The sequence below is a fragment of the Clostridium sp. AM58-1XD genome (assembly GCF_003464085.1).
In the GTDB taxonomy this organism is placed as follows: domain Bacteria; phylum Bacillota; class Clostridia; order Lachnospirales; family Lachnospiraceae; genus Lachnoclostridium_A.
This window is the reverse complement of sequence record NZ_QSDR01000001.1, coordinates 115,343-173,013: the sequence shown is the minus strand read 5'-3', so window position 1 is coordinate 173,013 and position 57,671 is coordinate 115,343. Positions and strand designations below refer to the sequence as shown.

Below are 57,671 nucleotides of genomic sequence, written 5' to 3'. Positions count from 1 at the left end.
TCCATTCACTCCTGTACTTATCAAGACTTATACTCCGCTCTCCGAACGCGTAAAAACCTCATTCAGAGAATCGAAATGACCCCCGCGAACCTTTGAAAGCTCCCGCTGAGCGCTTATAGTATCATTTTTTACATACTCTGTGTATTATATAACGAAGATGAGGAAAACTCAATCATTTCTTTCCAAATTGTAGGCGGCCATCCGTTGATTTTACTTTCCTCCTGTGATAGAATATCCAAAACATACATGCTCGGAAAGGAAACCTGTTATGAAAAATGTACTCGTCATCGGTTCTGCCTGTGCGGACGTGGTCATCCGCCTGGACCATCTGCCGAAAACGGAGGAAGATATCCATCCGAAAAGCCAGTCCTTCTCCCTCGGAGGCTGCGCTTACAACGTGGCAAACATACTCCGGCAGTCCGGCTCATCCTTTACCTTTCTCACCCCTGTGGGTACCGGGATCTTCGGTGACTTCGTAAGAAACGCGTTATCAGAAAAGGGCTTTCCGCCTCCCATCCGCGTGACGGATCAGGAAAACGGCTGCTGCTACTGTCTCGTAGAAGAAAGCGGCGAACGGACGTTTCTGTCCTGTCACGGTGCAGAATATACCTTCCAAAAAGCCTGGGCCGAACCCATTCGTGACCGATTCTTTGATATGGTTTATGTCTGCGGTCTGGAAGTAGAGGAGCCTACGGGAGAAGAACTCGTTTCCTGGCTGGAAGAGCGGATCAAGCAATTCCCAGAAACGGAACTTTTCTTCGCTCCCGGTCCCCGCATCATGACTATCCCTCCTGAGCGCTTTGCCAGGATCACCGCCCTTCGGCCGATCCTTCATATTAACGAAAACGAAGCCTTTCTGCGTACTGGCTGCCATACATTTGAAGAAGCGGCCCGTCTGTTATCCGCCATAACAAAAAATACGGTCATCATCACGCTGGGGGACAGAGGCGCATACTGCCTGATGGCAGACGGTTCCTGCTGTCATGTCCCGGCTGTGAAGACAACCGTTAAAAATACAATCGGCGCCGGCGATTCCCACATAGGCGCTGTTCTAGCCGGCCTCTCCCATGGAATGGACATGAGAGAATCACTTGCCGCCGCTTCTCACATATCGTCAGCCGTGGTAAACTCCGACAGCTCCGGACTAACCGACGATGAATTTCAGCTGTTCGTCGATCAGTTCTTCCACACTTCCGTAAATCCGTGACGCCGCCATTTTCACCGCTTCGCATGCATTTTCCACTGCAAAGCCGGAAAATTCTCTGATCATCGGCAGATCATTTGCTCCGTCTCCAATGACCAGGATGCCATTCGTATCCACACTGCACAGACTTCCATATTCACGGATGCCGGCGCTTTTATCAATACCTGCTGCGGTGATATCCACACAGTCTACATTCAGATGAGCCCGCACCATATGGCCCAGCCGGCTGTTCACAGCTTCTGCGCAGGCCGCCGCCTCTGCTTCGGAAAGGTGACGCGTACTCATCTGGTACAGCGGGTCGAGAGCTTCTCCCTCTTTGACGGTAATTCGTTTTATTCTGTATTTCTTTCTATTCTCCCATTCATAGCCGTCTTTCAGGCACGTGCAGCATTCAGAAGACATATATGTGTACTGGATCGCCGTGCGCACCGCCGGTTCCCCCATGATCTTTTCCGCCGCTCCTCTGTCCATCGGATGGGCCGAAAGCAGCTGGCCGTCCCTGCTGCAGATCACGGCTCCGCTTGCACAGATCAGAAAATCACAGGGAATTTCCAGTTCTTCTACAGGCTGCCGTATAATTTCCAAAGCCCTGCCTGTCACAATGCCAAAGCGGTTTCCGGCCGCCCGCCATCTCTTAACCGCCTCTATGTTTCTCGCCGTCTGTTCCATATCCGTATAAAACGTACCATCGTAATCACTGGCTAATACTTTCATAACAAATTCCTGTCCTCTTTCATTCTTTCATGTCTCACAACTGACCGCTTCCGCAAATCTTACACTGCCGATTGTACCACATTCGTCTCTGCGCTTCAAGGAGTGCGCGGACAGACTCCGCTATGGCATGAAGAAGGAAAGATAATAGTAAGGCAGAAATGCCCGTCCCAGCAGACCAAGCTGCGGAATCCATGCCCCTGCATCGATAAATACAGGACAGAGAGCCAGGCTGCCGATCATAAAAAACGGTACGGTGCCGGCAAGAATTTCTCCCCGCCCTGCCAGGCGTTTCAGCAGACAGGCAAATGCCGCAATTGCCGCCGTATAAACAGCCATCGCACCAGTCTCCTTTACGAATCCTGAAACACCTGTCAGAGCAGCGCCTGTCAGATAGAGGGAAATCAGGACGGATACGGCTCCCAAAGCTACAGGCGCCATCGTGCCCAGAAACGTATACCACCATTTTTTTCCGTAGGGGATGCAGAGAAATAATCCTTTCTTCTCATCTTCCGCCATAGAGGATACGGCAAAAATTCCTGTTATAAACAGAAATACGGCTCCGATCCCCCTTGCGGGAAAAGTCATGCTCAGGCTGTTTTCCTCTGCTTCTTTGCTTCCTTCCGACTCATATCTAAAGGAAAACGTGCTTCCATTCGTAACGTATTTCTGAAAAAGCTCCTGTATCCTCTCTTCATCCCATGACTTCTCCCTGGCGTAATCATCCAGTATCTCCGGACCATACGTTTCCATCAGGACGGAAAATACCACCTCTTCCGCCATGGAATCCAAAACGGTGGCCGGCGACGACCACATGTCGATTGAACGCCTGTATTTGCCCTTATGGAGCTTTTCTCGTAAGTCAGCAGGAAATACGTAGCCGCACTCAGCCTTTCCTGTTTCCACATCATGTTTCACCTCTTCCGCCGTTTCACAAATGTAGAACGAAAAGGCTCCCGGAAGTTCCACAAGCGCTTCTGCCACATCACGTTCCAGCTCTCCGCCGGCATATAAAGCGATGGAGATTCCGCCGCCACCCTTATTTCCCATCCGTGATACACCGGCCAGGAGAAAGGGGATGCAGAGAAGCACAACGAGAAAGGCTATTTTTTTCATTTGTCTTTTACAAGACAGGACAAACCATACAATGCCGTCACCCATGGCTCCTCCTTCCCAGAACTGCCGCTCCTGATGAAACCAGCACAATCGCTGCCATCTTTGCGGCCTCTGCAAAATCCCATCCTGAAAAAGCTGTTTTTTCCATGGCTTTGATCATAAGCGAAGCCGGCATCCACGCCCCGGCCCCGCGCAGTGCCTCCGGCAGAAAAGCAGACGGTATAATTCCTCCGGACAGGAACATCATCACAATTCCTCCCCAGAAAACTGCCATCATTCCAGCCATTCTGCTTCCGCACAGCTCGTATACGGCAACAACCATGGCAGCCCCTGCCATCACGATGAAAAAGGTTCCGGCTGCACCGCCCAGACCGGCCCGGCCGGCCAGTTCCCACAGCTTGGGATACACCGTTCCGGCCGCCGCTGCCAGAATGAAAAGGGCGGCAGCGTACATACAAGTAACTGCCAGCACTTCGGCCGCCACAGAAATACCGTCTCCAATTCCCATAATTTTAAGTTTTTTATAGAAAACCGCCCGGCCTCTTCCAAAAAATCCGGAAATCGGAATTCCTCCCAGAATCAGAAACATGATGATACCGCAGATTACAAAATGTTCAGCTGTCGTCAGATCTCCTGCCGCTGAAATCATATGTCCCTTAAAATAGATCTCCCGGTCCAGCGCATATTTTAAATACAGGCGGTTTAAATCCCCTTCTGTCTGCTTGATCATATCCTGTTTTCCCGATACGGTCAGCCACTCGTCAGCTGCGTAAATAGCAGCCTGGGCCGTTTTCAGCGTCCTTGTTCCGGCCTCGGTGATCTCCCTCAGCACTTTTGCTTCGATCCCCGGATTTTCCGGCAGCACCACCGTGACCTGGCGGTTTGTGCCGTTCATAATACTTTGGACGAAGTCGTTCGGCACAATCAGAAGTGCCGACAGCTGTCCGCTCTCCAGCATGCTCCTTCCCGTTTCTTCATCGAGATACTGGAAATCGCAGATGCTTTCCACGCTGTCCATAGAGCTGAGCATCGTCATCGCCTGTCTGGCGATTGCATCATTTTCCGGAAGCACCACTCCAGTCTGCACTCTCCCTACAGCTGCCTCGCCGTAAAGGACCTTTCCAGCCAAAAGAGCAATTGTGCCCAGCAAAGCTGCCAGCACAATTGCTCCTGTCATAAAAACCGGAAAAATCCTGCACGCCCGCTTAAATTCCATTCTGCAATAAGTGAACGCTGCAATCATAATTTTCCCCTTTGCCTCATTTTATCCGAGGTATAAATTCTTTACTGCATCATCAGTCCAAAGAACATGGTTATAAGCCCCTGGAGATTATTATTTATCTCCTGGCCTACTGTGTCCCATTCCTCTACCGTAGCTGCCAGCACATCCAACTGTTCGCCTTCCGGAATCGTCACTTCTCCTTCCAGAGGCTTTAAGTAATATTCTCCGGAAAGGACAGCCAGCTGCTCGCCGTTCCAGTTCACGCCGATTGTATCCATGGCGATAGAAATGGATTCCCCTTTCTTCAGGTTGGAAATCGTACCCTGGATTGTCAGGTCGCCATTTTCCGTACCGTTTCCTCCGGCAATCTTCACTGTATAATCGCCTGTTCCGATGCTGTATTCTGCATCACAGCTTCCGGTTACTACCTCTCCGTCGCTTTCGATCTTTACGACTGAGCTGCTGGTCAGCTGCTCTTTATCATAGACGCCTTCTTTCAAAGCAGAGATGGTAATCGTACCGTCGCTGCCCGTCACATCCAGCTTAACGTCCGCATTCTGTGTAATATAGCTTCCGCCCTTCAGCTGAACGTCCAGTGCCAGTTCGATTGCGCCGTCTTCCATATTCAAATTTGTCTTCGCGTTAAATGCTGCAAGACGTCCTTTTTTATCCACATAAACGGTCATATTGATATCTTCTACGGAATCCTCCATAGCAGCAATAGCCTTATCGGCATATTCCTGTACCGTTTCCCATGCCTTTTCCTGAATTTCTTCCGGCGACATTTCGTCGAAACTTGCTCCGCCGCTCAGGCTTACGATCTGTCCAATATATTCCAGTACGTCCTTTTTAAGCGTTTCGTCCTCCATAAAGAACTTGGATGTCGTCTTTACGAAATTAATCATCGCTTCCTGAGAGATCACTACATCGTAGCCCTTGCATTTTGTTTCTGCTCCGTCAACGGTGAATGTTGCTGCGTCCGCCTTTTCTACAGTCATAGCCGCCTTAAAATCATTGATTGCGGCGCTTCCCTCTTTATAGCGTTCCCAAAGTGCTTCCAGGTTAAACGGACGTTCCTCTCCCTTGTCATAGAAGGACCATATGTAATTAAAATAGTCGGAAATCGCAGACGGCTCAATTCCGCTCTGCTGGAATATCTGTCCTGCATAAGGAGAATTCTGAATCTGGCCCTCCAGGTCATCCGCATAATTCAGAACGAATACCTTGCTGCTCAGCTCCGGAATTGACATCATCATTTCCTTCTGATCCAGGTAAATATCGAAGGAAAGGAGGTCCATATTCGCGAGCTGGGTGCCGATTTGTGCATAAACCTTTTTATCTTCCACATTAGACTTGCTAACAGTTGAAAATCCTGATCCTGCAAATACATTCACCTGTGGATTGCTGCTCTCATCAAATGTCAGGCTGAATCCGCCTTCCATGTTCTTTTCCATAGAGTTCTTGGAAATTTCCGACCATCCGAATACTTCTTCGGAAGGATATGTGATATCTTTGGAATAAACGCTCTTAAACGCGTCGATCACCACATCTTTTGGATCTTTTTCCATCATTTTCACAGCGCCGAACACACCGACTGCCGCTACTGCTGCGATGACAGCGCCGCCTATGACCAGCTTTCCTGATTTTTTCTTAGGTGCTGCCAGTAATTCTGCCGCCGGTTCCGGCTGAACAGGAGCCGCTTTTGGTGCCGTATCAACCGGCTCTTTCCCTTCATCCTCTACTACAGGCTCTGCCGGCGCTTCTGCTGCCTCTGTATCTGCTGACGGTTCACCGCCTTCTTTCTGCTCTTCTGCCGGCTGCTGTGTCAGTTCTTTTCCGCACACAGGGCATGTTACTGCCTGATCATCCACTTCTTCGTTACAAAACGGGCATTTCATAATTTTTCCTCCTCATTTCCTACAGTCTCTCGGACAGGCGCTCTACGGGAAAGCCCTGTTCCAGTTCCTTTAAAGTTCCGCCTTTCATGACGTAAATTCGGCTGCACATCTTAATTTCCATCAAATCGTGGGAGGTCAGCACAACGATTCCCCCCTCACTCCTGTACTTATCAAGATATGTTCGGATTACCTCCTTGCACAGCAGATCCAGAGCAGCTCCCGGTTCATCCATGATCAGTATTCTGCCATGATCCGCCAGGGCACAGGCAATGGAAAGCCGCTTCTTCATTCCGCCTGAAAGCTTTCCGGCCGTCTCTTTCTCATGGCCTGACAGGCCCAGGATGGCGGCCGGCCCATCCTTTAAATCCCGGCTCAGGCGCGCCCGGTCTCCCTGATACCACAAAAGGAGATTATCCCTTACGGAAAGTTCTTCCATTAAAGGATTTTCCTGAGGCACGTAGGCAACATGTTCCTTTATCACCTTCCTGCTTCCCAACGCGCTTTGCCCGAAATACGTAAGGCTTCCGCCGTCTGCCTTCAGCGTTCCTGCCAGAATGGACAGCAGCGTCGTCTTGCCGCAGCCGTTCTCCCCTACAATTCCAACACATTCTCCTGCTTCTGCCTGGAAAGAAATATCCTGCAGCACTTCTTTATTTTTGTACCTTTTATGAATTCCAGCTGCTTCTACCATACAATATCCCTCATCCGTGCGTCCACGCATAGTAGAGGGCCGCAGCCCATCCACTCCTGTTTTTCGACCACACTCTCGGCCATTCGGAAACAGGCATCGGACATTCTGCTGTTCCGGTCTCTACCGTAATACTCGGCACCGGATTCTCTTTAATCTGCATCCAGTCTTTAAATCCGCCCTTGCCGTTCGCGCCCAGAATCTGATATCCCGTCTGCTCTGCAAAGACTTTAGCCAGCTCTCTGGACTGTTCCTTTACCTTATTGCCGTCAAAATCCCAGTAAATCACTTCACCTCTGGAATGGTAGCTTACCGAAGCGGACCAGCTTCTGCTGTCTGCCAGTTTCATCAGTCCGGCGCTCTCCGGCTCCGAACCAGGCTTTTCTCCCTTATACCCCGTGTAAGAAGCGTGTCCGGGAGACGTCGTAATCTGTTCCCATTTCGCCGGGAAATTGACATTTAAGTCGACGCCCCGCCCATTGCCCTTACAATACGGGAGATATAGTTCAAACGGTGTTGCCGTCCTCGATTCTTCCATGTCTTTTCCATGGCCCTCCTTAATGATCTGCTGAAGATCATAAGAATGGAGCCCCATAAGTCCCTGCTGGCTCACAGACACTCCGTCAGGATTCACCATAGGCAGAAAATGCACCTGAACCTGATCCAGCATGGATGAAATCGGCTGGCCTTCATAGTTGGCCGTATCCCAGAATTCCAGCGCTGTTTCCAGCTGCTTCATCACGAGAAGAGGAGTCATGTGTTCTCTTCCGTGGATACCGGCCTGGATCATAACGTGTTTTGATGCGCCCGGATTGCCGATTGTAATCTCATAAAGCGCTCTTCCGTCCAGAGATGTTCCAAAGCTGCCGACCCTCATTCTGCCGCCGTACCTGCTCTGCAGTCTGCTGATATCGCCTGCCATCTGCTCATAGGAGTATTTGCCTGCAACCTTTACGATCGGGTTCGATGATTCCTTCAGAGAAATGTCATTGGGGTCTTTCGGCTGCTCACTTTCCTGGCTTACTTCCGTCCCTTCCTGCTGTCCGATCAGATCGCCGGGCCCCTCTGCCAGGGAAACTGCAGGCATCAGGCAGGATAGTCCCATGCTCAATGCCAGAATTCCGGTCAGTCTGTAATGCTTCATAGCTGCCTCCTCATTTCTTTCTACGATATATACCTTACCACATTTTACCGAAAAAAAACATTACACTTTTATTACATTTTCCTGTTTCGGTAAAAAGAGCTCTGAAAGGCGGGATCATACCATACGTCCGGAAAGGTTTTTCCTTTCTCAGAGAACACGGAAAGCCTGCACGCTGCGGAATCGACCGCAATGTACAGGCTTTTCTATGATCGTTTACTTCGTCTCTTCTTTTTCAGCTTTCGGTTCCAGATCGGACGGCTTCATGCTCAGATTGATTCTGCCCATGCGGTCTACTTCGATCACTTTTACCGTTACTTCGTCGCCGATATTTACGACGTCTTCCACTTTTCCGACTCTCTTTTCAGAAAGCTTGGAAATGTGAACCATGCCGTCCTTGTTCGGTGCCAGTTCAACAAATGCGCCGAAATTCATGATACGCACAACTTTTCCGGTCATTACCATTCCTGCTTCCAGTTCTGTAACGATATTCCGGATAATTCCCAGTGCCTTGTCGATCATCGCCTGATCGGTTCCACAAACGCTTACCGCACCGTCATCGGTGATATCGATCTTCACGCCTGTTTCGTCGATGATCTTATTGATTACCTTACCCTGCTTGCCTACTACATCGCCGATCTTTGTAGGGTCGATCATGATCTGCACGATCTTCGGCGCATACTTGCTCAGTTCCTTACGTGGTTCCGCAATTACCGGCATCATGACATCGTCGATAATGTGAAGCCTTGCTTCTCTCGTCTTGGCAATCGCCTCTTCAATAATCGGTCTCGTAAGGCCGTGAATCTTAATATCCATCTGGATCGCAGTAATTCCCTTGTGAGTACCGCCCACCTTGAAATCCATATCGCCGAAGAAGTCTTCCAGGCCCTGGATGTCGGTGAGTACGATATAGTCGTCGTCTGTGTCGCCTGTTACAAGACCGCAGGAAATACCGGCTACAGGTGTCTTAATCGGAACGCCTGCCGCCATGAGAGACAGTGTGGACGCACAGATGCTGGCCTGGGATGTGGAACCGTTGGATTCCATCGTCTCGGATACCGTACGGATTGCATATGGGAACTCTTCCACGCTTGGAAGCACAGGAAGAAGGGCTCTCTCTGCAAGAGCGCCATGACCGATTTCACGGCGTCCCGGTCCTCTGGACGGCTTGGTCTCGCCTACGGAGTAGGACGGGAAGTTGTAGTGATGCATATATCTCTTGGATGTCTCGTTCTCATCGAGTCCGTCCAGCTTCTGACACTCGGATAAAGGAGCCAGCGTACAGATATTGAGAATCTGTGTCTGACCTCTCGTGAACATACCGGAACCGTGTACTCTCGGCAGCAGATCGATTTCTGCTGCAAGACGGCGGATTTCCGTAATTCCACGTCCGTCAGGACGCTTGTGATCCTTTAAAATCATCTTGCGGACCGTCTTCTTCTGATACTGATAAATCGCTTCGCCGATCAGAGGAAGCCATTCTTCGTTGTCAGCAAACGCTTCTTCCAGTTTATCTGTAATCGCCGAGATGTTTCCCTCTCTCGTCTGCTTGTCATCGGTAAATACAGCTGCTTCCATCTCCTCCGGAGTAACGATTTCCTTAATCGCTGCAAAAAGCTCTTCCGGTACGGCACAGCTTTCATATGTGTGTTTCTCTTTACCGAATTCAGCGACGATACCGTCGATGAAACGGATAATTTCCTGATTAACTTCATGAGCCTTGAAAATAGCTTCGATCATAATGTCTTCTGCTACTTCATTCGCTCCGGCTTCAATCATGATGACCTTTTCTCTTGTAGAGGCCACCGTCAGCGCCATATCAGATACCTGCTTCTGTGCTGCCGTCGGATTAATGATGAATGCTCCGTCAATCAGGCCAACCTGTGTGGTTGCACACGGGCCGTCGAATGGGATATCGGAAATACAGGTTGCAATTGCAGAACCGAGCATGGCTGTCAGTTCCGGACTGCATTCCGGGTCTACACTCATTACCAGGTTATTCAGCGTAACATCATTTCTGTAGTCCTTTGGGAACAACGGTCTCATCGGACGGTCGATTACGCGGGATGTCAGGATTGCATTTTCGGAAGCCTTTCCCTCTCTCTTGTTAAAACCGCCTGGAATCTTGCCTACTGCGTATAATTTTTCTTCATACTCTACGCTTAACGGGAAAAAGTCAATTCCCTCTCTCGGCTTGTCGGAAGCTGTTGCCGTAGATAAAACGACCGTGTCACCATAGTGCATAAATGCTGCGCCGTTCGCCTGCGCTGCCACTCTGCCTATATCTACGGTCAGTGTTCTGCCTGCAAGCTCCATTGAAAAACTCTTGTACATAATCTTTTCTCCTTACTTCTTTCTAACTTCTTCTCAGACAGAAGACGCCGAAACTACTGAACAGACCGCGTTTCTTCGCCGCACACGGCCTCTTCAGCGGTCTCGGGGTTCCCTTCTGCCAGCGATCACCTGCACGCAGGTCACCGCCTTCAAAACTAACGATAGGGTGGAGGCAATCCTCCACCCTAAATCGTATATTACTTTCTGATTCCTAATTTCTCGATCAGTGTACGGTATCCCTGCAGGTCGTTCTCCTTTAAATAGTTTAAGAGACCACGTCTCTGGCCAACCATTTTAAGAAGACCACGTCTGGAGTGATGATCTTTCTGATTCTTCTGAAGATGCTCTGTTAATTCGGCAATTCTTGCAGTTAAAATAGCAATCTGTACTTCCGGTGAACCTGTATCTCCAGGTTTTCTTCCGTATTCTGCGATAATAGCAGACTTCTTTTCCTTTGAAATCATGATGATTTCCTCCTTATAATAGATTATTCTTACCGTATACCAGGCTTCCGGTTGGAGACTCCCTGAACTGGGTATCGGCGTTAAACTCATACGAGGTAAAATATATCATACATGCATGGTTTTGTCAATTCCTTTCTCATGTCCCATGGAATCCGGAAGATTGAGTCTGCCAGCCTCCCTCACATGGATGTCCATGCTCCCGCTTCGAAATCCTTCCATATCCAGCGTCACATAGCAGAATCCCAGATTCTTAAGCGCTTTTACGATCATCTCCCGCTTTTCCAGAAACGTGGCGAACTGTTCCTGGTCGATCTCAAGCCGCACGATGTCGCCGTGAAGGCGGAGCCTGACATTTCCCCGAACGTATTCCCTTAGCAGCTCTTCTCCAGCCGCAATGTTGTCCAGGAGATCGTAATCGATCTCTGCCCCGTAAGGCAGCCTCGTCGCCATACACGGAGCAGATGGCCGGCCGGCCGATGAGATTCCATATTCTGCGGCCAGACGGCGTACCTCCTCCTTCGAAAATCCGCATTCCGCCAGAGGACTGACTACCGAAAGCTCACGGAGCGCTCTCAGTCCCGGACGGTATTCTGCCAGATCGTCGCTGTTTGTCCCATCCAGGCATACACCGGCCCTTTTTTCCTCTGCAAAACTCTTAAGCTCAGAAAACAGCCGCTTTTTGCAAAGATAACACCTGTCCGGCGGATTCTTTCGAATCTCCTCCTGTTCCAGTTCGTCGATCTGCAGAACCACATGTACGCCTCCCAGTTCCGCAGCCACCTTTCCGGCATTTTCCATGTCGCAGGAGGGATGAAGCCTTGTGGCAAACGTTACTGCATATACGCATTTTCCCAGTTTTTCTCCGCTGCTGCATGCCATTTTTAATAACAGACTGCTGTCAACGCCGCCGGAAAAAGCGAGGCAGATTCCCTGTTCGGCAAAATGATCCATCATTTCTGACAGCTTCTTTTTCTTTTCAGCAAATTCCATTGTCCTTTCTCCGCTCTCCTTTCCTGCTGCAGCCTGGCAGCATTTTCTCACAGCCCTTCCGAATATTTTCTCTGAGCCATTTCCAAGACAAGGTGGTATGCGTCCTGATAGCTCATATTCCCTTTTTGGCAGATTTCTCTTACACTTTCATATTCCGGATAGCAGGCTGTGCATCCTTTGTGGAAACATATCTTTACCCGAGCTTCCCCGTATTCCGTCTCAACCGTCCCTTTTTTTCTCTCCAAAATGGTACGCTGTACGGCATAACGGCGGATGCCGATGGTCGTGGTACAGGAGAATATAATGTCTTCCAATGCGGAAATCATCTCTTTACGGCAGACCACGTGGAGCACATAAGCCGGCCTGTTTTTCTTCATAAATGCAGGCATATACCATACGTCGGCAGCGCCGCCGTCCAACAGCTGTTCCATGGCAAAGCCAAGGGCTTCTCCGCTGCAGTCGTCGATATTTGTCTCCAGAATCCACATGGAATCATCCTGATCCCGCTCCTCTTCCTCAGCCTTTTCAACCAGCATGGCCCTCAAAATATTGGCATTTTTAAACTCCTTGTTTCCGGCACCTACGCCGATTTTACAGATCCTGTATTCCTTCGGAAGCGCTTCTTTGCAGTGGTACGCAGCAGCGATGGCCGCGCCCGTAGGAGTAACCATCTCCCCCTCGTTGTCCGTCACCTTCATGCTGATTCCGTATGAACTTGCTATATTCGCCGTAGCAGGTACAGGAACGGGGATCACGCCATGCTGGCAGCGTACATATCCATGCCCCTCCGCCAGTGGTGAAACGATGACTTTATCCACCTGAAGATCATCCATAAGCACTGCAACGCTTACGATATCGACGATGGAATCGATCGCACCCACCTCGTGGAAATGAACTTCATCCACCGGAATCCCATGTGATTTTGCCTCTGCTTCCGCCACAATTGCAAACATTTTTTTCGCCATGGCAGAACATGTTCCTTTTCCTTCATCCTGTCGATGATTTCCGTCACATCCCGCAGATTTCTGTGGCAGTGGTCCGTGTTTCCCTCATGAGAATGGCCGTCCCCGTGGTCATGATGGTGATGGCCGTGGTCTTCCCCGTGATCGTGGTGGTGATGATGGCCGTGGTCTTCTCCATGATCGTGGTGGTGATGGCCGTGGTCTTCCCCATGATCGTGGTGGTGATGGCCGTGGTCTCCCCCATGATCGTGATCATGGGGAGCCCCGCCCTCGCCCTGCCCGTCCAGAAAGACGTCAAAATCAAATGCATCGATCCCGCATTTCGATTTTCTTCCAAAGTGCAGGCGGTAACCGCCGACTCCCAGGCTGTCCAGCGCCTTATGAGCCGTTCTCTGTCCGCTCCCAGATCCAGAAGGGCACCTACCGTCATGTCTCCGCTGATTCCGGAATTACATTCCAGATACAATATTCTTTCCATCATCTTTTCCTCCAAAATTCCCCGGCCCGATCGCCGGTACTTATCGAAACCGATCACGACGGCGGGGGTTCAAGTGAATGGGCCGCCGTCCTGGCCTGCTGCATTTTATCTTATTTTATCTTTTGATACCTTCTGACACCTTCCTACTTATGCACAGCCAGCCGGTTGATCTGAGTGCTCAGATAGCCGGCCCCGTAACCATTGTCGATATTGACTACGGAAATGCCGTTTGCACAGGAATTAATCATCGTGAGAAGGGCTGACAGGCCGTTAAAGTTTGCTCCGTAACCGACAGACGTAGGAACCGCGATAACGGGATTCTCCACCAGGCCGGCGACCACCGTTCCCAGAGCACCTTCCATCCCTGCCACGGCTACAACACAGTTTGCCTTCTGAATCCTTTCCCTCTGGCTCAAAAGCCTGTGTAGTCCCGCGACTCCCACATCGTAGACCCTGTCCACAGAGCTTCCGAAAAACTCCGCTGTCTGTGCCGCCTCTTCTGCAACGGGAATGTCAGCCGTACCTCCCGTGCAGATGACGATGCAGCCTTCTTTCGCCTTATTTTCTTTTTCTATTTTAATGATTCTGGAAATCGGGTCATATACGGTTTCCGGCAGCACGGTCTTTACCAGTTCGTACTGCTCTGCACTCGCCCTTGTCCCCAGTACCTCTCCATTTCTTTCATATAATGTCTGAAAAATCTGTATCAGATATGCATCCGGCTTTCCCTGACAGAATACCGTCTCCGGAAATCCGGAACGCAGTTTTCTGTGAAAGTCCAGTTTTGCATACCCCAGATCCTTATACGGCAGGTCTTTCAGCTCTGCCTCCGCCTGTTCTACGGACATCGTCCCCTCTGATACCTTCTTCAGTAATTCCCTTGTATCCATCTGCCGCTCCTTTACTCGCTTATATCCTTCACGCCCTGTAATTTCTGATTCTTCAGGACCTTACTTCCTATTCCAGCCTGACGATCCTCGTACACACCCGCTCCAAAAGCCCTTCCGAATGGCTTACTACAAGAATCCCAAGACCTCTTCTCTCTGCTTCTTCCAAAAGAAACTGCCAGATCTGACTCTGTGTCAAAAGATCCAGCATGGTGCTGATTTCGTCGGCCAGTAAAATCTCCGTCCTCTTTCCCAGCGCTCTGGCAATGCAAAACCGCTGCAGTTCTCCTCCCGACAGCTCAAATGGGTAACGGTTCTCCCAGCCTTTCTCGATTCCAAGTCCCCGGACGATCCGATCTTCCACCTGATCTCCTTCTTCCAGTACCGTCTTCATTTTCCTTCGGGGATTGACGGAAAGTTCCGGATGCTGCCAGATCATCTGGACCGGACAGTATCCCTTCCAGCTGGTAAGCGGTTTTCCGTCCAGCAGCACCTGTCCGCTGTCCGCCTGCTCATATCCGGCAAGAATTTTACAGCACGTTGTTTTTCCGAAACCGCTAGGCGCCGCCAGGCCGACGCGTTCGCCGCTCTCCACGGAAATGCTGAACCTGTTTAATATCTTCCTGTTTCCATTGTCATACCGGAAAGAAAGTTCCCTGCCCTCCAGTTTCATCTCCGCTCTCCTGCCTTTCTGATATCCTCTATGCATCTGACATGTCCGCCGTTTACAAAGAGCCATGGAATTTCCCCGCCGCACGCCTCTTTTGCGAACGGACATCTGGGCCGGTACGGACAGCCGCCTGCAATTTCTCCTGCATAAGGCTGTGTTCCCGGTTCTGCAATGAAACCGTTTTTCGGCATAGCACGGTACAGAGCCCTGGTGTATGGATGGCGCAGAGTCTCTTCTGTCATAAAATCTTCTGCGGAAGCTTCCTCGATCGTAGTTCCTGCATACAAAACTGCAATGGAATCCGCCACATCAAGGGCCAGTTCCAGGTCATGGGTAATCAGCAGAACCCCAGCTCCGTCGTCTGCGATTTCGCGAAAATGGCCCAATACCCTTCTGGCCGCCTCGATATGGAGTCCGGGAGTCGGTTCATCTGCAATGACGAGACCCGGCCGTTCCATGACGGCTGTAGAAATCAGGATTCTCCTGGCCATACCTCCGGAAAGCTCAAAAGGATATAAATGTTCCGTATCCCTTCCCAGCCCGTACCGCTTTAAAATATCTCGTTCCCTGTCTTTCGACGCCCTGTCCTTCCTGCCGTTTCTCACCTGTGCGCCCACCTTCATAAGCGGATCCAGGTAAGATACGCTCTGCGGAACGAGAACGATCTCTCTTCCCCGAAGCGCCTTCTGCCTTTCTTCGGTCAGGGCTTCTCCTTTATAAATCATACTGCCTTCCAATGATGCGTTGTATGGAAGAATTCCCAGGATTCCGTGGGCCAGCAGGCTCTTTCCCGATCCGCTGGAACCGATCACCGCCGTAATCTCACCGGCGCGTACCGTAATATTCAGATTCCTGATCACCTGAAGCTCTTTCCTGCTAAACCACTTCTCATACTGAGTAAAGCTTATGGAAAGATTGTTCACCTCTAACATACAGCTTCCCTGCCCATCCGTCTTCTGATTTGTCATATTTGTCTCCCCTGCCATTTTCTATTCATGAGCGCTTCCAGGGTCCAGAACACGCAATAGCCCCTGGCCGATGAAATGAAACATCATCACTGTAAGCAGCAGAAAAAGTCCCGGGAAAAGGGCCAGCCACCATCTCCCCATAGCCAGATATTTCATGCTCTCAGAAAGGATCACGCCGATCGCCGGCTGTTCCGGTGAAAGGCCGAATCCCAGAAATGTGATACTCGCTTCATGGAGAATTGCATGAGGAAAAAGCAGAATCAATCCAACGACAAACTGTGGCAGCAGATGAGGCGCCATATGGCGGAACGCGATATGCCACTTGCCGTGTCCCAGCCTTTCGGCAATCTTCACATAATTGCTCTCTTTCAGCTGCAGCACCTCTCCCCGGATCAGCCTTGCCAGAGAGGTCCAGTGAGTCAGGGATACGCCGATTACAACGCCCCAGAATCCCCTTCCGCATGCATAAGAAATTAATATTAAAAGCAGAATATGTGGTATTCCCATAATAACATCAATCAAACCACAGATCAATCCATCCGCTCTTTTTCCCATGACGGCCGCCCCAGTTCCCAGAAGAAAAGCCAACACTGCACTGACAGCCGCCGTCAAAAGGCCGATGCGTATACTCAACGACAGGCCTGTAACTGTCCGTTTGAACATATCGCGGCCCATCCAGTCTGTTCCAAACGCATGCCTCAAGCCGGGCAGCACGTTCTTTTCTGAAAAATCAGTTGCCAGAGCAGCCTCTCTCCAGTATTGGCCCAGCAGCGTTATAAAAGCCAGGAACAGGACAGCCGCGGCCATAAGTGTGAGGAGCGCCGTCCGCCTGTTGCTGCCGTCTTTTCTTTTTTTCACAGCGCTTTTCCCCCTCTCCGTATCCTTGGATCCACGATCCCGTACAAAAGATTTGCCGCCGTGTTCCCGGCAAATACAATGGCCGCACTGATAATCGTAATTCCCAGGAGAAGAGATACGTCACTCCCCAGCCCGGCCGCGATTGCAGCCTGTCCCAGACCTGGATAGGAAAAGACCTGTTCCACCAGAACAGAGCCTCCGAAAATTTCACTGACAGCCGCAAACTGCAGTGTCAATGCAGGCAGCGCCACATTCCGGACCCCATGTCTAAAGATGATGGAAGCCTCTGAATCCCCTCTTGCCCGTGCAAAAAGAACGTAGTCGCTCTCCATCACTTCTACCATCTTTTCCCTTGTCTGAAGAGCAATATTGGAAATTCCCGTAAGGCTCAGGCTGCCGCCGGCAGAACCGCATGGGCGATCTTCTCTCCAATACCGGCTTCTGCCGCGCTGCTGCCGATCGGCACGCTTAAACCGATCGGCAGGATTTTCAGCCATACGGCAAAGATCATCAGCAGGACCATCGCCAGCCAGAATGCAGGCGTACTCGCCATGACAAGAGAATACCCCGTCACAAATCGATCGGCAGCGCTCCCCGCTTCCGGCCGGCCAGATCCCCAGGATAAAGCCTCCGGCTCCTGACAATAGCCAAGCCGCAGCCATGAGCCAGATTGAATTGGAAAGCTTTTCGCCGATCACTTCTGCTACAGGCCTGCGGTACAGCAGAGAAACTCCCATATCGCCGCGCAGGAAATCCCCGGCCCAGGTAAAAAAGCGCTCTGCAACAGGCGTATTTACGCCCCAGTATTCTTCCAGCCGTTCTACTTGCTCCCTGCTCATGGAGCCAAGAGCCGCCTGGCCGACATTTGTTTTCAGAGGATCAATCGGTGAAATAGACAGCAGAAAAAACGCCGCTATACTGACCAGTACGAGAAGAACCGCCATCCTGGCCACCTGTTTTCCTGCAAACACCACATATTTCCTTTTCCAGCTATCCGTTTCCCACCGCATAATCACCTTTGCACCTCTTTTTGTTATTTTCGACAAGGCAGTCGTCTGAGCGATACTCCCCTGGCTTTGGAGACTGCCCCGTGGTCAAATACGCTTAGCCAGGCTACGGAGCATCTGATTCCCAACTCCACTGGTCGACATTATTGACGATTGACCATCCGTGTCCGTGCGGATGAAGTTTTTGCTCCGCCACCTTCAGTCCGCTTCTGGACCAGTACAGGTGATCAATATTCACCAGCCATATCCATGGAATATCCCCTTCCTGGCTGACTCCTGTTGCGCCGTCCCACTGTGCCTTCCTCCAAAGCTCATATGATTCTTCCAGATTGCTGCTTCTGAGCGCCTCATCCATATATCCGTCCACCGACTCATTCCTGTAAGGAGAGTACTGGGCATAGGATGTGCCTGCTTCCCCTGCTGAATGATAGATATTGTAGAGTTCCATCGGCGTATGGGCTCCCCAGCCCCACATAAGCGGTTCCGACTGAGCTCTGTCGTAAGCCGTATCCCAGTCCACGCCTTCCGGCTGAACATCGATGCCGATTTCCTTCAGCTGGTTCGCCGTATCGGCTGCCAGCGCCTGACGTACGGAATCGCTGGCCGGATAAAGCATATGAAATGCCGCTTTCTTTCCCTCTTTTTCCCTGTAACCGTCAGCCCCCATCTTCCAGCCTGCCTTGTCCAGCAGCCGTTCCGCCTCTTCCCGGTCATATCCGGTTTCGCATTCCGGATTATACCAGGGCATCTTGTCGCAGACACTGTATGCGGCCGTTCCATATCCGTTCAATACATTCTGAATCATCTCCTCCCGGTCGATTGCCATGTTAATCGCACGGCGCACGATGACATCACAGGTGAAATCATTGCCCAGAGGGATGCCGTCTTCATTTATTTCTCCTGACGGTATGGCCGGGAGGTTAAAACCACGATTGTCTACCGTAGGAAATGCCAGAAGCTCATATCCATCTGCCGTCTGATCCGCGTACGTGGCAGCTGTATATGCAAGATCCGCTTTCCCGGCTTTTACGGCAGCAAACGCCGCATCCTCTTCCATGAACAGAATAACGACCCTCTTCATCTCCGGCTCTTCCCCGTAATAATCAGGATTTGCCTCCAGAATCACCTGCTGCCCCTTATCCCACTGTTTGAGTTTATATCTGCCGGAGCCGATCGGACTGCTTCCATAATCCGGCCCATATGCATGTTCCGGAATAATTCCCGTAATCGCCATAGTATACGGCCAGATCGAATACGGCCTGTTCATATAAAATTCCACCGTCGTTTCATCCACAGCCTTCGCTTCCCTCAGCATGGTAAAGTCATTGACGGAGCTGGTATCACGAAGGATATTGTATGTAAAAGCCACGTCCTCCGCCGTAAGTTTTTCCCCGTCCGTAAAATTCGCGTCATCGCGGATCGTTACGGTCCAGACCATCCCGTCTTCGCTTGCTTTCATATCCGTAGCCAGATCGTAGCCGATCGTTAAGTCGGGAGCCGTAACTGTAAGGGTGCTCTGAATCAGCGGCTCATGCACATGTTCTCCCGCTCCCCATCCGTAAGCAGGGTCGAATCCGGCTTCCGGCTCCGAAGTTGGCCCCATAACCACAATCACGCTGTCTCTGGCGCCCTCCTGCTCCGCAGCTGTCACATCTGTTTCCCTCACCGCCGTATTCCCTTTTTTTCCACACGCGCCAAGCTTCCTGCCATGCAGAGTGCCAAAGCCGCGGCACTAATCTTTTTCCACAATCCTCTTCTCATCGTTCATTCTCCTTCACGCCGCCGTTCCCCGCAAAACCTTGTCCTTCCACTGGACGCACGTTCTGCAAAAGAACAAAAAGTACCCGAAAAGCGGCTGTCCTTCTGAACTGCCAACGCCTTCCTGGCACTTTAATTCCCATTTTATCCGTTATATTTATAATGAAATGATGATTCTTCTGAATCCGATATCAGCTTCTGCCGAAAATTGGTTTTATTATATCGGAATTCCACATTTCCGTCAAGTGATGATATCTGAATTTCTCCATAGCCGGGGCGGACAAATTTTCCTTATTTTTCAGAACCATCGGAGTGGTTAAGATGAGAGCAGCATGGCCCCATAATTCCCACAAAATCCTTCACTGCCTGCGGCAGGTACTTTTCTATGATATAAAAAGCAGGCGTCCTCTGTCCGTCAGGGACAAAAGACGCCTGCAGAACCGGCCGGGCCGTATGGCCGGGCCGCAGCAGATATGCTTTAAATATCTTTAATTTTCTTCCGGTGTATGCCATTTCCAGTCACGGATTTCCGGCATATCCAGTCCTACTTCACTGATATACTGCTTGTGCTCCACAAGTTTGTCATTCATCTTCTGTACGAGGTAAGAACCGCGGTTTCCAAGCTGAGGCAGGTGGGTCAGAACATCCTTTACAAGGTGGAACCGGTCAATTTCATTCTGCACACGCATATCAAATGGTGTTGTAATCGTACCTTCTTCCAGATAGCCATGAACAGACAGGTTTCTGTTTCTGCGCTCATATGTCAGTTCATGAATCAGCGTCGGGTATCCGTGGAATGCAAAGATGATCGGTTTGTCCTTGGTAAACAGGGCGTCATACTCTTCATCGGTCAGTCCGTGCGGATGCTTGCTGTGAGATTCCAGCTTCATCAGATCGACAACATTGACTACGCGGATCTTGATTTCCGGCATGGCGTCACGGAGAATCGTTACAGCCGCCAGCGTTTCCAGAGTCGGCGTGTCACCGCAGCAGGCCATAACCACATCCGGTTCCTGTCCCTGGTCATTGCTCGCCCATTCCCATATGCCGACTCCCTGGGTACAGTGCTTAACCGCCTGTTCCATGGTCAGCCACTGCTGACGCGGATGCTTGGATGTCACGAGAACATTGACGTAATTTTTGCTCCGGATGCAGTGGTCAAAGCTGGACAGAAGGCAGTTGGTATCAGGCGGCAGGTACATGCGCACAACGTCTGCTTTTTTATTAGCAATGTGGTCCAGGAAGCCGGGGTCCTGATGAGTAAAGCCGTTGTGGTCCTGCTGCCATACGTTGGAGGACAGAATCAGGTTCAGGGAAGCAATTTTCTGTCTCCATGGAAGCTGATTGCACACCTTCAGCCACTTTGCATGCTGGGCAGCCATGGAATCCACGATACGGATAAAGGCCTCATAGCTTGCGAAGAATCCATGACGTCCTGTCAGCAGATATCCTTCCAGCCATCCTTCGCACATATGCTCGCTCAGCATACTGTCCATCACTCGTCCGTCGTTTGCAAGGAACTCATCATTGTCATAAAGGTCTTCGTTCCAGTCGCGGTTTGTAGCTTCAAAAACTTTTCCAAGGCGGTTGGACATCGTTTCATCTGGTCCGAAAATACGGAAATTTTTACTCTCTGCATTCAGTTTGAAGATATCGCGGACAAATCCTCCCAGTTCGATCATATCCTGCGCTTCGACGCTTCCAGGTTTCGGAACATCGATTCCATACTGTCGGAAATCAGGAAGGCGCAGGTCACGGAGAAGCAGACCGCCGTTTGCGTGTGGATTAGCTGCGATCCGATGGTCTCCGTCAGGAGTAAGGGCTTCCAGTTCAGGAATCAGGCGGCCGTTTTCATCGAACAGTTCCTCCGGGTGATAGCTCTCAAGCCACTGCTTCAGGAGGTCCAGATGTTCCGGCTCTTCCATAGTCATCGGCACCTGATGTGCGCGGAAGGTTCCTTCAATCTGTTTGCCGTCCACTACCTTCGGTCCTGTCCATCCCTTCGGCGTCCGAAGCACGATCATCGGCCATGCAGGACGTTCCGTGCAGCCCTCTTCTCTGGCTTTTCTCTGGATTTCCTTAATCTCTTCAATTACCGTATCCAAAGTTTCCGCCATTTTCCGATGCATCTCCATCGGCTCACAGCCTTCTACAAAATATGGTTTCCAACCGCAGCCCTTAAAGAAACATTCCACCTCTTCATGTGACATACGCGCGAAAATCGTCGGGTTGCTGATTTTATATCCGTTTAAATGCAGGATCGGCAGAACAGCGCCGTCATTTGCAGGATTTAAAAATTTATTGCTCTGCCAGGAGGTTGCCAGCGGACCAGTTTCCGCCTCACCGTCGCCGACTACACAGGCTGCTATTAAATCAGGATTATCCAGAACAGCTCCGAACGAATGGGCAATGGAATATCCAAGTTCGCCGCCCTCATTGATGGAGCCTGGAGTTTCCGGCGCTACATGGCTGGAAATTCCGCCCGGGAATGAAAACTGTTTGAACAGCTTCTTCATGCCTTCTTCGTCACGGCTGATATTCGGATATACTTCACTGTATGTACCTTCCAGATAAGCGTTCGCTACGAAGAAGTTTCCGCCGTGACCTGGTCCTGAAATCAGAATCATGTCCTGATCATATTTTTTAATCGCACGGTTCAGATGGGTGTAAACGAAATTCTGTCCTGGCACGGTACCCCAATGGCCGACGATTTTTTTCTTTACATGTTCCATCGTAAGCGGCTCTTTCAAAAGCGGGTTGTCCAGCAGATAAAGCTGACCTGCTGCAAGATAGTTTGCCGCATTCCAATAGCGGTTCATCTTTTCCAGATACTGGTCGGTAAGCGGCTGCTTTTCTTCACAGATGTTTGTATTCATTCATGTCCTCCTTTAGTTGTTCAGATAAGGCCATTCGCTGAGGGTGTTGCAAAAGTCGTGTCTGCCCTGTCACAATATCAGATTCCGTTCCAGGCGGCAGCCAAGTCACTCCATCTGGTGTTGATGGCAGCGCTATATTGCTTTTTTTCAACATCCTGCCTTATCCATATCATTTCCCGTTATTTTATTAACGATACGAGTATAAAACATTGTTAAAATAACGTCAATGTCAATATTTCATAGAGTTTTTTTATCCTTCGTACTTTTTCTTGGCAAAATGACAATCCATATCATTTTTTACATACAATATCGCAGAAATCTATTATAATTATGAATATAATTACTAAATACATTTTATATAAATTTTTTCTTTCATCAATACAAATTTTCACAGACAAAAGGGCCTCAATTATAAAATGAAATGAGAATTCCAGAAAAAGTCAAAGAAAATGCCCTCGATATCAGCTTGCAGTTCCCCAGGTTTTTGCCTTGGAACACAATCTGATATCGAGGGCATATTTTATGTGACTTTCACGACTCCCTTTGTCTGTAGTTTATGGCTCTCCAGGTCCCTTTGCCTGCGAAGGTGTACTGCCGGTCTGACCGGATCCCGTCTGGTCTGCTCCTGTCTGATCTGATCCATCCTGACCTTCTCCTGCCTGTCCTGCTTCTTCCATCTGCTTGCAGACGCCGTCGGCTCCCGCCTGATATTTTACGCCGTCCAGTTCCAGAACCGTATTGACCGCAAGTGCCCCGCTTCCGCTGAAATAATACCGGCTGCCGCTGATTTCCTGCCAGCCTGTAACCATGGCTCCTGATTCGCTCAGATAATACCTGGATCCGCCGATGTCCTGCCAGCCTGTCTGCATCTTACCGTCTGCGTTCATGTAATACCACGTTCCGTTAATGTCCTGCCAGCCCGTCTGCAGCTCACCGCTGCTGTTCAGATAATACCAGGAACCGTCGATCTGTTTCCAGTCCGTAACCATCGCTCCCGACGGCCGGAAGTAATATTTCTTTCCGTCAATCTCCTGCCAGCCTGCCGCCATGGCTCCTGACGTTCCCAGATAATATCTGGACCCGCCGATGTCCTGCCAGCCTGTCTGCATCTTACCGTCCGCGTTCATGTAATACCACGTTCCGTTAATGTCCTGCCAGCCTGTCTGCATGCGGCCTTCCCGATCTAAGTAGTACCACGTATTGTCCACGTCTCTCCAGCCTGTCGCCATGGCTCCCGACGGTTTGAAATAGTATCGGCTGCCATCCAGTTCTTTCCAGCCGGAGGCCATGGTGCCTGACGGCTCCAGGTAATAGGTCTCACCCTGAATTTCTTTCCATCCTGTCTGCATACGGCCTTCACCATCCAGATAATACCATGCATTGTCCACGTCTCTCCAGCCTGTCGCCATGGCCCCTGACGGTTTGAAGTAATACCAGCTGCCGTCAAACTGCTTCCAGCCTGTCGCCATTTTTCCGGAGTTCTCATCCAGATAGTACGTTCCTTCCGGGAAAGTCGTCCAGCCCCTGGATGGATTCCCCTCGGCATTCATATAATACCATCCGTCTCCGTCATCGATCCATGCAGATTTCTGCATCTGATAGTCTTTATAATAATAGGTGCTTTTGCCTATGGTTCTCCAGGTATCTGCAGGGATTACCTCTGAAAAATCCTTGTACAGAAAGTCAATGTCCACGTTTCCGTTAATTCCTTCAATAGAACCGGTACTGGTAGCCTGCCACATAGAAGGATCTCCAAATGTATGCATGATATTATATCTGGCAACCCATATATCATAATCAATTGCTGATAAATCGATTTTATTCTTCAGCCAGTATTCATTTGCATACACCATCGGATGATAGCCGGCCGCTTCAATCTTCCGGCAGAATGCATTGATAACCTCACTGACCTGAGACGGACTCAGCGTTCCGAGCGTACCCGCATCTTCTGCGTCAAAAGCTACCGGATAGGAGATCGGATAATCCTTGATCAGATTCAAAATAAAGTCGGCTTCCGCTTCCGCCATCTCCACCGATGTGGCGTAGGAATAAATATATGCCCCCAGCTTGATGCCTTCCCTGTGAGCCGCTTCTGCATTGTTCCTGAAGCGTGGGTCCACATCCCCCTTGTATCTCGTTCCCAGCATGACAAAAGAAACGTCGTCGGCCGCCACCCGTTTCCAGTCAATCTCCTGCTGCCAGTGGGACACATCAATTCCTCTGGCAATCGCTCTGGAAATGACCGTTCCGTCCGCCATCTGGTAGCTGCCTCCTACTTTTTCCCACTCCTGTGCATAAGCGGTTGCCGGAAACGCACACGCAGATATCCCGATCAGCCCCGCCAATGCGCAGGCCGCAATTCTTCTCACGTATTTCATAATCCCCTGTCATTCCTTTCTCTTAAATCGTATCCTCTGAAATCCTGTCCTCTTTATCTATATCTTCTCATAAATAACCGTCAGTTACAGTTTAACAGACTCCCCCCGGTGTAAGTCAATATCTAAATCCTGACAATTATATAAACCTTTTATTACAGCCATATCCCTGCCGGGCTGTTCCCGCCCATACCTGCTGCAGCTGCCTGTTGTTTCCTTCTATACAGCAAAACGGCTTCAGCGGGAAATGCTCCCCGCTAAAGCGTTTTGTATGCCGCGTGCTGCGATTTCATTTACATCTTGGATTCGATGAATGCGATAATCTCTTTCCGCTTCAAAACCGACAGCTTATAAGTTTTTCCGTCTTTTGTTGACACCTTTACGCCTGTTGGAAGAAATGGAATCAGCGGCCCTACATTGCAGGCCTTTACAGACTCTATATCAGTATATGGAATGTCCACTGCTGCTATAAAACCGCCGCGAAAAATGATTCTCTCATTTGTAAACCAGTATTTTCCTGTCTTCTGGCTGTAAAAACAGAATGACTTTTCCCAGTAATCGCCTTTTATCTCCTTCTCAACGCTCTCACCTTCACGCAATTCCAATGTATCTGCCATGATATGGCCCCCTTTTATGTATTTTAAGCGATGATATTGTAACACATAATCTCTGAAAAGGAAAGTCTGAAATTCTGCTTAATGGTTCAGATACAGCCGGAGGTGCTTCAGAAGAGGCGTGATAATCAGAAGGTACACAACGGACGTGACCGCAGCCGTCACATACCGCAGGGTCAGAGAACCAAACACATACACCCAGGAGTAATACCCGTACAGCTTGCTGTCAATGTACATGGCTGCCGTATTCATGGCCGTCACAACCAATGCGCTGAACAGGATGATAAACACCGTCTGTCCGTTATTCAGCCGGTAACTGTAATGGCGGGCATATGCGCCGATCATAAGCCCTCTTACACCGGCCGGGAGGATCCACAGCAGAGTCGTAGCCGTAACTCCATATCGCAGAAACTGGTCCAGAAAGCTTCCCAGAAGGCCGATCTCCATGCCGGATACAGGGCCGAAAAGCAGGCCTCCTATGATGATCGGAAGGCCGGAGAGAGTAATTTTCATATTTGCCAGGTTCAGCGAAACATAGCTGAGCATAACATACATGGCGATAAACAGCGCATTCAAAACCAACTTTTTTGTTTTCATAATAAAAACTCCTTTCATGAATGGCATTGCCACATAAAAGAAGTCTTCATAATTTTATGTGGCAGCGGGATGCAGCCGCTGCACAGCGCATGATCCTCCTATGGCGGACCACACTACGTCCGGTGAACAACTCCCCGTCTCACCGGCACATAACTCACAACGGCTTACTCTGCCTTGTATAATAGTTTGCTCGATTATATCTCTCTTTCGTTGGAAATGCAACTAGACTTTTCAGATATGCCTCATCATCCTCTTCGCCAGAAAGGAAAGGAGAATCATGGCGGCACATATAATCAGGATCGGAGCATAGAGGACCGAGCGAAATTTTTCAAACACAAATCCATAGACCAGCTGTCCGGCCGGTGCGGCGCATTGGGAAACGGCCATGGTAATCGCCATGACTTTACCCAGGTAATCATCCGGCGTTTCTTTCTGTATTTTTGTCAGTACAAAAATAGAAATCGCAGTCATAGCCATGGCAATCGGAATGGAACAGCTCAGGAAAAGAATGTATCCGATATACATTCCCGAACCGGCCGCTGACGGCGAGACTGACAGGGCAATCGGCAGGATGAGAACTGCAATGCCCGCGATCCAGCTGTGCAGTGTTCTCATCTCCATCTTTTTTGCCGCAATCCCCACGAGCAGGGCTCCTAAAATTGTAGCGAAATTAATCGCCCCCATTCCCGCTCCGTACATAGCGTCCGTGCTGTTCATCGCTACTTTCAGAATTACCGGCGCTCCTACCACAAAGAGCGGCGTCAGGATCATATTGAGCAGGGCTGCAAGTATAACGGAGCGCATGACGAGCGGTTTCTTTACAGCATACATAAATCCGGCCTTCAAATCCTTCACTATGGACAAAACCACGTGATCCGTCCACTCTCTTCTGATAAACGGTATATGGATGAACAGTTCTAATACAGCTGAACAGAAAAATGATATACCGCTGATAAGAACCAGCGTCTTTACACCGACTATCCCGTATAAAACGCCTCCGATTACAGGTGCTGCTACATTGGAAAGAGCCTGCACTCCGTTGACCGCTCCGTTGGCCGCTTCCAGCCTGTTTTCATCCACCAGCAGCGGGATGCTGGATGTGACGGCAGGCATATACATGGCACTGATGGCTGAAAGCAGAATCATGAGCGTACCTGTAAGAGGAACGGACATCCCGCCGCCTGATAAAAATATATAGTAAACAAGAATGAAGGCGCTGCTCATGAAATCGAAAATCACCATCAGATTTCTCCTGTTGAAGCGGTCGGCGACCGCCCCGCCCAGGGGCGAGATCAGCATTGGTATATTGGATACGGCATACAGAGCGGCATAGATATCCGCCCTACCCGTAATATCCAGAATGTAAAGAGAAAGAGCAAACCGCAGAAGGGATGATCCCAGAATGGAAACGATCTGTCCAGCAACCATCAGGCAGAAATTCCTTCTTTTTCCGCCCCTTTCTCCGATTCCACTTCTTTTTATTCCTTTCGCATCGATCTCCTGAATCCTCACTCCCTGGCTGCCAGCAGTTCTCTCATACATTCGAAGCTTCCCCTTTCCGCACCAAGCAGGATTTCCATAGATGATAGAAAAGCTTCCATTTTTTCAGCCATAACATCCGGCCCCCACGAAACCACGGCCGGATCGAACAGAACCTGGCCGGAGGATATCAGTATCTCCATCACTTCCTGGGGGTAATCCGTATGAAATATGCCTTCATCAATTCCCTGCCTCACAGCCTCTGCCAGAATGGGAGATAGGCATAGAATGGACTGAACAATGCTCTTCTGATGAATTTCCGCATTACACGGACAGTGAAACTGCTCCAGCATCTGATCCTTCCTGTCTCCGTTCACAGGCTGCTGCACCTGTATGATTCCACAGATTTTCTGTACAGGCGTCAATGTGCTGTCCTTTACAATCTGCTCCGCCTTCCTTACGTCTTCCAGAACAATCCGCTCAATCATCGCATCCATAACTTCTTCTTTTGACTTAAAATAATAATAAAAAGTGCCTTTGGCAATTCCTACTGCATTCAGGATATCCACGACCGTAGATTTCTGGTAACCCTTTTGGGTAAAAAGCCGTTCTGCAGCGTCCAGAATTTCGTTTCTTCTCTCTTCCGCTTCCTTTACGGTTCTCATAAGATCAACCTCTTTTCTATATAGACCGACCGTCGTCTATAAGCATATTATAGGGAAACGATCTGCTTTTGTCAACTGTTATTTTTCTGCAATAAATAAAAAAGAGGCTTCCCGGTCTGCCATCTGGTGCAGACCGAAAAACCTTAAAATTGCTGGACCTATAAATGAACGCTTTACGGCGTTTCCGAGGTGGCAGCACGCCGTAATAATCAGACGATCATATTTACTACCTCACTGAAATTCTTTTTGCCGAAATGCACGTCTTTATCATCGATTACCATGCATGGCACGCTCATAATCCGGTACGCGCTCTTCAGCTCAGGGTAATGCTGAAGATCGATCATTTCCGCAGTGACGTGTTCTGACACGGCGGCCGCCTTCTGAGCTGCCATGACAGCTTCCGGGCACATGGTGCAGGACAAGGATACCATAATTTTGATGTTGACGTCTCTGTCCAGCCTTTCTAAACGCGCTTTCGCATCCTCGTCCACATCCTGTCCCGGCCCGGCTACATTATAGAGCGCGATAATAAATGAATTGAATTCGTGCCCGCCCGGAACCCCGTGAAACTGGATTCCGCTGCTTCTTCCGTCTTCATAGCAGATTTCCATGGACGGCAGAAGCCTTCCGTTTCGTTCCTCTTGTTTATCGGCGCGCACACAGGATACCTTTTCCGTAAGGCCGCCCAGTTCTTCCAGGAAACCTCCGATCTCACCGGAAACAGGACCGTCGTCCAGCCACGCCTTTACAATCACCCTGTTTTGGAATTTTTCGAATACACTTCCCAGCTGGCCCTTAATTTCTGCGCTTATAAAGCCGCCGCTCTCACTGCCCACGCCTGCCTCTTCTCTATGCTGCGGTCTGCTTTTTCCTGCACCTGCCGCCCGTTTCACCTCAAATTCCGGCAGGTCCAGCCTTTCATGAAGCTCCGATACATATTTCTCCAGGGATGTAGCGGCAGTAGCTCCATCGGAAACGGCCGTAACCACCTGGCGCAGGTCCTTCACGCATACGTCTCCGGCGGCATATACTCCGTCCAGATTTGTCTTCCGTCTCTCATCCGTCACGATGTAGCCCTGCTCATTCTTTTTCACCGCCGCGGGAATCCATGCCGTATTCGGCACATATCCTGCAAATACGAAGACTCCAAATCCTCCGTCTTCGCCCGCTTCATATGTCCACTCTTCCCCTGTCTGATTGTCGGCGAATCTGGCAAAGGATACCATTCCGTCCCCTTTGACTTCCTTGATCTCCGTGTGAAATTTCACGGTGATCTTATCATGAGCGGCAACCTGATCCGCCACTGTTTTTGCACAGGTAAAATCCTCTTCTCTGACGATCATGTTCACCTTTCTCGCATATTTGGTGAGGAATATACCTTCTTCTACGGCTGCAAACCCACCTCCGATCACGAATACTTCCATTCCTGAAAAGAATTCTCCGTCGCATGTGGCGCAATAAGCAACACCGCGTCCCTGAAATTCCTTTTCTCCTTTAAAGCCAAGCTTTCTCGGATTTGCTCCAACTGCCAGCACCACGCCGAGGGCATTATACACGCCGCTCGTCGTATGAAGCACTTTGATGTCCTTCTCCAGCTCCATATCCAGCACTTCTGCGGCGGCAAATTCCGCGCCAAAACTCTCCGCCTGTATTTTCATATTATCTGTCAGTTCTTTTCCGCTGGTCCGTTCCACCCCTGGATAATTGACAATTTCCGACGTAATTGTAATCTGTCCGCCGATCTTTTCTTTTTCCAGCACAAGCACGCGATACTTCGCCCTGGCCATATAGATGGCGCATGAAAGTCCGGCCGGACCGGCACCGACGATTACCACATCATACAAATTCTCTCTGCTCTCCATACTGCCTCCTTTTCCTGTCTAAAAAATGAGGGCGCTGCAGAAGTAAAACCAGATCTTGTCCGCTTCCTTCTTTTGCAGCACCCTCTATACCTGATTAAAGCAATCCGACGAGATCCAGGCTTGGCTTCAGAGTTTCAGCGCCTGGCTGCCATTTCGCCGGGCACACCTGATCGCCGTGCTCAGCTACGAACTGTGATGCCTGTACGCGGCGGAACAGTTCCTCCGCATTTCTTCCCACATTACCTGCAATCACCTCGTATGCAACTATTTTTCCTTCCGGATTCACGATAAAGCTTCCTCTTTCAGCCAGTCCGTCCGCCTCGATCATGACCTCGAAATCGCGCGCCAGCTTTCCTGTCGGATCTGCCAGCATCGGATACTGGATCTTCTGAATTGTTTTTGATACGTCATGCCATGCCTTGTGGACGAAGTGAGTATCACAGGATACGCTGTAAATCTCACATCCTATTTTTTTGAATTCTTCATATTTGTCTGCCAGGTCTTCCAACTCTGTCGGGCATACAAATGTAAAGTCTGCCGGATAAAAGAAGAACACGGACCATTTTCCCAGGATATCCTTTCTGGATACTTCTTTAAAGTTGCCGTCCGCATATGCCTGCACTGTAAATTCACTTACTTCTTTGTTGATTAATGACATCAGTTTATACCTCCATAATCGATTAATAGTGAACTGTCGCGTTATCATTATCGTTAGTCTTAACTAACTTTCTATATAATAACATCGCACAATCTCCGAGTCAATAGATTAATAATGATAATTATTATCTTTTTAGTCATGATTTTGTATACTGCTCTTAAAATGGCAGAGATTCCATATTTATACATATGCCTTAGAGATGCAAACAGAGGGTGTTGCAAAAGTCGAATCCGCATTGCCGCCGATACCAGATTTCGTTCCAGGCGGTGGCCAAGTCACTACATCTGGTATCGGCGGCAATGCTCTATTCCTTTTTGCAACATCCTCTGTTATACCTTTATCCTCTCAGCAACTTCTTTACCAGTTGCAAGACGTATATCGTCACGGCATATAATCATGCTGTCTCTTCCATGGTGCAGAACGTTGATCGTACTGCCCGCCTTCACTTCTGCCAAAGACTGCATACAGCACCTCCTGACCAAAATTGACCCGTACTGTTATCTTTTCCGAAAAATCTTTGTATTATTCTTCTTATTATTAAGAGTCGCAGACGATCGATTACTGATTTCCCTTTCCGTCATTCCTAAGAATATTTTCTAATACATGGTACAGATACTGAATATTCACCGGCTTTGGAACGAAGCCATTCATTCCTGCGTTCATTGCGGCATCCACGTCTTCCTGGAAGGAATTGGCCGTCATTGCCACGATCGGGATCGTTTGCGCCTGAGGATGTACTCCCGCACGGATTTCCTTTGCCGCTTCCAATCCCGTTTTTATGGGCATCTGAATGTCCATGAGAATCAGCTGATAATATCCGTCTTTGCTCTCCGCAAAGGAATGAACCGCTTCCTGTCCGTTTCGTGCAACTTCTACAATGGCTCCCTGTATCTCCAGCAATTCTGTTGCAATTTCTGCGTTCAACGTATTGTCTTCTGCCAGCAGCACGCGAATTCCGTTAAAATCATATGTTTTGTCCGGATCGTTTGCTTCCCGGTCCTGTTCGTCCCTGCCGCAGCCTTCCGCTGCTTCCGTCGTGCATAGCTCAATCTCAAGCTGGAAGGCGAATTCTGTTCCTTCTCCCAGCGCACTTTTAATGGAGATTTCACCGCCCATCTTATCTACAATACTCCTGCAGATCGCAAGTCCAAGTCCCGTTCCTGCGCTCTTCGAAACGCTCGTTCCCGTCTGTTCAAACGCTTCAAATATTCGTTCCTGATTCTCCGGTGCAATTCCGATACCGTTATCCCATACGGCAAAAGAAATCTCAGCTGTTCCTTCGCTGCAGGAACGCTCATGAATTTCCAGTCCGATTCTGCCTCCATCCGAGGTGAATTTTACTGCATTCGCCAGCAGGTTTAGAAGCACCTGCTTCAGGTGGATGGAATCCGACACAAACCAATTGTGCTTCAATTCGATTTGGAATGTACATTCGATGTTCTTCTGTTCCGCCTGAGCCCTGATAATATTTTCAACCTCGTTCAGCATAGCAGACATATCGAATTTTTCATGGGAAATGGACATCTTGTCATTTTCAATCCTGGACATATCAAGAATATCATTGATCAGGGAGAGCAGGTATTCGGACGAAGACTGAATTTTCTGCAGATATCCCTGAACCTTCGGCGATGCTTCTCCGGAGATCGCCGCCAAACTCGATAATCCCACAATGGCGTTCATCGGCGTTCTGATCTCATGAGACATTTTCGAAAGGAAATTGCTCTTGGCCTGGCTGGCTGCTTCAGCTTTGCGCAGTTCCTCTGCCATTATCGTTCTTCGTATCTTTGCTCTTGCTCCCAGTGCAATGATCACAATAATCAGAAGAAGGAACACTGCCAGTACGCTGATCACTTCGATCGGGTTGGAATACAGGAGCGTCTGGAGTGTCAGCGGTTCCGTTGCAGCAGAAATAGCATTCTGATTTTCTATTTTTTCTTTCTGCTCGACAGTGAGATTGCCCAGCGCCTTATTCATAATTTTCAATAACGGGACCGAAGCTGGCCTTGGTAGCGCAAACGCCACCTCGCTCTCATTTTCATTTAATGAGAAAATGGTTACACCCGTTATGCGGCGGCTTTGTATTGCCCGTTCAAGGGATGATGAAATTCCGTACATGTAATCTGCTTTCCCTCTGTTTACTGCATCAATTCCATCTTCCACATTTTCACAGTACATGACCTGGTCCGCCATAACCGTATCAGGCAGTTTTCTCCCGTTCAGCACAGCCGCCGTCAGTCCCTCAGACGGATACGTCACCGATTTATTTTTTACAATTACGTTGTCAAAAGATACATATGGCAGAGTCAGGGCCAGTCCCTTCTCCGCAGCAAATTCTTCCTGATCAATAAAGCAGCCAGCCATATCAGCGCTTCCGTCCTCTACCAGCTGCAGCATTTCCTCATAAGAATCTGCCAAAACATAAGTAAATTTAAGCCCGGTCGCTGCCTCGATCTCATTCAGTAGATCCGGGATGATACCACTATGTGCATCCTCGTCTTCCATGCAGTAGAACGGATGGAATTTGCGTACGACCGCCACCCGAATCTCTTTTGTCTGACGTATAAATTCAAGTTCTTCCTGTGTGTAGCTGATCTGAATGCTCTGGGAATCTGCCAGATGCTTTCTATAGTTCTTTTCTATGAAGTCCGGCATACAGTCCATAATCTGCCCCAGAGCATAGTTTAGCCCGTCCAGCACTTCCTTATTGCCTTTTGTCGTAGCAAAGTAGTAGGGCTGAGCCTGGAATTCTGCCGCAATCCGGAATTTACCGTCGGCTTCCATATCATTTCCCAGCAGAAGATCAACCTCGCCGCTTTCCAGATAATAATGCAGGGTTTCATCGATCATGTCTTCCTTGTCATAATACACAAATCCGCAATCGATATGATTAAACTCCAGATATCGTTTCAGGCGCTGTATTTTCTCCGTTGCATTTGCATACACGCCAATCCGCTTTCCCTGAAGGGATTCTATATCTTTATCACGGATACTTCTGTCATCCCTGCGGGCAAACAGAACTCCATAATTATACCCCATGTTGTAATCCGGATAATCATAGAGCTTTCTCAGGCTATCGTCATAAAACATACCGCCCATCAGGTCGATTTCGCCGGAGGCCAGCAGCTCTACAATCGCATCATTGTCGCATTCCACAAATTCATATTTCCAGTTGGTATATTTCGAAATTTCATTCAGATAGTCGATGATCAGTCCGCTGTAATGACCATTTTCGTCCTTTTCACTAAAATTTTTTACCTGAGTAAAACCCACTTTAACAATCCGGGACTCTGTTCCCTCATTTTCTTTTTCCTCATTCTGTATTTCCTGCCCATATACGGAAAATGCATATGTGCAAAGGCTCAGAGTAAGGATTAAAAAAACGACTACAGCTTGGAATCTGTACTTTCTGCTTCTAATGCTCACAACGGCTTTCTCCTTCTGTCTCAATATCAAAAATTGTAATCCGATCATTCTACTTCATTATATAGGGAATAGTGCTGGAGCACAAGCGATTATATTTTTTAATCAGCACTCGATATTCTGACTGCTGTTACAGCCGCCTTTTCTTTCTATTAAAAATCGTTTCAACCGCATTTTCTCCTGCGCATATACGGAGCTGCTCTTTCAATAAATTGACAGGACGGCCTTTTCTTCTTTTATATTTCCCCACCGTCACATGCCTTCTGTGAAAGCAGAAACTGTACCATCTTCTCTTCCTTCATTGGACGGGCATAATAATATCCCTGAATATACTGTACTCCTGAAGCAGAAATCATTTTCTGCTCCTCTTCCGTCTCCACTCCTTCCGCAACAACCAACAGGGAATTGATCCCCGCCATCTCCACAATGGACCGAAGCAGAGCATACTGCTTTGGATTGGTAAGAATCTGCTGCGTCAGAGACCGGTCAATCTTTATTACGTCTACCGGAAGGTTGGACAGGTAGTTCAGGCTGCTGTATCCCACGCCAAAATCGTCAAGCGCAATATGAATTCCCTGCTGTCTCAGCTTTTCCAGCGCCGCAGAAGCCCGAGCAATCGACTGAATGAGGATGCTCTCGGTAATTTCCAGAGTAATCCCGGTTGCATCAGCTCCTGACTGATGAATCAGTTCCAGCAGATGATCGGCGCTGTTGCCCACCAGAAGCTGCTGAACCGAAAGATTAATACTCATCCGTTTCAGTCCCAGCTCTTTCCCACGTGTATACATGAAGCGGCATGCCTCGTTCAGTACGTAATCTCCCAACTGTTCTACCATTCCGCTGCGCTCTGCCAGCGAAATGACCTGAAATGCTGAAAAATAGCCGCCTTTTCCGTCCGGCAGGCGCACCAGAGCTTCCGCAGCCGCATAAGTTCCCGTTTCCAGGTGCATAATGGCTGATACCACACTTCGAGAGACCGCTGCTGTATTCCTGATTTCAACCGCCGCAGAATATCCGCTTCCGTCCGTATTATTCTATCCAGACTGTGGCTGTAAACCATGATCTTTTGATTGGATTCCTTGGCAAAGCGCAGCGCTGTCTGGATGCGGTCGAGAAGCACCTCCGGGGTGTCTCCGTATGCCGGATACTCACACACCGCAATCCGCACCTGAAGGGCAAAGGAGGCGTTTCCTGCCGATACAGGATCGGAGAACAGCTGCTGCAGTCTGGCTGCAACTATTTCCTCGTTTTCTCCCGACATGGATATCCCAAGAAAAACGTCACCGTTAATCCTGTACAGATACGTTCCGAACGGGTGTGAAAGCCGCTGCAGAACCTCGCGGAGAATCTGATCCCCAATATCGGCGCTGAACAGTTCATTATACTGGCTGAATGAACAGATATCCACGCAGAAGAGGCGAAACCGCCGCTTCTGATCATAGGAAATCAGCATATTGGCATCTCTCAGATATTTTCTCCGATTGCCCACGTGGAACATCGGGTCCGTATAGGCCATCTGCTCTACCTGTTTACGGTACTGGTTGAATGTTTTAGACAGTTCCATCATTTCCAGATCCGTATACTCATCAAACACCACATCATTCTGACCCTCTATCAGCATTCGGCATTTTTCAGTCAGCATGCGCACGGGAGACTCTTTGGACTGGCGCATGTAATAATCCCGGATGACGGCGGCAATCTCTTCCGACGCCGTTCTGCCCTGACTGCATCGAATATATTGATATCGGGCGTTTAGAAAGCTCTTCTCTCCGTATAGACGAACCTTCATCAGGAGCTCCAGAGACAGGCCTTTGGCAAAATCCTCCTGCTGGTTATCATTCATGTCTTCACGGACGGCAACTGCGAAATGGCCGGAACCAAAGTATCCTGCAATAAACGGATTCTCAATAAATTCCTCCAAACGCCCCGGAATACTCTTCAGAAAAACTGCTTCCTCACTCAGACCGATCGCCTGGGAAACCTGACCGTATCCTTCAAAAACAAAATAAAAAAGAATGATCTGGCTGCCCGCGCCGGATTTCCATTGATCCAAAGCTTCTGTAAACCCCACCTGGTTATACAATCCGGTCTGACCGTCTTTCCGCTCATACTGCGTCAGAATACGCTTTTGGACGAACAGCTTATAAATGGAACAGGCAAGTAACAGGAGCAGAATAGCCGTCAATGAACAGATCACGGCTATCCCTGTATTATATGCAGAGCTGATCCATCCATTTGTCGGCTGAATGCTGAGGTTCCACTGTGTCGGCAGATAAAATGTCGTTTTGGCTGCATGGGAAAAGTCAATTCCATCCTGTGAAACAGCTACGACTTCCTTATTACCGTTCTGTGGATCCACACGCCAGAGCTCATAATCATATCCCTGATCAGCCAGATAATCCAGTCCAAACTGCTGCAGCACAAAATCACGGTCCAGCGCCACCACGACTTCTCCCAGATAAGCTCCGTTCCCTATAATCGGCTGAAGAAAAAGGAACACCTCCTGACTGTCGGTGTCCGATTCCATGATGACCGGGCCTTCCACTACGAGTTCTTTCACCACTTTTGCCATTGTATAAACGTATGAAAAATCCTTCAGATCATGACCCACCTGACTCCCATATCTATCCTTCGGCAGCGCAATGTCCATGATATCCCCATCAACCAAACAGACGTATCGTACCTCTTCTTTTTCCAGAAGGGGAGCCGCTGCCTTTTCAAACCATTCGTTATTTCCATCCTCCGCAGTGAGAGCCATCTGGGCGAGTGTATCCGCTTCATTCAGGTTTCCATGGAGCTGCAGCATAATATTGTCACTGTAAAAATGAAGAATCTGCTTCACTTCCCGCTGGCGAATATCCATAAAGGTGCTACGCAGCAGAACTCCGGTTACTGCCGTCAGAGCCAAAACGATCAGGATTACCAGGCAGTACAATATCTGCCGTTTTCTTTGCAGTTTCATATATTACCTCAATTCTTTTGAATTTTGTAATAGCCTTTTCCGTTTTGTTTTACAAAATACAGCGCTTCATCCGCCTCTGCAATCAACTGATTTAATTCCACTCCCGGGCGGTATAAGGAAACACCCACACTGCACTGGACAGGTATGTTCTGACCACCGGACCCTACTTCTGAATGGAGCCTGAGTACGAGTTCATTCATCACGCCCTGCAGCTCATTTTCATCATCCAGACCTGTCAGAAGCATTACGAATTCATCACCGCCGTACCGGCCGATTACACCGTCATACCTCTTTTCATATTCCCTCAGGATATAACCGACGCTTTTCAGCGCAACATCTCCTCCGCTGTGACCGTATGTATCGTTAATATATTTCAGATTATCCATATCTACAAAGCAGAGAGCGCTGACGAGATTCGGATCGATCTTCTTCATCTGTGCCTCCGCCTGATTCAAAAATACGGATCGGGTAACCACTCCCGTCAAGCTGTCTGACAGACCATTGCTGGTCAGACGTATAATCTCATTAAAATCCAAATCCTCCGGCCGTTCATCCTGATATATTTTCTTTTCCAGTTCTTCCACGGAATGAACCAGTACATCCACGATCTCCATCTGCTTTGCAATATATCTTTTTAATAGATACATAAGTCCGAAACACAGCAGAACAGTCAATCCGGACACGAGTACCAGGCTTGGGATGATTTTTGAAAATACAGTTCCGAAATTAACGGAACACATGATATCCCATGACGTATTTTCCACGCGCTGATAAACCGTATAATAGAGATCTCCATTCCGTATGCTCCAGTATTCTCCCGGAATTGCAGCCAGAAACTGCTCCTGCAGTTTATCCGCAGTCGTACCGAACAGGGTGGAACTGCGCAGTGTATTCATAATCGGATCCCCGTAAGAAAGCCCTGCCGTAGAAGTCATGATCTGTCCCTGAGAACCGATCAGGGTTGCGTCGGAGCCGTTGATTCCGGCAGACTTTTCCAGAATATCCATGACTTCGTCAAAATAAATGGCGCAGAACAGGCAGCCTGTGATATTTCCCCTGCTTTCAACCAGCGGTACGGCCACCGTATAGTTCAGTGTCACGCCGTCGGCACCGGCTGCAAAACTGTCCGTAACCTGTCTCTTACCGGTAGAAAACAGCTTCTGCATATAATCGCGGCTGGCAAGGCTGGCAGGTTCCGATCCGTCGGAATAAACCGTAATATCGGAATCCACATAACAAATCATCAGATATCCGAAGTAAGGAGACATCTGATCCAGTTTTTTTACCTTTTCAATTGGGGGCACCTCCGGATCATAAAATTCCGGCAGGCTGGCAAGGGACTCTAAAAGCGTAATGGATTCATTGACGCGCTGCGACGTCTGTGCATGGACGCTGGCGAGCGAAGCGCGGGCATCCGATTTCATCCTGCCCACAGAGAGAACGGCGGCGCCCAGCAGCATAATAACCAGCGTCATCAGGCAGAACACGGCGCTATATCGCAGAATCGGAGAAAACGATATCTGCCATCCGCTGTTCTTATCCTTGTTCTTGTTTTTATTCTCATTCATAATATACCATGGCCTTTCTGTTACTGAAGATTAAGGTCAGATAGCTGTTGTAAATACATGCATGCCTTCTCTTTATTAAATTATTCCATCTGTTTCTTCTTGCTCTGATCTGTATATTTTCGAATCATTCTGCATAATATTCCAGCTTCGATCGGCTTTGACAGGTGTTCGTTCATTCCTGCCTTCCTGCTCATTTCTATGTCTTCCTCATAGGCATTCGCCGTCATTGCAAATATTGGTACCGCAATTGCATCCGGCCGTTTAAGGGCGCGGATATTCCTGGCGGCCTCCAGGCCGTCCATAACCGGCATTCTGATGTCCATCAGGATTACGTCATAGCGTTCTGGTTCGGAATCCCGGTATCTTTCTACAGCCTCCAGGCCGTTTTTGGCACAGTCCACAACAGCACCCGCATTTTCCAGCAGATAAACAGCGATCTCCGTATTCAGTTCATTGTCTTCACAGAGAAGAACACGAAGCCCCTTTAATGAAATATCACGTTCCACATCTTCCGATTGCATAGAGGCTGATTCCGGCACGAAATCCACCCACAGATCCACAATGAATTCCGTCCCATTTTCCATCTCGCTTTTCACCTGAATGGTTCCGCCCATCAGCTCTACCATTGATTTGACAATCGCAAGCCCAAGTCCGGAGTTCCTTCCATCGGAATCCGATGTCTTTCTGCCTTCCTGGGTAAACGGCTCATACATGTGTTTCTGGAATTCCCCGCTCATACCGATTCCATTATCACGGACCACGATCTGCTTGTGCAGCCTGCCATCCCGTTCTTCCAGATTTCTCACCCGAAGCTCAATTCGTCCTCCCCTGGGCGTATACTTTACCGCGTTGTTGAGGAGGTTAAAAATAATCTGATTAAAGCGCAGCTTATCCAGCATAATACAGGGATGCGTTACCTCATCCTTATCAAATATGAATTCGATCTCCTTCTGTATACACTGTGGAATAATCAAGGCTTCCACCTGACGTCTGAATTCATCAATTTCATATGGTTCCGGATGGAGGCTGATGGCGTTCTTTTCAATTTTCGAAATATCAAGAATATCGTTCAGCAGGCCCATTAAAAACTGTCCCGACGATTCCAGTTTATCCAGATAGGACTTTACGTTCTCCATATGGTCCAGTTCGTTTTTTGCCAGGGCCGTCAATCCCAGAATGGCATTCATTGGCGTCCTGATATCGTGGCTCATCCTGGATAGGAAGTCTGTCTTCGCATTGCTGACCTTCTCTAGCTCTGAAGAAATCACCGTCTGCTGTTCCAGCGCCTCCCGCAGCTGCATCTGCAGATCGTGTTCTTCTGTGACATCTGTATATGTCGCATAGAACAGCTTGTATTCCGGCGTGCATTTTTGAAGGCGCAGATCGGCATTTACCCAGACATAATTGCCGTCTCCACGGAGAAGGCGGTATTGCCTGACCGTAAAATGATCCGTCTGATAGCCTTCCTTGTAAGCGTTTCGCACCCGTTTCATATCGTCAGGATGAACTCCCGCAAACGCATCGTCAAAATACTGACTTTCCAATTCCGCTTCTTTCTCATCCGGCACACTGGCATTCACTGCCGTTCTCTCAATTCCAAGCATGCGGTATTGGCCTAAATTGCCATAGACCGGAAGCAGTTTATCATAGGAAGGCATCTTTAATATCACCACGCCGGAAGATATCTGATCCAGGATTTTATACGCTGTTTCCACTTCCTGCTCCGACCGTTTCAGAGAGTCTTCCAGCTGCTTTTGATACCGCTCCATCCGTTCTTTTTGTCTCGTCTTCTGGAGAAAAACCGATAAAACACGTGACAGATAGCTGAATGCCCTGCGCACCGTAAGCTGGTCACTCCAGTCTTCTCTTTGTCTGCCGCAATCACATATTCCCACAAATCCAAACAGATGTCCATGATCCTGAACCGGGTATTGGAACAGCGCGCGGACTCCATACTCTGTAAATAACGTTTTCATTCTCTGAGGCAGCTGATCTCGATCGGTACAGATCATTCCCTCCTGTCCGACAGTTTCAGCAGCTCCTAACTCGCAGGGACTGCCTGTCAGCTGATCAGCCATGGCGATTTCATTCTGCTCCGGCCATTCATATATGTTATCTATCCTGTCCCCATTCTCAGATATCACGATCAGATAAGCATAATCCGCCTGGAAGAAGCCGGATATCTGTCTCAACACCTGTAGTACCGCCTGTTCGAGCGTATCATTCTCATACATGGCGTCAAATGTATCATTCATAAACTGCTCTAATTTCAGACTCATAAGCCTCTCCCCGATTTCCTGCATCTTATTATGTAAAAACATATTGTTTCTATTATATCTGATCTGTTTTGTAAAAGCAATATAACTCGTTTCATAACAAAGAATTCGCTAAAGCGAACTGTCGCGCCGGGCGCTGTACCCGATAAAGCGGGGCATGCAATCGCATCAGCGGCGTAAATCCTTTCAGTAATCTCATTGGCCGTATACAAGTTGGAATCGCTTATGCATAAAAATGCATGGACAGCCGCACTGAAATTCCAGCGCAGTCATCCATGCATTTATTCGTTTCCATAAATTCTGTTCTAAGTGGCACAAAAATGGTACAAAGGACAATTACTTATCGAGAAATCGATTTCTTTCCCGGCTCTTAATACAGCTTCGCTCCTGCCGGAATCCTGTCATCCACCAGTAAAAGATTCAGTCCTTCTTTTCCATCTGCTTCATGAACTGCTGAAATCAGCATTCCACAGGAATCAATGCCCATCATCTTACGAGGCGGCAGATTCACAATGGCAATTGCCGTCTTTCCAATCAGTTCTTCCGGCTCATAATACTCGTGGATTCCGCTTAAAATTGTGCGGTCCTCACCGCTTCCGTCATCTAACGTAAACTGAAGCAGCTTCTTGCTCTTCGGAACTGCCACACAGTCTTTAATCTTCACAGCGCGGAAATCAGACTTTGCAAATGTCTCAAAATCAACCATTTCCTCAAACAGCGGCTCGATCTTGACGTTGGAAAAATCGATCTTTTCTACACTTTTTTCCTCTGTCACGGCAATGGCCTCAACCGCCTTTTCCACTTTCTTAGAAGCGTCATTTCCCCCCAGCGTCTTCATCGTCGGGAACAGCAGTACATCCCTGATCGCAGCAGAATCTGTAAGCAGCATAACCATACGGTCAATACCGAAACCGATACCGCCAGTCGGAGGCATGCCGATTTCAAGGGCATTTAAGAAGTCTTCATCCGTATGATTGGCCTCTTCATCTCCCTGTGCGAACAGTTCTTCCTGAGCGGCAAAACGTTCTCTCTGGTCGATCGGATCATTTAACTCAGAATATGCATTTGCCATTTCCCATCCGTTCATGAAGAACTCGAAACGCTCTACATATTCAGGATTTTCCGGTTTCTTTTTCGTCAGCGGAGAGATCTCTACCGGGTGGTCCATAACAAAGGTGGGCTGCACCAGATGTTCTTCCACAAATTCTTCAAAGAACAGGTTCAGAATATCGCCCTTCTTGTGTCTCTCTTCAAATTCGACGCCTTTTTCTTTCGCTGCCGCTCTGGCTTCTTCCAGAGTGGTGATTACACTGAAATCAACGCCGGAATATTTCTTAACTGCATCTACCATGGTAATGCGTTCAAACGGTTTTCCCAGATCCATTTCAATACCGTTGTAAGTGATTGTGGTCGTTCCAAGAACTTCCTGTGCCACAAATCGGTAAAGTTTCTCTGTCAGATCCATCATTCCATTATAGTCTGTGTACGCCTGATAAAGCTCCATCAAGGTGAATTCCGGATTGTGTCTTGTGTCAAGGCCTTCATTGCGGAATACGCGTCCGATCTCGTATACCCTTTCCAGGCCGCCCACGATCAGTCTCTTGAGATACAGCTCCAGAGAAATACGCAGCTTTAAGTCTTCGTCCAGCGCGTTGAAATGAGTTTCAAACGGTCTTGCCGCCGCTCCGCCTGCATTTGATACGAGCATCGGAGTCTCTACTTCCATAAAGCCTTCCTGGCTCAAATATTTACGAATGCTGGAAATGATCCTGGAACGCTTGATAAACGTATCCTTAACCTCGGCGTTCATGATCAGATCCACATACCTCTGACGGTAGCGGAGATCTGTATTCGTCAGTCCGTGGAATTTCTCCGGAAGAATCTGAAGACTCTTGGAAAGCAGAACTACAGAAGTTGCATGGATGGATATTTCCCCTGTCTTCGTAGTAAAGACAGTTCCCTTAAGGCCTATAACGTCACCGATATCCATCTTTTTGAACTCTTTATAGGCTTCTTCGCCAATGCTGTCTCTTGCCACGTAAGACTGGATATTTCCTTTTAAATCCTGAACGTTGCAGAAGGATGCCTTCCCCATCACCCGCTTGGACATCATACGTCCTGCGATGGATACCTCTTTTCCTTCCAACTCGCCGTAATTATCTTTTATATCCGTGCTGTGCACAGTCACATCATACTTTGTGATCTGAAATGGGTCCTTACCTGCTGCCTGTAATTCCGCCAGTTTCTCACGGCGAACCTTCAACAACTGATTTAAATCCTGTTCCTGGCCTGCTGCCTGCTTCTGCTCTCCTGCCACTTCTTCCACTCCTTTGTCTTCTTATACTCTCTGAATTTCCAGAACCCTGTACTGAATCATCCCCATCTGGGTTTCAACGTCTACAATATCTCCGGCTTTCCTTCCCATCAGGCTTTTCCTACCGGCGATTCGTTGGAAATCTTATTCTGAAGGCTGTTGGCCTCTGTGGAACCAACGATTGAGAACTCCATCTCCTCGTCGAATTCCGTATCATATACCTTAACTTTACAGCCAATATTAATCTTATCGAGATCAATTTCTTCTTCTACTACAACCTCTGCGTTTTTAAGCAGTTTCTCAAGCTCTTCAATACGAAGCTCGATTTCTCTCTGCTCATCCTTTGCGGCATCATATTCAGCATTCTCTGACAAATCGCCCTGTTCTCTCGCCTCTTTGATCTTCTGGGCTACTTCTTTTCTCTTAACAACTTTCAGGTTCTGAAGCTCATCCTCATACTGCTTCAATCCCGCATATGTTAAAATGTTTTTCTTTTCAGCCATAGTACATGCTTCCTTCCTTTTTCAATTACTTTAAGGCTGCCTTCCGGACCGTTAGCCTGTATAAACATATTCATTATTAGAAATTTTATACACGGTACTTTGAACCGTGATCAATAAAACCCTCACCCTGATTCATCAGGCACAGTCCCCGCCATTTTCAACCTTCTCGCATTCACAGTATTATAGCTTAAAGACTAATCCTTGTCAAGAAAACCATTATGGAAATTAGCCTTTTTTATGGTTTTAAAGTCTGGTCTGAATAAATTCTTCCAGCGTTTTAAAATCTGTAATCTGGTTCACTTCATTGCGAAGGACGGCTGAATGAGGAAGTCCCGTCGTATACCATGCAATATGCTTCCGCATTTCCCGCATTCCAGCCAGTTCACCGCGGAATTCGATCTGCATTCTGGTATGGCGCAGAATCATACTTTTCAGTTCCTCCCTGGAAGGCCTGGGAAGAATTTCACCCGTTTCCAGATAGTGGTTAATCTCCCTGAATATCCACGGATTTCCCTGTGCCCCTCTGGCTACCATAATTCCGTCGCAGCCTGTTTCTTCCAGCATCCGCTTTGCATCCTGAGGCGTGAAAACATCTCCGTTTCCTATGACCGGTATCTGCACTGCCTCTTTGACCTGACGGATGATGTCCCAATCGGCTTTTCCGGAATAGTACTGTTCTCTCGTTCTGCCGTGGACAGCTACTGCCGAGACGCCGCAGCACTCAACAATTCTGGCGATCTCAGGCGCATTCACGTTCTCTTCGTTAAATCCTTTGCGGAACTTCACCGTAACCGGCTTTTTCACCTTCTTTACCAAAGCTGTGAAAATCTCTTCTACCAGTTTTGGATTCTTCATCAGTGCGGAACCTTCTCTGTTGTTCACGACCTTTGGAACGGGACAGCCCATATTGAAATCGATGATGTCAAATGGACCGTCCTCAATCCTGGCTGCCATTTCGCTCACGATCTCAGGATCGGAGCCAAACAGCTGAACCGCCACGGGCCTCTCTGACTCATTTACCTCCAGCAGTTCCTTCGTGTTCTTATTATTATAGTAAATTGCCTTGGCACTGACCATTTCCGTATAGAGAAGGCCGCATCCCTGTTCCTTGCAGATCTGGCGGAACGGCTGATCGGTTACACCGGCCATAGGGCCAAGCGCCAGCCTGTTTTCGATTTTGACGTTTCCTATTCTGAATCCGTTTTCCTTCTGCATTACTCTTCTTCCCCGCTGTCCAGAAAATCGGCCTCTTCTCCCAGGTAAAATACTTTAAAGTAGAGTTCCAGGGATTCCAGCAGTTCCTGCCTTTCCTCTCTGATCTGTTTGATTTTCAGGTAACTGCCGATCTCGTCGATGCTTCCGTCGTATTCGTCTGCTTCTGTGCGGAATTCCAGCGTACCGTCAGGCTTGAATTCCATCATAAAGACACCGCCCACCTCCTGCACAAACCAGACGCACATAATCTGCAGCTCTTTCTTGATCCCTTCCGGAAGTCCTTCAAATTCATCGTTAAAATAATATTTCTGCGTATATGCGTTTGCTCCGCATAGTACAGCCGGCTTATCTTCCATGATTTTTCTCCCTCTTTTTATAGGAAAGCTTTACATGACATCATTTCCTCTAACAGGTTATTGCAAAAAAGAATCAAACATTGCCACCGATATCAGATTTCGTAACTAGCCACCGCCTGGAGCGGAATCTGGTATCGGTGGCACGGCTTATTCGACTTTTTGCAACAGCCTCCTTCAATAAAAAGGGGCCATTGCCTGCGCAACGGCTCCTTACACCTGATACGTTTTATCTTTTATATGATTATCGAACCAGCATCTTGCTGATCTCGAACTGCTCTTCCGGAATGTCCTTGCTCATATTCAACGCTTCCTGAATATCGAAGTCCACATACTCTCCGTGCTTGTATGCCACAACGCGGTTGCTCTTTCCTTCGCTCAGCAGCTCGACTGCTTTTGCACCCATGATTGAAGCATAGACTCTGTCCTTGCATGTCGGCGTACCGCCGCGCTGCATATGTCCGAGGATTGTCGCTCTTGTCTCAATTCCTGTAGCAGCTTCAATTCTCTTCGCCATGGAAACAGAATGCCCAATGCCTTCTGCATTGATAATAATATGATGCTTCTTGCCGCGTTTTCTGTTTTCTATAATTCTGTTGATCAGAACCTGCTCATTGCCGTCATACCGCTCCGGGAGAAGAATATCTTCAGCTCCGTTGGCAATACCGCACCAAAGGGCAATATAACCTGCGTTCCTTCCCATAACCTCGATAATGCTGCAGCGTTCATGGGATGTGGAGGTATCGCGTACTTTGTCGATCGCTTCCATTGCCGTATTTACTGCTGTATCAAATCCTATTGTATAGTCCGTACATGCGATGTCAAGATCAATGGTACCGGGGAGTCCGATGGTATTAATTCCAAGGGCGGATAATTTTCCTGCTCCGCGGAAGGAACCATCTCCGCCAATAACCACAATGCCGTCAATGCCGTGTTTCCTACAGATTTCAGCACCCTTCTGCTGTCCTTCTGCTGTTGTAAATTCCTGGCATCTGGCTGTATAAAGAATTGTACCGCCTCGATGGATGATGTCAGCAACGCTCGTACTCTCCATATCAACTATCTCTTCCTGAAGGAGGCCTGCGTAACCTCTCATGATTCCTTTTACTTTTAATCCTTTATTTATTGCGGTTCTGACTACTGCACGGATAGCGGCATTCATTCCTGGTGCGTCGCCGCCGCTTGTTAATACGCCAATCGTCTTTACTGCTTTCGCCATAGTCTTTCCCTCCATATGAAAGTGTTCGTACTTCACGTGTTATTCTAATGCATTTTCCCTATCTTTTCAATAGTTTTTCAACAACTTTGACATTTATTTCACCATACATCCTGACAAGCGTATCGATGAGAGCCTGGTCAATCTTCACATTCCAATTGGAAGGAAGTACCTTTTTTGCCTTTTCTTTCCGGAGATAAACGATCACATGATCCTTTCCCTCAGCCATTTTCAGGGCATCCAGAAATTCCCTTTCCGCGGCTATATACTCTTCTTTATTCTCAAACTGCATCCACAGTTCTTTCGGAACATCATCGAAGGGCACAATCCTTTCACAGACAAGTTTTCCGACCGGATCATCACCCACGGAAACGCGTCCTTCGATAAAAAGCTTGGCATCATCTGTCAGCATATCCCTGTTTTTTTCGTAATCCTTTGGAAATACGATAACTTCTACCGAACCTGCCAGATCCTCCAGCGTTACAAACGCCATCATTTGGTTTGTTTTTGTAGTTTTCACTGTTTTGCCGGAAACCATACCGCCGATGATCACATGCTGGCCGTCTTCCACAACGGCCTTATCCGTTTCCTCGTCCACGACGAAGTCCGTAGCTTTAGCCGTAATATTCCTGCTCCAGCTCTCTTCATAGTCGTCAAGCGGATGGCCGCTGATATAAATGCCAAGTATTTCCTTTTCAAAGGCCAGCAGTTCTTCTTTCGGAAATTCCCCCACATCCGGAAATGTAATCTGATAATCCTGTTTCTCCTCTTCCCCGACGAAATCGAAAAGGGACATCTGGCCTTCCAATACGTTCTTCCTTTCCCTGTTTTTCTGGTCCAGAATCTCCGGGGCAATCAGGACTTTCTGTTTCCTAGTACCAGGAAGGCTGTCCAAGGCGCCTGATTTTATAAAATTATCTAAGGTTCGTTTATTTACTTCCTTGTTGCTCATTCGTTCCACGAAATTATCCATGGATACGAAAGGTCCGTTCGCCTCTCTCTCACTGATTATGGCGTCTACTACGTTTCTGCCCACACTCTTGATCGCAGAAAGGCCGTAGCGGATCGCTCCGTCGGAAACGGAAAATCCGCTGTATCCCACATTGATGTCAGGAGGCATGATTTCGATCCCCATCTGGCGGCAGGTCAGAATATATTCCGATACCTTCGTCACATTGTCCATGACGGAAGTCAGAAGTGCGGCCATATACTCTCTCGGATAGTAGTATTTCAGCCATGCAGTCTGATAGGAAACAACAGCATAACAGGCAGCATGCGACTTGTTGAACGCGTATTTGGCAAAGTCCGTCATTTCATCATATATATGATTTGCCGTCTTCTCGTCAATCCCGTTATGAATACAGCCAGCTACACCCTCTTCTTCGTTTCCATAGACGAAATTATGGCGTTCTTTCTCCATAACAGACGCTTTTTTCTTCGACATGGCACGTCGAACCAGGTCGCTTCGTCCCATTGTATATCCCGCCAGGTCGCGAACAATCTGCATAACCTGCTCCTGGTATACGATGCAGCCGTACGTTGGTTCCAGAATCGGTTCCATCTGCGGGCAGTCGTACGTAATGGACGACTGATCGTTTTTTCCCTTCAGATATCGCGGTATAAAATCCATCGGACCCGGACGATAGAGAGAGATTCCTGCAATAATGTCTTCCAGGTTCTCAGGCTTCAATTCCTTCATGAAGCTCTTCATACCCCCGCTTTCCAGCTGGAACACGCCCTCGTCCTTACCGCTTCCGATCATATCCAGAACATTTTTATCATTATAATCGATATCCAGCATTTCCAGCTGTATATGGTTATTATGCTCCACCTGCTTAACCGCATTCTGAATTACGGTCAGTGTTCTAAGACCAAGAAAATCCATTTTCAGAAGTCCCAGTTCTTCCAGAGTCGTCATGGTAAACTGGGTCGTAATCGTTCCGTCTGCCGCTCTGGAAAGCGGGACGTACTCATCCACGTTCGTACGGCTGATTACAACTCCTGCAGCATGCATGGATGTATGGCGCGGCAGGCCCTCCAGACGTTTTGACATATCGATCAAATATTTTACTTCATCGTCATTATTATATGCGTTTCTCAAATCAGGGCTGCCCTTCAGCGCCTTATCTAGAGTCATGCCGAGATCATTCGGGATCATCTTTGCAATCATATCGCATTTTGCATAGGGCATATCCAGTACGCGTCCCACATCACGGACAACTCCCTTGGCGGCCAGCGTACCGAATGTGACGATCTGAACGACCTGATCTTTCCCGTATTTTTCCACGACGTAGTCAATCACTTCCTGGCGCCGTTCGAAGCAGAAATCCACGTCGATATCGGGCATGGACACACGTTCCGGATTCAGGAAACGCTCAAACAGCAGGTTGTACCGGATCGGATCAATATCCGTTATGCCAAGGCAGTAGGAAACGATACTTCCTGCAGCCGACCCTCTTCCCGGTCCCACGATGATGTCGTTGGATTTGGCAAAATGAATGAAATCCCATACGATCAGGAAATAGTCCACATACCCCATGGAATGGATGACATCCAATTCATAGTTCAGGCGCTCTTTCAGCGTCCCGTCGTCATCCGGATACCTTGTTTTCATACCTTCCAGGCACAGATGATTCAGATATCCCCAGGCATCAAATCCTTCCGGCACTTCATACTGGGGAAGTTTTGTCACTCCGAATTCAATTTCCACATTGCAACGCTCCGCAATTTTATGGGTATTTTCAATCGCCTCGAGGGCATATGGGAAGAGGCTCTTCATCTCATCTTCAGACTTGCAGTAATACTGCCCGCCCTCATAGCGCATTCGGTTCTCATCTGCTACTTTTTTTCCTGTCTGAATACACAACAGAATATCGTGCGCTTTCATATCTTCTGCATACGTATAATGGATATCATTGGTGGCCACCAGGTCGATGCCCAGCTCGGCGCTCATCCGCATAAGTCCCTGGTTCACATTTTTCTGGGCCGGTATTCCATGGTCCTGAAGCTCCAGAAAAAAGTTACCCTTGCCGAAAATCCCCTCATACTTTAACGCAGATTTTTTCGCTTCGTCATACATGCCTCTGGACAGGAATCTCTGAACTTCTCCTGCGAGGCAGGCACTCAGTGCGATAATTCCCTCGTGATATTGTTCGAGGATCTCATAATCCACCCTCGGTTTATAATAAAAGCCTTCTACAAAGCCTTTTGATACAATTTTCATCAGGTTTTTATAACCTGTTTCATTTTCAGCCAGAAGGACAAGATGGTAATAGCGGTCTTCTCCCCCTCCTGTTTCTCTGTCAAACCTGGAACCTGGAGCCACATAGACTTCGCTTCCCAAAATCGGTTTAATCCCTGCTTCCCTGGCTGCCCGGTAAAAATCAATCACGCCGTACATGACGCCGTGATCTGTAACCGCCATGCTGTCCATTCCCAATTCCTTCGCTCTGGACACCAGCTCTTTTATCTTGCAGGACCCGTCCAGAAGACTGTACTCCGTATGGACGTGCAGGTGTGTAAATGCCATTCTCTTTTCTCCTTTTCTTATGCATTTCGCCTGGAACAGGCGGATTTCTGCCATGAACCTCTCTTTGAATTTCCGGCTTCCCGACACTTCGCCATGCGCCTCGATTACGCTTCGCCATGCGCCTCGATTGCGCCTCGATTGCGCTTCGCTACATCTCGGTCACGGGCTTTCGCCCTCTATACCCAGCCAAGGAAGTACTCTCTTACGTGCAAGCACGACGTGATTACTTCCTTATCCGATCCTACATGGCTCATTGCTTACGTGGACATTATACCATATCCGTTAATTAATGAAAAGAGGCCGTTCATCTGTGAACCGCCTCTCTGTTGAATGCCTTATGTGATTGTACAAATAACTTTCAGTTGTTTCCAACGAGATACTGCTGAATTTCTGCAATTGCTGTTTCCTCATCATTTCCGTCTACGGTTACGACGACTTCTTCGCCCTTAACCAGACAGATGGTCATCATACCCATGATGCTCTTCGCATTTACACGGCAGCTTCCAGTTTCCAAATAAATGCTGCTCTCATATTGGCTGGCCAGCTGTACCAGCATAGCTACCGGACGAGCATCCAATCCTGACGAAAGTTCAATCGTGACTGTCTTCTTTACCATAATAATCCTCCTCATTGCTTCGACGGCCTGTCTAAGCGTTCCTTCATCTGCATCTATCCCTCAGTTTTTCTGCAAGTTCACTCAGCTTTCTTAGTCTGTGATTAACACCAGACTTACCGACAGGCGGATCCAGAGCTTCCCCAAGCTCTTTTAATGTTGCTTCTGGCCGTGACAACCGCTCTCTCGCAATCTCAGAAAGATTGTCAGGTAGGCTGTCCAGACCAATTGTATCCTGGATATATGAAATATCCTCCATCTGCTTGACCGCAGCTGATACCGTTTTGTTAATATTGGCAGTCTCACAGTTGACCTGACGGTTCACACTGTTACGCATCTCCTTCAGAATCCGGATATTCTCCAGTTCCATCAAAGAAACAGGCGCTTCCATGACATTTAAAAGATCCACAATCTGACTGCCTTCTTTAATATATACAACAAAATATTTCTTTCTCATGATGATTTTTGCATCCAGGTCAAAAGAAGCCATCATATGCTGAAGCTGACTTGCCTTCTCTTCTGTCGCACATACAATTTCAAAATGGTAGAACTTCTCCGGATCGCTGATGGAACCGCTGGCCAGAAAAGCGCCTCGAATAAATGCCCTTCTGCAGCATACCTGCTGGGTAACTACATTTTTCACCACAGAAAGATTTTCTATTATCTGTCCGTCTGATCTTAAAAGCTTTGTCGCCTTCAACACGCGTATGGCATCCTCATGTTCATGTATAATAACCGTATAAGTCATATTTCTCTGAAGATACGGATTTCGCCTGATTGAGACATCAGTTCCTATATTAAATGTTTTTTTCAATAATGTAAAGTACTTTCTTGCAACTGCCACATTTTCTGTGTGGATTTTAATACAGTATTTGTCATCTTCCGATATCTGTATTCTTCCGCACAGGCTTATGATCGCTGCAATTTCTGCAATCTGACAATGCCTCGCACTGCTGATCTGCCTGGAAAGTTCTTCTTTTACTCTGGAAGAGAATGACATCGCTTCCTCACTTTCCCCTCTTGCTGTCTTTATCTATATCTCTGTGTTCGATTTTCAGGCCCCACTCTTCATGGTCCTTTAACTTTTCATAAAGCTCACGCGCTACCGTGACAGAACGATGCTTGCCGCCCGTACAGCCGATGGCGATCACAAGCTGATTTTTACCTTCGGCAATATAATTGGGAATCAAAAATTCCATCATATCATAAAGCTTTTCCAGAAAAATTTCAGCTTTTCCCCCCTGCTTTACATATTCCTGTACCTGTATTTCTTCCCCCGTATGGCTGCGCAGTTCCTCCTCATAATAAGGATTCGGAAGGAACCGGACGTCGAATACGAGGTCGGCATCGGACGAATTCCATATTTAAATCCAAAGGACAGAACGGTGACAAACAGATTAGCGTATTCCTGATTTTTCATGAATATCTTTTCCAGCTCCTGTCTCAGCTCTCTCGTAAGCAGCATGCTGGTATCTATGATATAATCAGCTTTTACCTTCAAAAACTCCAGTTTTTCTCTCTCCCTGGTAATCCCCTTGTCAATTCTGCCCTTTCCTGCCAGAGGATGCGCCCTGCGCGTTTCTTTATATCTTTTGATCAGAATTTCATCGGTACAGTCCAGAAACAGGACTTCATGAGGAATTCCCTTTTCATCCCAATGGCGGAAAACCTCATCCATTTCGGAAAGGCCCTCGCCGCTTCGGATATCCAGGCCAAGCGCAGCTCCCGTCATATTGTTGGGATTATCAACGATCAGATCTGCAAATTTTTCCACAAGTGATACAGGGAGATTATCTGCACAGTAAAATCCCAGATCCTCTAAAATCTTAAGTGCAATTGTCTTGCCTGCACCGGACATTCCCGTTACAATTACAAGCCTCATTTCTTTCCTCCGATGATGTCGCAATACATTCAATCAATACAAAACTGCCGTCAGCTGCGCTCCGCGTCCTATTGACCGCCCTGATAAACTTCTTCCTGCTCCGTATCCGGAAATTCTCCCAGACGCCTGACTTCCATTTCCATCTTTACTCCGAATTGTTCATAGACCCGTTTCTGAACCTGCCTGCACAATTCCATCACGTCATCTGCAGTAGCCTGCCCCCGGTTAATCACGAAACCACAGTGTTTTTCAGAAACCTGAGCTCCTCCTACCTGAAATCCTCTGAGCCCCGAATCCTGTATGAGCTTTCCTGCAAAATACCCTTCCGGCCGCTTGAATGTGCTGCCTGCGCTCGGATATTCCAGCGGCTGCTTCTTCCTTCTCTGAGCAGCCAGCTCTTCCATTCTGTCCAGAATCGCTCCATGTTCTCCCTTATGTAAGCGAATACATGCACTGAGCACAATATATCCCTCATCCATAATTACGCTGTGACGGTAGCCAAGATCCAGTTCTTCTGCCGGAAGCTCTTTTATCTCCCCATCCCTGCTGAGAACTCTGGCGGAAACAAGCACGTCTTTCATCTCAAATCCGTATGCACCCGCATTCATTACTACTGCGCCTCCAAGGGTTCCGGGAATTCCTGATGCGGACTCCAGCCCCGTAAGTGACATTCGGAGCGCTTCCCTCGCCAGTGCTGAAAGCAGGATTCCCGCTCCGGCTTCTATCAGTCCATCTCTTTCCTTCACATAGTTCAGCGCTTTTTCTGTTTCAATCATCACTCCGCGGTAGCCATCTTCACTTACAAGGAGATTGCTCCCGTTGCCAAGGATATAAAAAGGCATGCCTGACGACCTGCAGAGGCTGACTGCAGACACCAGCCCTTCTTCATCTTTCGGTGACACAAAAAAATCTGCCGGTCCTCCCACACGGAATGTGGTATGCTTACTCATTGGTTCATCCGTCTTCACTGCCTCTTTTCCGACAGCTGTACAGAGTTTTTCCAGAAATATCTCCATATCCATGAATAACCTCTACCTGTTTTAAAATTCTTTTTTAGACAGGTTCTCCTGCACTCTGCGATAAAGCTCCTGAGCCGCATTATAACCCATCTTTTTCTGTCTGTAATTCACAGATGCAGATTCTACGATTATGGCAAGATTACGGCCGGGACGAATTGGAATGTTGTGGCACACCACCTTATTGCCCAGGAATTCCGTATACTGGTCTTCCAGACCGAGCCTGTCATATTCCTTGTCCCTGTCCCATTCTTCCAGTTTAATGACCATGTCGATCTGCTGTGTATCCTTTACGCTTTCTACACCAAACAGCGCTTTTACATCAATAATCCCAATACCGCGCAGTTCAATCAAATGTCTCGTAATATCCGGCGCGCTTCCGATGAGCGTGTCATCACTGACTTTTCTGATCTCCACCACATCGTCGGTAACCAGACGGTGGCCCCTCTTAATCAGTTCCAGCGCAGCCTCGCTCTTTCCGATGCCGCTTTCTCCCATGATCAGAACGCCTTCTCCGAATACGTCCACCAGAACTCCGTGAATGCTGATGCATGGAGCCAGTTTCACCTTCAGCCACCGGATGACTTCCGCCATGAGATCAGACGTCGTTGCTTCAGAAACCATGCATGGTACGCCATAATGGTTGCACAGCTCCATCATGTCCTCGTCTGGCATCTGGCCGCGGCTGTACACGATACACGGAACCTTGCTGGCCAGAAGCTGATCATATCTGTTCACTTTCACATCATGATCCATCTGATTAATATATGCCTGCTCCACATATCCGATGATCTGAACTCTCTCATTGTCAAAATGGTCGAAAAATCCGGCCAGCTGAAGAGCCGGACGATTGACATCCGGATGTGTCAGAACCGTCTTCTCCGCATCGATCTCCGGCGTAACATTCCTGAGATGCATCTTATCGATTAATTCCGCTATCGTAACCCCATGCATAAAATTTTCTCCTTTTAATATGAGTTTGTATTTCTCCCGGTACAATGACCTTTGCGGTCATTGTACCATATCTGTTCTCTCTTGTCATTACCCAAAAGACCGGTCAGTGGAAAAAACGGTAAACGCTTTCCGCCGCTCTGGCGTTCATTCCAGGCGCCTTTTTCAGTTCCTCTGCATCCGCTTCTTTTATGGCTTCAATGGACTTAAAGTGCTTCATGAGTGCCTTTCTCCTCGTATCCCCGATCCCCTCGATATCGTCCAGAATGGATTTCACCTGGCCCTTGCTTCTTAAACTCCTGTGATATTCAATTGCAAAGCGGTGTGCCTCATCCTGAATTCTGGTAATCAAACGGAATCCTTCCGAATGCCTGTCAATAGGAATCTCTACGTTTTGATAGTAAAGCCCTCTCGTTCTGTGACTGTCATCCTTTACCATACCGCAAACGGGAATATTCAGCTTCAGTTCTTCCAGCACTTCCAGGGCGATGTTAACCTGTCCCCTTCCTCCATCCATCATAATCAGATCCGGAAATCTGGTAAAACTGCCGCACTCTTCTTCCACACCTTTCTCCCTCAGAACCTTTGCTTCTTCCATCCCATGGTTAAACCGGCGCAGCAGAACCTCCCGCATGGAGGCATAATCATTCGGCCCTTTTACCCATTTAATTCTGAACTTGCGGTAATCATTTCTCTTCGGCCGCCCATTTTCATAGACAACCATGGAACCGACGGAATCAAACCCGCTGATATTGGAAATGTCAAAGGCTTCCATACGGACGATTCCGGAAAGCCCCAGAAGTTCTTCGATCTGCTTAACGGCTCCCGTCGTCCTCATTTCCTCTCTCTTAATCCGTTCCCGATCCTGCATGAGTACAAGAGAAGCATTTCTCTCTGCCAGCTCTACAAGCCGCTCCTTATCTCCCTTTTTGGGGACCACCAGCCTGACCTTCTGCCCTCTTTTGGCTGACAGCCACTGGCCGATTACCTCTTCTTCATTCAGTTCCGCCTGTGTCCACAGCTCTCTTGGAATGAACGGCGTACCGGAATAAAACTGTTTTACAAAGCTGGTCAGTATCTGAGATTTGTCCTCTTCCAGCTCCGCTCTCAGGTGAAAGTGCTCCCTCCCGATCAGCTTTCCTTCCCGGACAAAAAATACCTGTACCACCACATCTTCCATATCACGTGACATGGCAATGATGTCCCTGTCTTCCATTCCGCTGCTGGTGATTTTCTGCTTCTGCGCCACCTTTCTTACACTCTCTAAAAGGTCTCTGTACTCGATTGCCTTTTCAAAATCCATGGCATCCGAAAACGACGTCATCTTTTCCTCCAGGCTTTTCAGGACGGCGTCGTATTTTCCGTTCAGAAATTCCAGCGCTTCGCCGACATTTTTTCCGTACTCTTCCTTGCTGATGTATCCCTGGCACGGAGCGCTGCACTGATGGATATGGTAATTCAGACATGGTCTTTCCTTTCCAGTATCCCTTGGAAGCACGCGGCTGCATGTGCGCAGTTTGTACAGCTTATGAATCAGATCGATCGTATCCTTCACCGCTCCAGCGCTCGTATAAGGGCCGAAATATCTGTTTTTATCCTTTTTCATTTCCCTGGAAAACAACACCCTGGGAAATTCCTCCTGATGGTTACCTTAATGTATGGATATGCCTTATCGTCCTTCAGCATGGTATTGTATCTCGGCCTGTGCTCTTTGATCAGATTGCATTCCAAAACAAGAGCCTCCAGCTCCGAATCCGTCACAATATATTCAAACCGTGCAATATGAGAAACCATCCGTTCAATTTTCGTCGTCTTGTTCCTGCTGCTTTGAAAATACTGCCGTACCCGGTTCTTCAGGTTGATCGCTTTCCCTACATAGATAATCTCATCCTTTGCATTATGCATCAGATAAACGCCTGGCTGCGTCGGAAGTTTCTTCAGTTCTTCTTCAATATTAAACACGTTGTCACCTCCGGAGCCTGCTGCCGTCGTACCGAATCTGAGTTTCCAGATATCCCTGTATTGTTTCAAGAGATGTCCGTTCCCCATCCTTTCCTGCAGTTACTTCCAGAACTTCACAGATCATATCCAGCTGATCCTGTGAAGCATGTCCTCCGCGCTCCTTCAGAATACAAAGCTTTTCTTCATATGTCCCGGCGTCCAGAAAATCCATCAGAAACGACGGATCTCCCTCCAGAGACTCTGCATTTGTCCCGCAGTCTTTCTCCTGCTCTTCTTCTGCTCTCGTACTCTGTTCCATATTCACTTTTTCAAATCTGTATTTCTGCGAAGCTGCAGGATATTTCTTCCTGTCCACCTCGCCTGCAAACATGGAAAGCGGCCTCGCATAAATTCTGAAATCTCCGTAAAGCGCCTGATAAATCACAAGCTGCTCGCCTGTTTCCGTATGTTCCGCCACAGCCATGACCTGGTATAGCTTATTCTTAAAGTGCCGATAAAATTCCCCCGGCTTCGGTATTCTTTCCAACTTATTCTCACATCCTTTTATTCTGTCGACTTCACTCCATTCCCCCAAATGTACGAGTGTTCTCTGTAATCTTAAGCTCTTTCCACCCTTTTCCCATGCGTCAGTCCATGTGCATCTGAGGAATAATCACGTTTACCGTCTCTGTTTCCTCCGATTCGGAAGGCCCGGCCGGAGCAACGTATTCCGGAAGTTCGGGAAGTCCCGTAAGTTCCGGAGCAGGCCCTGTTAATTCCGTCCCGCCTCCGGTCAGTCCTTCCTCTTCCCGTTCTTCTTCCGAAAGCGCAGCCCTGGATTCTGCAATCCGCCTGCTTTCTTCCTCTGCCTCTTCCGGCGTCTTTAATCCTTCCCAGGAATACTTGCTGGAAGCGCTCCATAAAATCCATTCATCATATCCTGCATCATACACAGCCTGAATCTGTTCTCTCACTTCCTTCGGGCCATATGGAATGTAGTGTTCCAGATAAGAAGCAGTGAAGTCCTGAAGCCATGGACGGACAGACGCCTGGCGGACTCCGTTCATCCTGTATTTTCTGAGCTCGGAAGACGATCCCTTCAAAGCAGCCTTAATCGTACCGTATGGATCCATATCCGGGTGGTCAATACCGAAATATCCGTCGCTGTAATGGGACGGGTAGATCATCGGACAGATGTAATCCAGGTTTCCGGCCATATCTCCGTAAATCTGTCCCACTGCTTCCGCGTCCTGGCGGCTGGAGATAATCCCGCCGAATACGTCGGCTGCTACAAATACATTCCTTTCCGAAAGCTTTTCATATGCATATGCAGCAAACTCCGTAATCACATCCGTCTTGCTTCTTCCTTTTGTATCCTCTTCATGAAAGACCACGTCGCCTACGCCTCTTTCCGTGCAGAACCGGATATA

40 protein-coding genes, 5 pseudogenes and 1 riboswitch (1 of these 46 cut by a window edge) are annotated in these 57,671 nt (G+C 48.4%); of the genes and pseudogenes, 1 reads left to right on the top strand and 44 read right to left on the bottom strand.

Annotation, left to right across the window (positions count from 1 at the left end; translation table 11 throughout):
* The first annotated feature begins 268 nt into the window (after positions 1-268).
* Positions 269-1,207 carry a PfkB family carbohydrate kinase gene (locus DXA13_RS00745; protein WP_118241248.1) on the top strand — a complete coding sequence of 313 codons (939 nt, stop codon included), beginning with the start codon at positions 269-271 and terminating at the stop codon, positions 1,205-1,207.
* Here the strand turns inward: DXA13_RS00745 and DXA13_RS00740 are convergent.
* The 44 genes and pseudogenes from DXA13_RS00740 to DXA13_RS00525 all read right to left on the bottom strand — a co-directional run.
* Positions 1,145-1,918, bottom strand: coding sequence for an HAD family hydrolase (locus DXA13_RS00740; RefSeq protein ID WP_118241247.1), 774 nt, complete (start codon positions 1,916-1,918; stop codon positions 1,145-1,147). The genes DXA13_RS00745 and DXA13_RS00740 overlap by 63 nt on opposite strands.
* 120 nt (positions 1,919-2,038) lie before the next feature.
* On the bottom strand, positions 2,039-3,076 hold the full coding sequence (locus DXA13_RS00735) for an ABC transporter permease (RefSeq protein WP_118241246.1): 1,038 nt from the start codon (positions 3,074-3,076) through the stop codon (positions 2,039-2,041).
* Positions 3,069-4,274, bottom strand: a complete 1,206-nt coding sequence (locus DXA13_RS00730) for an ABC transporter permease (protein ID WP_118241245.1) — start codon at positions 4,272-4,274, stop codon at positions 3,069-3,071. The genes DXA13_RS00735 and DXA13_RS00730 overlap by 8 nt, the downstream gene beginning before the upstream one ends.
* A gap of 41 nt (positions 4,275-4,315) precedes the next feature.
* Complete coding sequence (locus DXA13_RS00725; protein ID WP_118241244.1) at positions 4,316-6,151, bottom strand: hypothetical protein; 1,836 nt, start codon at positions 6,149-6,151, stop codon at positions 4,316-4,318.
* 19 nt (positions 6,152-6,170) lie between these two features.
* Positions 6,171-6,842 (bottom strand): ATP-binding cassette domain-containing protein, encoded by a 672-nt coding sequence (locus DXA13_RS00720; RefSeq protein ID WP_118241243.1) that lies wholly within the window; start codon positions 6,840-6,842, stop codon positions 6,171-6,173.
* Between the two features lie 10 nt (positions 6,843-6,852).
* Positions 6,853-7,983, bottom strand: a complete 1,131-nt coding sequence (locus DXA13_RS00715) for a M14 family zinc carboxypeptidase (protein WP_118241242.1) — start codon at positions 7,981-7,983, stop codon at positions 6,853-6,855.
* Positions 7,984-8,196: 213 nt separating this feature from the next.
* Positions 8,197-10,314, bottom strand: a complete 2,118-nt coding sequence (locus tag DXA13_RS00710) for a polyribonucleotide nucleotidyltransferase (protein ID WP_118241241.1) — start codon at positions 10,312-10,314, stop codon at positions 8,197-8,199.
* Between the two features lie 197 nt (positions 10,315-10,511).
* Positions 10,512-10,778, bottom strand: a complete 267-nt coding sequence (gene rpsO / locus DXA13_RS00705) for a 30S ribosomal protein S15 (RefSeq protein WP_118241240.1) — start codon at positions 10,776-10,778, stop codon at positions 10,512-10,514.
* Positions 10,779-10,883: 105 nt separating this feature from the next.
* Positions 10,884-11,768, bottom strand: a complete 885-nt coding sequence (gene larE, locus DXA13_RS00700; RefSeq protein ID WP_118241312.1) for an ATP-dependent sacrificial sulfur transferase LarE — start codon at positions 11,766-11,768, stop codon at positions 10,884-10,886.
* 47 nt (positions 11,769-11,815) lie between these two features.
* Positions 11,816-13,160: pseudogene (gene larC / locus DXA13_RS00695) on the bottom strand (nickel pincer cofactor biosynthesis protein LarC).
* A 191-nt stretch (positions 13,161-13,351) separates the two neighbouring features.
* A complete protein-coding gene (larB, locus tag DXA13_RS00690; protein WP_118241239.1) occupies positions 13,352-14,098 on the bottom strand; it encodes a nickel pincer cofactor biosynthesis protein LarB in 747 nt (248 codons plus the stop codon).
* Between the two features lie 67 nt (positions 14,099-14,165).
* The gene (locus tag DXA13_RS00685) at positions 14,166-14,768 is read right to left on the bottom strand and encodes an ATP-binding cassette domain-containing protein (protein WP_118241238.1); all 603 of its coding nucleotides are present in this window, start codon (positions 14,766-14,768) and stop codon (positions 14,166-14,168) included.
* Positions 14,765-15,733, bottom strand: a complete 969-nt coding sequence (locus DXA13_RS00680; protein WP_243008906.1) for an ABC transporter ATP-binding protein — start codon at positions 15,731-15,733, stop codon at positions 14,765-14,767. Before DXA13_RS00680 ends, DXA13_RS00685 begins: the two co-directional genes overlap by 4 nt.
* Positions 15,734-15,754: 21 nt before the next feature.
* Positions 15,755-16,540 carry an ABC transporter permease gene (locus DXA13_RS00675; protein WP_118241310.1) on the bottom strand — a complete coding sequence of 262 codons (786 nt, stop codon included), beginning with the start codon at positions 16,538-16,540 and terminating at the stop codon, positions 15,755-15,757.
* 47 nt (positions 16,541-16,587) lie between these two features.
* Positions 16,588-17,535: pseudogene (locus tag DXA13_RS00670) on the bottom strand (ABC transporter permease).
* Positions 17,536-17,704: 169 nt separating this feature from the next.
* Entirely contained in the window at positions 17,705-19,264 is a 1,560-nt protein-coding gene (locus tag DXA13_RS00665; RefSeq protein WP_243008905.1) for an ABC transporter substrate-binding protein, read from the bottom strand.
* 580 nt (positions 19,265-19,844) lie between these two features.
* Entirely contained in the window at positions 19,845-22,232 is a 2,388-nt protein-coding gene (locus DXA13_RS00655; RefSeq protein WP_118241236.1) for a phosphoketolase family protein, read from the bottom strand.
* A 554-nt stretch (positions 22,233-22,786) separates the two neighbouring features.
* Positions 22,787-24,610 (bottom strand): GH25 family lysozyme, encoded by a 1,824-nt coding sequence (locus DXA13_RS00650; protein ID WP_118241235.1) that lies wholly within the window; start codon positions 24,608-24,610, stop codon positions 22,787-22,789.
* 290 nt (positions 24,611-24,900) lie between these two features.
* On the bottom strand, positions 24,901-25,224 hold the full coding sequence (locus DXA13_RS00645) for a PH domain-containing protein (RefSeq protein WP_118241234.1): 324 nt from the start codon (positions 25,222-25,224) through the stop codon (positions 24,901-24,903).
* A 78-nt stretch (positions 25,225-25,302) separates the two neighbouring features.
* A complete protein-coding gene (locus tag DXA13_RS00640) occupies positions 25,303-25,818 on the bottom strand; it encodes a folate family ECF transporter S component (protein ID WP_181995476.1) in 516 nt (171 codons plus the stop codon).
* Positions 25,819-25,878: 60 nt separating this feature from the next.
* Positions 25,879-25,992, bottom strand: a riboswitch (THF riboswitch).
* Positions 25,993-26,049: 57 nt separating this feature from the next.
* Positions 26,050-27,360, bottom strand: a complete 1,311-nt coding sequence (locus DXA13_RS00635) for an MFS transporter (protein WP_118241232.1) — start codon at positions 27,358-27,360, stop codon at positions 26,050-26,052.
* Positions 27,327-27,962, bottom strand: coding sequence for a TetR/AcrR family transcriptional regulator (locus tag DXA13_RS00630; RefSeq protein WP_118241308.1), 636 nt, complete (start codon positions 27,960-27,962; stop codon positions 27,327-27,329). Before DXA13_RS00630 ends, DXA13_RS00635 begins: the two co-directional genes overlap by 34 nt.
* A gap of 209 nt (positions 27,963-28,171) precedes the next feature.
* Positions 28,172-29,824 carry an FAD-dependent oxidoreductase gene (locus tag DXA13_RS00625; protein WP_118241231.1) on the bottom strand — a complete coding sequence of 551 codons (1,653 nt, stop codon included), beginning with the start codon at positions 29,822-29,824 and terminating at the stop codon, positions 28,172-28,174.
* A 94-nt stretch (positions 29,825-29,918) separates the two neighbouring features.
* On the bottom strand, positions 29,919-30,482 hold the full coding sequence (gene ahpC / locus DXA13_RS00620) for an alkyl hydroperoxide reductase subunit C (protein ID WP_118241230.1): 564 nt from the start codon (positions 30,480-30,482) through the stop codon (positions 29,919-29,921).
* A 329-nt stretch (positions 30,483-30,811) separates the two neighbouring features.
* Positions 30,812-30,946, bottom strand: a complete 135-nt coding sequence (locus DXA13_RS22245; protein WP_278287011.1) for a hypothetical protein — start codon at positions 30,944-30,946, stop codon at positions 30,812-30,814.
* A gap of 94 nt (positions 30,947-31,040) precedes the next feature.
* Complete coding sequence (locus tag DXA13_RS00610; protein ID WP_181995475.1) at positions 31,041-33,905, bottom strand: transporter substrate-binding domain-containing protein; 2,865 nt, start codon at positions 33,903-33,905, stop codon at positions 31,041-31,043.
* Positions 33,906-34,138: 233 nt separating this feature from the next.
* The gene (locus tag DXA13_RS21360) at positions 34,139-34,810 is read right to left on the bottom strand and encodes an EAL domain-containing protein (RefSeq protein ID WP_243008904.1); all 672 of its coding nucleotides are present in this window, start codon (positions 34,808-34,810) and stop codon (positions 34,139-34,141) included.
* Entirely contained in the window at positions 34,732-36,864 is a 2,133-nt protein-coding gene (locus DXA13_RS00605) for a GGDEF domain-containing protein (protein ID WP_243008903.1), read from the bottom strand. Before DXA13_RS00605 ends, DXA13_RS21360 begins: the two co-directional genes overlap by 79 nt.
* Before the next feature lie 8 nt (positions 36,865-36,872).
* The gene (locus DXA13_RS00600) at positions 36,873-38,432 is read right to left on the bottom strand and encodes a sensor domain-containing diguanylate cyclase (protein ID WP_118241228.1); all 1,560 of its coding nucleotides are present in this window, start codon (positions 38,430-38,432) and stop codon (positions 36,873-36,875) included.
* Positions 38,433-38,512: 80 nt separating this feature from the next.
* On the bottom strand, positions 38,513-40,711 hold the full coding sequence (locus tag DXA13_RS00595) for an ATP-binding protein (RefSeq protein ID WP_118241227.1): 2,199 nt from the start codon (positions 40,709-40,711) through the stop codon (positions 38,513-38,515).
* Positions 40,712-41,078: 367 nt separating this feature from the next.
* Positions 41,079-43,025, bottom strand: coding sequence for a lysine--tRNA ligase (gene lysS, locus DXA13_RS00590; RefSeq protein ID WP_118241307.1), 1,947 nt, complete (start codon positions 43,023-43,025; stop codon positions 41,079-41,081).
* A 21-nt stretch (positions 43,026-43,046) separates the two neighbouring features.
* Positions 43,047-43,525, bottom strand: a pseudogene (gene greA / locus DXA13_RS00585) (transcription elongation factor GreA).
* Between the two features lie 243 nt (positions 43,526-43,768).
* On the bottom strand, positions 43,769-44,740 hold the full coding sequence (gene dusB / locus DXA13_RS00580; RefSeq protein ID WP_118241226.1) for a tRNA dihydrouridine synthase DusB: 972 nt from the start codon (positions 44,738-44,740) through the stop codon (positions 43,769-43,771).
* Entirely contained in the window at positions 44,740-45,096 is a 357-nt protein-coding gene (locus DXA13_RS00575) for a DUF6145 family protein (RefSeq protein WP_118241225.1), read from the bottom strand. The genes dusB and DXA13_RS00575 overlap by 1 nt, the downstream gene beginning before the upstream one ends.
* A gap of 241 nt (positions 45,097-45,337) precedes the next feature.
* Entirely contained in the window at positions 45,338-46,312 is a 975-nt protein-coding gene (gene pfkA / locus DXA13_RS00570) for a 6-phosphofructokinase (protein ID WP_118241224.1), read from the bottom strand.
* A 58-nt stretch (positions 46,313-46,370) separates the two neighbouring features.
* Positions 46,371-49,838, bottom strand: coding sequence for a DNA polymerase III subunit alpha (locus DXA13_RS00565; RefSeq protein ID WP_118241306.1), 3,468 nt, complete (start codon positions 49,836-49,838; stop codon positions 46,371-46,373).
* A 358-nt stretch (positions 49,839-50,196) separates the two neighbouring features.
* A complete protein-coding gene (locus DXA13_RS00560; RefSeq protein ID WP_118241223.1) occupies positions 50,197-50,454 on the bottom strand; it encodes an HPr family phosphocarrier protein in 258 nt (85 codons plus the stop codon).
* Between the two features lie 43 nt (positions 50,455-50,497).
* Positions 50,498-51,451: a DNA-binding protein WhiA gene (gene whiA, locus DXA13_RS00555; RefSeq protein WP_118241222.1), complete on the bottom strand. Its 954-nt coding sequence runs from the start codon at positions 51,449-51,451 to the stop codon at positions 50,498-50,500.
* A 7-nt stretch (positions 51,452-51,458) separates the two neighbouring features.
* Positions 51,459-52,333, bottom strand: a pseudogene (gene rapZ, locus DXA13_RS00550) (RNase adapter RapZ).
* Positions 52,334-52,401: 68 nt separating this feature from the next.
* On the bottom strand, positions 52,402-53,349 hold the full coding sequence (murB, locus tag DXA13_RS00545) for a UDP-N-acetylmuramate dehydrogenase (protein ID WP_118241305.1): 948 nt from the start codon (positions 53,347-53,349) through the stop codon (positions 52,402-52,404).
* Between the two features lie 24 nt (positions 53,350-53,373).
* Complete coding sequence (hprK, locus tag DXA13_RS00540) at positions 53,374-54,303, bottom strand: HPr(Ser) kinase/phosphatase (RefSeq protein ID WP_118241221.1); 930 nt, start codon at positions 54,301-54,303, stop codon at positions 53,374-53,376.
* A 103-nt stretch (positions 54,304-54,406) separates the two neighbouring features.
* Positions 54,407-56,262, bottom strand: a pseudogene (gene uvrC, locus DXA13_RS00535) (excinuclease ABC subunit UvrC).
* Positions 56,263-56,266: 4 nt separating this feature from the next.
* Positions 56,267-56,788 (bottom strand): DUF1653 domain-containing protein, encoded by a 522-nt coding sequence (locus tag DXA13_RS00530; protein ID WP_118241220.1) that lies wholly within the window; start codon positions 56,786-56,788, stop codon positions 56,267-56,269.
* A 100-nt stretch (positions 56,789-56,888) separates the two neighbouring features.
* Positions 56,889-57,671, bottom strand: partial view of a putative glycoside hydrolase gene (locus DXA13_RS00525; RefSeq protein ID WP_118241219.1) — the 3' portion only. Its footprint extends 642 nt past the window's final position; only the last 783 of its 1,425 coding nucleotides appear in the window; its start codon lies beyond the right edge, outside the window; it ends in the stop codon at positions 56,889-56,891.

Excerpts from the sequence above, each read along its gene's own strand:
- DXA13_RS00745 (WP_118241248.1), top strand. The coding sequence starts at position 269 with ATGAAAAATGTACTCGTCATCGGTTCTGCCTGTGCGGACGTGGTCATC.
- DXA13_RS00740 (WP_118241247.1), bottom strand. The coding sequence starts at position 1,918 with ATGAAAGTATTAGCCAGTGATTACGATGGTACGTTTTATACGGATATG.
- DXA13_RS00735 (WP_118241246.1), bottom strand. The coding sequence starts at position 3,076 with ATGGGTGACGGCATTGTATGGTTTGTCCTGTCTTGTAAAAGACAAATG.
- DXA13_RS00730 (WP_118241245.1), bottom strand. The coding sequence starts at position 4,274 with ATGATTGCAGCGTTCACTTATTGCAGAATGGAATTTAAGCGGGCGTGC.
- DXA13_RS00725 (WP_118241244.1), bottom strand. The coding sequence starts at position 6,151 with ATGAAATGCCCGTTTTGTAACGAAGAAGTGGATGATCAGGCAGTAACA.
- DXA13_RS00720 (WP_118241243.1), bottom strand. The coding sequence starts at position 6,842 with ATGGTAGAAGCAGCTGGAATTCATAAAAGGTACAAAAATAAAGAAGTG.
- DXA13_RS00715 (WP_118241242.1), bottom strand. The coding sequence starts at position 7,983 with ATGAAGCATTACAGACTGACCGGAATTCTGGCATTGAGCATGGGACTA.
- DXA13_RS00710 (WP_118241241.1), bottom strand. The coding sequence starts at position 10,314 with ATGTACAAGAGTTTTTCAATGGAGCTTGCAGGCAGAACACTGACCGTA.
- rpsO (WP_118241240.1), bottom strand. The coding sequence starts at position 10,778 with ATGATTTCAAAGGAAAAGAAGTCTGCTATTATCGCAGAATACGGAAGA.
- larE (WP_118241312.1), bottom strand. The coding sequence starts at position 11,768 with ATGGAATTTGCTGAAAAGAAAAAGAAGCTGTCAGAAATGATGGATCAT.
- larB (WP_118241239.1), bottom strand. The coding sequence starts at position 14,098 with ATGGATACAAGGGAATTACTGAAGAAGGTATCAGAGGGGACGATGTCC.
- DXA13_RS00685 (WP_118241238.1), bottom strand. The coding sequence starts at position 14,768 with ATGAAACTGGAGGGCAGGGAACTTTCTTTCCGGTATGACAATGGAAAC.
- DXA13_RS00680 (WP_243008906.1), bottom strand. The coding sequence starts at position 15,733 with ATGACAAATCAGAAGACGGATGGGCAGGGAAGCTGTATGTTAGAGGTG.
- DXA13_RS00675 (WP_118241310.1), bottom strand. The coding sequence starts at position 16,540 with ATGGCCGCGGCTGTCCTGTTCCTGGCTTTTATAACGCTGCTGGGCCAA.
- DXA13_RS00655 (WP_118241236.1), bottom strand. The coding sequence starts at position 22,232 with ATGAATACAAACATCTGTGAAGAAAAGCAGCCGCTTACCGACCAGTAT.
- DXA13_RS00650 (WP_118241235.1), bottom strand. The coding sequence starts at position 24,610 with ATGAAATACGTGAGAAGAATTGCGGCCTGCGCATTGGCGGGGCTGATC.
- DXA13_RS00645 (WP_118241234.1), bottom strand. The coding sequence starts at position 25,224 with ATGGCAGATACATTGGAATTGCGTGAAGGTGAGAGCGTTGAGAAGGAG.
- DXA13_RS00640 (WP_181995476.1), bottom strand. The coding sequence starts at position 25,818 with ATGAAAACAAAAAAGTTGGTTTTGAATGCGCTGTTTATCGCCATGTAT.
- DXA13_RS00635 (WP_118241232.1), bottom strand. The coding sequence starts at position 27,360 with ATGTATGAGAGAACTGCTGGCAGCCAGGGAGTGAGGATTCAGGAGATC.
- DXA13_RS00630 (WP_118241308.1), bottom strand. The coding sequence starts at position 27,962 with ATGAGAACCGTAAAGGAAGCGGAAGAGAGAAGAAACGAAATTCTGGAC.
- DXA13_RS00625 (WP_118241231.1), bottom strand. The coding sequence starts at position 29,824 with ATGGAGAGCAGAGAGAATTTGTATGATGTGGTAATCGTCGGTGCCGGT.
- ahpC (WP_118241230.1), bottom strand. The coding sequence starts at position 30,482 with ATGTCATTAATCAACAAAGAAGTAAGTGAATTTACAGTGCAGGCATAT.
- DXA13_RS22245 (WP_278287011.1), bottom strand. The coding sequence starts at position 30,946 with ATGCAGTCTTTGGCAGAAGTGAAGGCGGGCAGTACGATCAACGTTCTG.
- DXA13_RS00605 (WP_243008903.1), bottom strand. The coding sequence starts at position 36,864 with ATGAAACTGCAAAGAAAACGGCAGATATTGTACTGCCTGGTAATCCTG.
- DXA13_RS00600 (WP_118241228.1), bottom strand. The coding sequence starts at position 38,432 with ATGAATGAGAATAAAAACAAGAACAAGGATAAGAACAGCGGATGGCAG.
- DXA13_RS00595 (WP_118241227.1), bottom strand. The coding sequence starts at position 40,711 with ATGAGTCTGAAATTAGAGCAGTTTATGAATGATACATTTGACGCCATG.
- dusB (WP_118241226.1), bottom strand. The coding sequence starts at position 44,740 with ATGCAGAAGGAAAACGGATTCAGAATAGGAAACGTCAAAATCGAAAAC.
- DXA13_RS00575 (WP_118241225.1), bottom strand. The coding sequence starts at position 45,096 with ATGGAAGATAAGCCGGCTGTACTATGCGGAGCAAACGCATATACGCAG.
- pfkA (WP_118241224.1), bottom strand. The coding sequence starts at position 46,312 with ATGGCGAAAGCAGTAAAGACGATTGGCGTATTAACAAGCGGCGGCGAC.
- DXA13_RS00565 (WP_118241306.1), bottom strand. The coding sequence starts at position 49,838 with ATGGCATTTACACACCTGCACGTCCATACGGAGTACAGTCTTCTGGAC.
- DXA13_RS00560 (WP_118241223.1), bottom strand. The coding sequence starts at position 50,454 with ATGGTAAAGAAGACAGTCACGATTGAACTTTCGTCAGGATTGGATGCT.
- whiA (WP_118241222.1), bottom strand. The coding sequence starts at position 51,451 with ATGTCATTCTCTTCCAGAGTAAAAGAAGAACTTTCCAGGCAGATCAGC.
- murB (WP_118241305.1), bottom strand. The coding sequence starts at position 53,349 with ATGGAGATATTTCTGGAAAAACTCTGTACAGCTGTCGGAAAAGAGGCA.
- hprK (WP_118241221.1), bottom strand. The coding sequence starts at position 54,303 with ATGCATGGGGTTACGATAGCGGAATTAATCGATAAGATGCATCTCAGG.